The sequence below is a fragment of the Alteromonas lipotrueae genome (assembly GCF_019249215.1).
In the GTDB taxonomy this organism is placed as follows: domain Bacteria; phylum Pseudomonadota; class Gammaproteobacteria; order Enterobacterales; family Alteromonadaceae; genus Alteromonas; species Alteromonas lipotrueae.
In genome coordinates this window covers 1-43,166 of the sequence record NZ_JAESDI010000026.1, presented here as the reverse complement: position 1 = coordinate 43,166, position 43,166 = coordinate 1, and the positions used below count along the sequence as shown (strand labels likewise).

Sequence of the window (43,166 nt, the reverse complement as noted above, 5' to 3'; positions counted from 1 at the left end):
TAAGTCTATCAAGCCCAGTAAATACGCGGCTTTAGATAGTAAAGAATACTTTTAACTTAATATACATTATGCGCAATTAGGTATGTGGGGTTTAGGGTGGTTGATGCCAGACTTCTCAGTAGCTTTGCCGTGCGTGATGGCTTACACACTTTTTCTGTGTTTCGTTATTGCGTGGTTTTGAGGTGTGTTTTTATAACGTGCGTGAGATTAAAATCTGAGACGTTTTACGTGGTATCCATAGGCAGTTTTCGCGTACACGCGTATTGTAATCTACTGCTACTCTATGAATATTTTCTTTAGGAGTTTATAGATGGAATGATTAGAATTTCAATTTTAATTGGAAACGAGTTAAGGAAGGATTTTTAAAATTAACGTGTAAGTTATTATTTAAAGCTAACAGCTTTATAGCCTCAGTTTTTCAAAGCCGCATTTTCTATTTCTAATATAATTATGCGTTCTAACATTCTTAACAACTGCTTGCGGTTTTCTCTTTGTATCTTAGTCAGGCTTTTATTTAATAAAGCCACATCTTCTTCTGATAAAGATACTTCAACACTTTCAGTAATATTCGCGTTGTGTACAAATTGCTTGTAATGATTAACGCTGTTTTCTATTGCGGTATCTATTAAAGATTGCGAGCAGCCAACTAGCTTACTAGTAATATAACTAGCAATAACTTTTCTTACTTCTGTTAAACATGTAGGAAACGCTATAACATTTTCTACATGTTGTTTTATGTCATTACTTTCTATTGTGCTCACTAAACGTTACCTCAACCTACTTATAATCCGCGCATTTAAATCTATTATATGGCTTTAATAGAAAATTACTGTATTCGTAAATTCGAGAATCTAGGGCTTAGCTTTTTTTATTGTTTAAGCTATTCACTGCTGAACTTAACATTTCTTTATCGCCGTCATGAATTAACGCATTCATACTTCGTTTATAAGCTTCTTTAGCGTGTTTAGTCGCAGCTTTACAAATATCATCATTGCTTGTTTTAGCAATGGCATCCAAGGTCTTTTGCATTCTTATGGAAACTTCAATCATGGATGCACCATCTCGCGCTAAACCGGTGAATGCGTCATCAAACATATCAGCCGTACTTATGTTAGGTACGGACACCTTATCGTATTTTATATCATCTGACGTAGTGTTCTTTTCTTTTTGTGCCCATCTAATGAACAGTCGTGTATAACTGCCAAGTATACTAATAGCGGTTCCTGGGTCGTTAACCGAAGGCGAAAGTGCGCGGGATGCTATTTCTGATAATACAACCAACCCATATCTTGGGTCGGCTTCGAAAGAACGTTCGCTGCCAATTTGAAATGCCGAAAGCAGCGCTGATTTATCGCTTTTTTCATCTGCTTTATCACTGCTTTTATTTTTGCTGTTATCCTCAGGCTCTTTCGGCTTAATGCTTTCTATATAACACAATGGTTTATCGGGTGTGCAAAATTGCCCAGGTAACATAGCGATGTGTACTTGAGTGTCTCGTTCTTCAGCCCACGCTTGTACTTTTGCCATATCAACCATTTGAACATAGCCAATACTATCGGTTGATAGGGTTTGGTATTTTGAGAGATCACCGCCCTGCTCTTTCACATAGTTCGGCTGCTGCTTACCGCCGAGCCTTGGCGTCGATAGCCGATGATTAATGGCTCGCATTGTGGCAGCTTCAACTTTTTGTACTGTTGAGCCCACACGGCCTAGCCTAGCGACACTGTCTACCCAGCGGATAAACGTAAGAATGACGATCGCAAATACTAAACAGGTAAGACAAAAAAGAAGAAATATTCCAGCGTCTTTGAAGAAGTTGTTACTTGATGCCGTAATGGCGACTACGCTAAAGATGAACGCACCGACAAAAGTAGACAGCGCATTTTGTGAGGCATCGTCTGAGATGATTAAACTTACCGAACGTGGCGTCGATGACCTGCTGGCAGATGCATAGGCGTTTACCATAGTGCCTGCCGAGAAAGTCGCTATGACCAACATGCTCGATGCCATAATGGATAACAGGGTTTCTACCGACGATTGATCGACTTTAGGCAGGTGTTCAGCGAGTGCGGTACCGTCTGCCAGTTTCGAGGCGAATACAGCAGCTATTGATAATATGCATAGTGATAGCGGCTTTACCCACAGTTTCTCCTTAAAGCTAAAAAGCAAAAACCGCAATCTATCTACTGTAATAGGCGCATCCATGAACGTGAGTCCTTCGTTTTTATGATTATAGTTAGCAGGTTTTATTTCATACGTTTGTTTCCGGCACATCGTTTAGAACAATACACTACGTTATCCCAATTCTTTTCCCATTTCTTCCGCCAAGTAAAGGGTCTGTTGCAAACTGGGCACATTTTGCTTGGTAAATCAGACTTCTTCATTTTCAGATAATTTGGTTAAAAAAATTGTCGCGCTGTCTTTCATTGCATCGATATTTTCATCTTTCATTCGGCCATACGTTTTATACATCATTGCCATTCTGGGATTGCCGCTTAGCTTTTCTTTGTGCTTATCAATAAAATGCCAGTATAAGTAATTGAAAGGGCAAGCTTTAGGACCTGTTTTTTTATTAACTTGATAACCGCAGTTTTTGCAGTAGTTCGACATTTTATTAATATAACTGCCACTTGCGACATAAGGTTTGCTCGCGAGTTGGCCACCATCACTGTATAAAATCATGCCTGCTACATTAGGCAGTTCTACCCACTCGTACGCATCTGCATAAACCAGTAAATACCACTGCTGAACCTCTTCGGGTGACAACCCCGTTAAAAGACAAAAATTCCCCAATACCATTAGTCGCTGAATATGGTGCGCATACGCGTTCGCTTGTGTTTCCTTTATGCATTGGCGCATGCAATTCATATTCGTTTGACCATCCCAAAAGAAATCGGGGAGTGAGCGATTATGGTTGAAATAATTGTCACTCTTAAGACCTGGCATGAAGTGCCAATAGAACCCTCTAACAAATTCTCGCCATCCCAGTATTTGTCGTATAAAACCTTCAACTGAGTTAAGCGGCGCAGTGCCGGCGTAGTATGCTGACTCCGCTGCATCAATAGCTTCTTTTGGGCTTAGCAAACCACAGTTCAAATAAAACGCGATATGGGAATGATATAACCAAGGTTTGCCTTCAACCATGGCATCTTGGTACTGGCCAAAATGGGGTAACCTTTCTTCAATGAAGTCGCTCAGAACCGTTAGCGCATCGTCTCGGGTAACGGCAAAATGAAAGGGGCTAATGTCACCGAAATGATTGCTGAACTCGTTTTCAACTAAATTAATTACACCTTGGGTGATCGCATCTATTTTAAATTGCGTGTGGGTCGGCACAGTTGTACCCGCCGGCATGGGCTCTCGGTTTTGAGCGTCGTAATTCCATTTCCCGCCAATAGGGCTTTTATCTTCCATCAAGATGCCATGTTTTCTCCGCATCTCTCGATAGAAAAACTCCATACGTAACTGCTTTCTGTCATGGGCCCAATCACTAAATTCTTGGGGAGTGGCTAGAAAACGAGCGTCATTAATAATACTGACAGGCACACCTAGGGTTTGCTCCCATTGCTGCATGCTTTTTAGCAAACGATATTCACCCGGTGAAGTTACTTTAACATTGTCAAACTCGCCGCTTGCTAGCGCATGCTTTACCTGTGCTAGCAAACTGCCTTGGTTTACCTCATCGTTATACTCAATATAATTGACGTTAAAATTATCTTCCTTTAACGCTTTTGCGAAATGTCGCATGGCACTAAAAAGAAAAACAATTTTCTTTTTATGATGCTTAACGTAAGTGGCTTCTTCACGCACTTCAGCCATAAGTACAGTATCTTTCGTTTTTGTCGCATTTTCTAAAATAGGCAGATTGTAAGTAAGCTGGTCACCTAAAATAAGTATTAAAGAAGACATGGCTACCCTACTCTTTTAAAGCCTGAAACGCATCTAGAGCACGCTGCCTCGATGCTTTTAAATCTACGATGGGTTTAGGGTAAGTATCTCCTAAATGTACGCCCGCATCTTTAGCGATAACCGGCGGCGCATCCCAGGGTTTATGAATGTATTTATCGGGAAGGTTGGCAAGTTCAGGGCAGTACTTTCTTACATACTTACCTTGTTTATCGAACTTCTCACCTTGTAGTAACGGATTGAAAATTCTGAAATACGGTGCAGCGTCGGCGCCGGTACCGGCTACCCACTGCCAACTTGCAGTATTGCTGGCTAAATCAGCATCTACTAGGCAGTCCCAAAACCAGCGTTCGCCTTCGTGCCAGCTAATAAGAAGGTTTTTAACCAAGAACGACCCTACAATCATACGTACACGGTTGTGCATATACCCGGTTTGCCACAGCTCTCGCATACCCGCGTCAACAATAGGGATACCAGTCTGCCCCTTTTGCCAGGCTTTAAGAGATTTTGCATCACTGCGCCAATTGAACTTATCAAATTTATCATTAAAGTTTTTGTGCGGTATGGTTGGAAAGTGGTACAGCAAGTAATAACTGAACTCACGCCAGCCCAACTCACTTAAATATGTGTCTATACTTTTATCTTCACTGGTTTCAAACCTGTCTTTTATGGCATACCACACTTGATTGGGCGAAACCTCGCCAAAGTGCAGATGAGGTGATAGATGAGACGTTCCATTCATTGACGGAATATCACGGGCATCTTTATATTGGCGCGCAGAGTGCTCAATAAAACCCTGTAAATTGTCAGCAGCGCCATCTTCTCCTGGTTTCCAATGGTTTTTAAAATCACTGTCCCAATCAAGTGACGGAAGTAAGTTAAGGGCGTCTATACCGCACGGACTGTTAGCCTTAGCGTTTGTATTATCTTCAACATCGGCGTATGTAATTCGTGCTGGCGGTGCTTGGGGGTAGCGTGGAGGCTCAACGTTCAAGCAGCCTTTTCTATAATAAGGGGTAAATACTCGATATGGCGTACCATCCTTCTTAAGCACTTTCATCGGTTCCCACAGTAAGCTCCCATTAGTACTGTGCGCCTCAAAGTCATTATCTAAGAGCTGCTTTTTAATCGCTTTATCACGATTAATTTGCCAAGGTTCATAACAGCGATTCCAATAAATTCCCTTAGCATCATAGGTTTCCATTAACTCTGGGATCAGGGTTTTAGGGTCGCCTTTGAACACCCTTAAATGGCCATTTAATCTATCGTTCAGTGAATGTAGCGAATGATGTAACCACCAATTGCTAGCACCTCCTAGTACTCTGCCATCGGGTGCATCATCATCGTAGATATAAATCGGGATTATTTTTCCTTCATCACAGGCTGCGTTTAACGCGGGGTTGTCTTTTACTCTAAGGTCCTGTCTGAACCACATTATCGACACTGGCACTGTCACTGTTAACCCTTTTTTTGAACAATTTATAAACACTTAAGCATGCACATGATACGATAATCGCTAAAAGCAGGATCCGTCTACCCCTAAAAAAGGTATAAGGGAGGGAACCCTATGATACTGGATAATCATGTGATGCGTGATTCGACAAAACGCACTAGAGGCCTGTTTTGGTTTCGCCACGACTTGCGTTTTCACGACCAAGTGGCGCTATCATCGCTTTGTCAGCAGGTCGACGAATTGACTCTGCTTTACATAATTGATGACAGCTGGTTTGTATCAAACGCTTACGGTATTCAACCTGTTGGTGAACATCGTTTTAATTTTGTTATAGATACAATAGAAGCATTAAACGAAAAAGCGAGCACTTTGGGTCACTCTATTTTGACTTTAAAAGGCCAAACACCTGAACTACTGGTGTCATTACTCTCATCCAATGCCTATACGCACTTTGGGGTGACCGAACACGGCGGCTACAACGAGCGCCGAGAAGTTGAAGCGGTTTCGCGTTTTTTCCCCAATATTGAAATAGTAACAGGCGAAGCTAGCTCGCTGTTTAATCAAGAAGACCTCCCTTTCAATCTTGAAATTATGCCGGATGTCTTTACACCGTTTAAACGCAAAATTGAGTCTGTGATAAAGCCGTGTGAACCTGTGGCGACGTTAACTGCATTACCTAGGTCTTATACGCCAGATATAGACACTAAAAGCCTATATAAGCTCAATAGTTGCCCACACCGTAAACAGACAGAAGGCGCCTTCGTTGGAGGCGAAGACGCGGCGCTCTCTCACTTAAATAGTTATCTATTCGAATGGAAAGTGGCTGCAAGTTATAAAGAAACACGAAACGCGTTAGATAGTTGGCGAGAAAGTACAAAACTATCGCCATGGTTAGCCACAGGTGCCCTCTCGGCGCGGTACGTAATCCAAGAAGTAAAAAAGTACGAGCGAGATGTGGTTAAAAATGATTCAACCTATTGGATTCATTTTGAGTTGCTTTGGCGTGAGTATTTTTACTGGCTTCAACAAAAGTTTGGACCAAAGTGGTTTCAATTCGATGGTATTAAATCAAAAATGCCAAACACTACCCACGACGCTCAAATATTCGGTGGCTGGTGTAACGGGAAAACAGGGTACCCCATTGTTGACGCGTGTATGCGTCAACTGGCCGCTACGGGTTATATGTCTAATCGAGGTCGACAATTGGTGGCAAGTTGCTTTGTGAACGAATTAAGGCAAGATTGGCGCTATGGTGCGGCTTGGTTCGAGAGCCAATTATTAGATTATGATGTGGCTAGTAATTGGGGAAATTGGCTGTACCTAGCGGGCGTAGGTACAGACCCAAGAGAGAACCGGCAGTTTAATTTGCAGAAACAAACCGAAATCTACGACCCGAAAGGAGAGTTCTGTGCAAAATGGTTAGACTAACGCCATTACTTTTCCCATAAAAATACGTAATAAGTCTGCCTTTTCTCAGGTTATGCGTAGCCTGCAAGACGTAAATCCAGCTATTTTGGTTACGCGTAACCCTGCTAAGGCTAGGGAAAACGGGTTATCGGTTATTTTTGCGTAACCACTCATTAAGTAATTTAATTTGGCCACATTTATAAGCGGCATACATTAAACGTACTGAGTTAGAAACGGCTTCACTATCGCTCCACCCTGTTTTCTCTCGAATTTCGTCATAGCAGAGCTTAGCTTCAGGGGAAACATAGCCTCTGACCAGCTTTTTTCCTGCATCTCGTTGACGTTCTCGGAAGCGACGCTGCTTATCAGCATTCGCTTTTGCCTTTTCTTTTACTGTACTGTTGTTCGTATTTTCTGTCATAGTAATCACTGGCTCGTTAGTAGTTCGAGTTTAACACGCGTTTTTATTTAGAAAAATGACTGTTCGGAGTTGTTTAGCGTACAAGTGTTCGCTAAATTAGCAGCGCGAATTTAAAAAACAACGAGTTGGGAATGTCAGACAGAAAAAATAGTTTTAACAAAGAAGATTTATTAGCATGCAGCCGCGGTGAAATGTTCGGTCCTGGTAACAGCCAACTCCCCGCCCCTAACATGCTGATGATGGATCGTGTCGTTTCTATTACTGAAGATGGCGGTGAACATGGGAAAGGCGAAATAATTGCAGAGTTAGACATTACGCCAGATCTTTGGTTTTTCGATTGCCACTTCCCAGGTGACCCTGTAATGCCTGGTTGCTTGGGATTAGATGCCATGTGGCAGCTGGTCGGATTTTTCTTAGGTTGGTGTGATGGACCAGGCAAAGGTCGTGCTCTTGGCGTCGGTGAAGTGAAATTCACAGGGCAAATACTGCCTACTGCCAAAAAAGTTACTTACAAAATCACCATGAAGCGTGTTATCAAACGTAAGCTATTCATGGGAATGGCGGATGGTTCTGTTGAAGTAGATGGAAGAGAAATCTACGTCGCGAAAGATCTTAAAGTAGGTTTGTTCCAAGACACATCTAACTTCTAATAAACGTAAAGCGTCAAAACGATAAAAGCCCCATTACTGGGGCTTTTTCATTGCTTAATCACTTTTTAAGAGAGAAGACGTTATTTAACACTAAGACCTACGTGCCTGTCTTCTACCGCCTCGCGCCAGCCTCCTAACCATTCCGACCGAGCGTCATTCTGTTGAAAAGGACAAATATCCTTTGAACGACCGCTAATACCAGCTTGATACCCTTTTGAGTGGGCGCGTGTCAGTTTATCTCTTTTTTGTCTTTTCATTGATTAGCCTCTTTAACTTTGTAGGATGTGCTACAAATTCTCTCTCGGGCCCAATACATCGTTTTTCAATTGATAGTGGCGGAAAAGTCATTGTGCACACTACTGTGATAGTGCAATGTGCAAAATGGTTCAACACAATTATTGTAAAGAGAGCATTGACATTTGGTAATGCAATGAAATATAGATGAATTTTATATTACACTTTTTAGGCATATATATTTCAATTTTTAAATCCTTTAGCAATAAAAAAGGCCGCTAAAAACGAGCGGCCTTTGAAAAATAACTAAAAATAGAGCGAATTGATTATTTCTTCAATTTACGACGGAAAATGGCCAGTAAACTTAGCGCCATTAACCCAAAGAAGCTCGTAGAAGCACCGCTGCGCTCAAAGTTGTCATCTACTTCATCACCGTCTTCATCAATACTACAATCGTCGATGGCGCCGCCAGTAGGTGATAGTTTCACCGCGACAATAGCATCAACCTCTATGGTTTCACCTGCTGAGTTAATCACATCAGCACCCGTCACATATTTGCTGGTGGATCGAATACGCGCATTAACGATAATTTCATCATTATCGTTAATATCGATAGCTTCTAGCAACGTGTATTCACTGTCACACGGCGTTAAGTCGTTTAAATCCAGAAACTCTTCAGTATCAATATTGAACATGAACGCGTGTGTCTCACGAACAGTATCGGATGTCGCATCAAAGTCAGATTTACCTACAATAATATTATTATTATTGATGGCATTCGCTTGAACACCGGCAGTGGCAAAGAAACCGTCGGGGTATAATTGCTCAGTGGTATCTAAGTTGTATGCGAATAAACGAGAACGTGCAATATCACTCGATTCACGCAACACTGCACCTGCTACCCAGTTGTTATCGTTAATCGCCATCGCTTGGCTAAGTAAGTTTTCTTCTCTCGGAAGGAGCTCTTGTGTTTCACCGTCTCTATATACGGTGGCAACACGCTCGCTTTCATTTAAGCCAGAAGAGTTAGGGCGTGTAATAGTAACCGCATCACCCGTTAACGCTTCACCCACCGCAATACCTTGTTCATTAATGTCATAGGCATAAGAAAAGTAATGTGAGGTGTCGTCTTCTTCCGGCGTGAAAAGTAATGGGAATGTGTCAGTGCTTATCACATCGCCGTTGACATCTAATTGCCAAATAGTCGCGTTGACTTCCGATGAAAGAATGAAACCCGATAAAAAGCTAGTGGAGTTTGTTACGAAGTAACTAGATATACGTGGTACGTTAAATTCACCACCGTAAATACTGAAATAACAGCGGCCTTCCGGTAAATCACCACGAGTTTCGTCGTCTTCACAAGTTTCGACTGCTTCATCAACCGTATCTAAAAAACTAACGGTACTGAAACCAGCGACTTGTAGATTTTGATTCACAGCACGTGCTGACGAGAAGCCACCTAAGGTGTCATCAACGGCTGGAATAACTTTTGATGACCCACTGCTAGTTTGAACAAACGCTTGCTGCGGTAATTCTGAGTAGGTGTAATTGATGGTATTACCATCTTCGTTTTCATATTCATCCAAAACAACTACGCCTGGAGAATCACCAACAATAAAATTACCGCTTACGCTATCTCTTCCGCCTGCTTCAACAGATTGGGTGTAATCATCAAATTTGTCGGTTACTTCATCTAAACCAGGCACCAAGTCTATATCAGTGGTATCGGTTAAATAGGTTCTGAAGCTCGCGAGCTTCTGACCTGTTGAACTGTCTTGGTTTGAAAGAAGAAAGTTAACGACTAAGGTATAATCAGCATCAGTAAATACACCTTGTACTGCATCATCTTCATTTTCAAGAGACCCTGAAAACGTGGTAAAGAAACTGGTATCTTCTTCTAGCTGTTCTACATCAACAGGCGGGTTAAATTCCAATTGCACCATTGATAACATTTTGCCGGTATTATCAATTGAACGAGCGAAGGTATTTTGACCAACATCCTGCAAAGGAAGTGGTGTCACGGTGTAGGTTTCGGCGACTGCCGAAACACTACCTGTTGCCAACAGAACGGCGACGGCAAGCTGAGTTCGTTTCATCTAAAATCCTATTTACTGCTGATTATCTTCCAGCATACTTTCTAATTCATCCCAGCGCGCATATTTATGGGATAAGGCTTGTTCTTTCTCTGCTAACAGAGCTAAGGTTTGTGCAGTTTCGTCGTTCCCTTTTTTAAAGAATTCAGGGTCGTTAACTAACAACTGCATTTCCGCTAATTCATTTTCATACTGCTCAATATCTGCAGGCAGCGATTCAAGTTCGCGTTGATCTTTATATGATAACTTTTTCGTCTTACGGGGAGAAGACTTAGCACTAGGACTATTCGAACTTAAATTAGTTTCATTCTTTACTTTGGCTTTTTCGTCTTTAATAACTTGCTGACGTTTTGCATTTTGATCTTTGTACCAGCTCTCTACGTCAGTGAAGCCTCCAATAAACTCCCGTAAAAAGCCTTCGCCTTCAAATACGACACAACTATTAGCAACATTATCGACGAATTCCCTATCATGGCTTACGAGCAATACCGTGCCCGCATATTCATTTAACAGGGTTTCTAACATCTCTAGTGTTTCAACATCAAGATCGTTTGTTGGTTCATCAAGCACTAATAAGTTACTGGGCTTAAGCATTAGCTTGGCCAGCATTAGCCTGTTTTTCTCTCCACCAGATAATGACTTTACCGGCGCATTAACCCGCTCAGGTGAAAACAAATAATCTTGTAAATAGCTAATGACGTGTCTTGGGTGCCCGTTAACCATAAGGTCACGTTTACCATCACCTACAGCATCAATAACCGTTTGTTCCAAATCTAAGCCATGGCGATGTTGGTCAAAATAAGCCACTTCAAGGTTAGTACCTTGCTTACAGTTACCGTTATCGGGTGTTAGTTCTCCGAGCAACAACTTAATGAGGGTACTTTTACCACTACCGTTCGGCCCAACAAGTGCAAGTTTATCGCCACGTAGTACATTAAGGTTTAATCCCTTCACAATTTGATTACCGCCAATGGCGTAGTCTAAATCGGTTACTTCAAACACCATCTTGCCCGAGCGTGTACCCTGGTGCTGGCTTACTACTGCGTTCCCTTGTACCGCGCGTCTTGCTTTACGCTCTTCACGCAGTTTCTTCAATGCCCTTACACGGCCTTCATTACGAGTACGGCGAGCCTTTATGCCTTGACGGATCCACACTTCTTCTTGCGCAAGCTTCTTATCAAACTCGGCATTATGGGCAGCTTCTACTTCAAGGTCTTGCTGCTTTTTCTCTAGGTAGGTTTCGTAGTTACCTGGGTAACTGGTTAATCCACCCCGGTCTAAATCAACAATACGGGTTGCCATATTTCGGATAAAGGCCCTATCGTGACTTACAAATACAATAGCGCCATTGTAATTAGATAAACTGCTTTCCAACCAACGAATCATTTCAATATCTAAATGGTTGGTAGGTTCGTCAAGCAACAGTAAATCGGGAGAACGAACCAAAGCGCGTGCTAATGCCGCTTTACGGCGCCATCCACCTGATAATGTCGATAATGAAATATCAGGCTCTAGTTTAAGCATGGTGAGCGTTTGTTCTATTTGCTGCTCAAATTGCCATGCATCACGGGCTTCCAAGGTTTCCTGCAAAGTTTGCAGACGATTTAAGTTAGCTTCACTAGGATCTTCAGCCACCAATTTGGTTTGGTGATGATAGGCTTTAATGGTGTCGCCTACATCTGCTAAGCCTTCAGCAACGTAATCGAAAAGGGTCACATCTGTGGTTTGCGGCGGATCTTGCTCTAATCGAGCAATTATCGTGTCGCTTTCTATAATGCGCTGGCCATCGTCGGCTATTACATCACCTGATATCACTTTCATTAGTGTGGATTTACCACTGCCATTTCGGCCTACTAAACACACGCGTTCTTTGGGTTGAACAATCAGTTCAACGCCATCTAATAAAGGGGGGATACCGTAGATAACAGTGATGTTCTTTAACTGCAATATACTCACTGTAAGAATGTCTCCAATGCGTTGGTATCAAATGGCCAGCCGATTTCGGCGCCATTGTCTTCCCGTTTCAATACAGGAATGCGAGCACCGTATAAATGATACAAATCGGTGCTATCACGAATGTTTACTTTTTCCACCGTTAACGAAGAAAACTGCTGTGTATTAGCCAACTCAATGTCGGCCAAATCGCATAAACTACACTGAGGCCCTGTGTAAAACACTATTTTCATAAAGCTTCTCTTGATAACGGTTCTTTTGGTAACGCTTCCTTTGATAACGAAAGGATCCAGCACTTATGAATGTTTCCGCGCCGAGAAAAGTCTTCAGGTATGGTTTCCTGAGTAATATTTTCAATACTGAAACCTAATCCTTCTAACGCCTCTTCATCTAACTTGAAGCCACGTTTATTGTTAGAGAAAATTAACGTACCGCCCTCATTTAGACAGTTTCTCGCATTCGTTAGCATAGTAACGTGATCGCGCTGTACATCCCACGTGCTTTGCATACGCTTAGAATTTGAAAACGAAGGTGGGTCGATAAAAATTAAATCGTATTTACCTTTATGATCGCCTAACCATGACGTGCAATCAGCTTGAACAAAAGCATGTGGCCCATTTAGCTTGTTAAGCGCCACATTCTTTTTCGCCCAGTCTAGATAGGTGTTAGACATATCAACGGTGGTCACTGATTTCGCGCCACCTTTAGCTGCAAACACAGACACACTGCCAGTGTAAGCAAACAGGTTAAGTACATCTTTACCTTTCGCAAGCTGCATAACTTTTTGACGGGTGTTTCTATGATCTAGAAATAAGCCCGTATCTAGATAGTCAGTCAAGTTCACCAATAAGCGCGCACCGTTTTCGTACACTTCCATCATGGTGCCAGACTGGTTAATTTTTTCGTACTGCTTAGTACCCTTTTGCTGGCTGCGTACTTTAAGCACTATTTGCTTAGGCGATATGCCTGTAACAGTAGGCAAATAAAGCAATACTTCTTGCAAGCGTTTACGGGCTTTGTCTTCCGACACAGTTTTAGGCGGTGCGTATTCTTGTACTACTAACCAATCGCCGTACCTATCAATGGCCACGTTGTAATCGGGCAAATCGGCATCGTAGATACGGTAGCAGTTAGTATCAACTTTGTTGATCCAAGCCTTCATTTTCTTAAGGTTTTTCTTTAGGCGATTGGCAAATTCGTGATTCGACGCATCTTCAGTAAATTGAACTGTGTTTTCTTCGCTTAACACATAGTTCACTAAACGGCACTCTAGCTTACCGTTATTCATGCCGTAGTCTTTGGTTGCTCGTAATTTTAATACACGCAATAAATCACGGTTGCTGCTAAGCAATGATACGTGCCAGCCTTTCCATGCTTCTTTAAAACGCTTACCCCATTCGCTGAAAAGCGGGATAAGTGCTGTTAGCTCGCCCAAACGTTCACCATAAGGGGGGTTAGACACCATATATCCTGGAGTCGCAACCGGCGGTGACGACTTAGTGGCGTCTTGGTTGCTGAATTTAATATCGTTAAACACGCCCGCATAGTCGGCATTGTCTTTTGCAATGGCAATCATTCTGCGGTTGTAATCGGCAGCGAAAATTTCACTTTTGCTTTCTGTTTGATTCGAAATAGCATCATTTACCAACGAATCCCAGTATGCGGCATCGTGGCTTAACCACTGACTAAAGCCCCAATACTCACGCTTTATGCCAGGGGCAATATTACGTGCCATGAAGGCCGCTTCTATGGCAATAGTACCCGAGCCACACATCATGTCAGCAAGGGGCTTGTCCATGTTTTCGGTCCAGCCACTGCGCATTAACATGGCGCAGGCAATATGTTCTTTAAGTGGTGCATCACCCGTTTCTTGACGATATGAACGTTGGTGCAAACTTGCGCCGGCCATATCAAGACCAATAATCACATTGTCTCGTTGAAGTCTGGCGTAAACAGGGAAATCAGGCATTTTGCGCTCAACCGATGGGCGAGCTTGTCCCTCTTCTACGAATTGGTCGACAATGGCATCTTTAATTCTTACCGCGCCAAACTGCGTGTTTTTAATTTCGTAGTTAGTACCAATAAATTGCACTGATAACGTATGGCGAGATTCCATATGCATCTGCCAATCAATATCCATGGCTGTCTTATACAACTCTTCAGCATTTCCTGCCTTTCCTGTGCCTAAGATCCAAATAACACGGTTGGCCAAACGAGACCAAAGACAAAGTTTATAAGCGTCTTCTTTGCTTCCTTCAAACTGCAACATGCCCGGAGACTGTTTAATTTCTGCACCTGGGCACAAATTGAGTATTTCTTGCTTAAGGAGTTCGTCAAGACCGCGGCTGGTTGTTGCCAGAATAGTATTCATTCAATTACCTGATAGAGCGTGTGATTATTGCCACACGCTTGAGTGTATAAAACTGTAATGTGTCGCTTTCGCTAATTATAGCGCTTTTACAATGCGTTTAACGAGGTCGGGCCCCTGATAGATGAATGCAGAGTATACCTGAACTAGTGATGCTCCTGCATCTAAACGTGCTTTTGCGGTTTCAGGAGAATCTATACCGCCCACGCCTATGATAGGAATAGCTCTATCAAGAGCACTAGATAGTTTTTTTGTTACGTTCAAGCTCATGTCGGTAAGGACAGAACCGCTCAGTCCACCCATTTCATCAGCATGCTTTAACCCCTGAACAGCATCACGAGAAAGTGTGGTATTGGTGGCAATAACGCCATCCATTTTGCTGGCGAGCAAAGATTGCGCAATGCTTTGTATTTCGCCATCTGATAAGTCTGGCGCAATTTTGATAAACAAAGGTACGTATTTACCGTGAGTTTGAGTAAGGGTTTCTTGTGCCGCTTTTAGGCCTACCAATAATGCATCAAGGGCTGCACCATACTGGAGGTTTCTCAGCCCAGGAGTATTGGGTGAAGAAATATTGATAGTTACATAACTGGCGTAAGGGTAAACCTTATTCAGACAAATAAGATAATCGTCGAGGGCCTTCGCATCGTCTGTATCTTTATTTTTGCCTATATTGATACCAATCGGGCCTTTAAAGTGCGCTTTTTTCACTTGAGAAACTAAGTGATCAACCCCTTTATTATTAAAGCCCATTCGATTGATAATTGCCTGTTTTTCAGGAATGCGAAATAAGCGAGGCTTAGGGTTACCCATTTGTGGGCGAGGTGTAACCGTACCAATTTCTACAAAACCAAAACCCATTTCAGCAAACGCATCTATACAATCACCATTTTTGTCTAAGCCTGCCGCCAACCCCACAGGATTATCAAAGGTTATACCTGCAATCGTCACTGGCTTTTGGATTGTCGTGGTGCTGTAAGCCCACTTCAACGGCGTGTGTTGCGTTTTATTTAACCAGTTGATTGTAAAGTCATGGCTTTTTTCGGGTTCGCATTGAAGCAACAGTTTTTGCACTAATGATTGCATAGGTGTTTGTTTTCGCTTGTATTTGGTATAAAAAAGCCCTGATTTACAGGGCTTCGTCATTTTTGATAGCGTGTATTCTAATGGCTAGACTTCACGCTTAAAAGCATCAATTCACGTAATGCGACAGAAAATTTCGCAAATTCATGGGTTGAGCTAGTCTTAAACTCTGACATCATATGATACCAGCGTTTCAACAACACTTGGTTGCTCTGCATCCAATCTTCCAAAATTTTGTCTGCATCGCTGGCCTCTGGGTTTATTTGAAGTAGATTAGCGGCAATTGAACGTTGCTGCCAATCCAGTTCTTCACGGTACGATGCGCGTGCTAGTGCTTGCCAATGGTTGCTGACTGCTTGATTGTTAATTTGATCTAAGAACCAATGCAATTCAAGTTTAGAGCCAAGCTGGAAGTACAACCGCGCGACAACATCAACACTATGTTTTTCAGCTGCAACAATGTGTGCTAGGTCGAAACTAGAGAACATATTGGAGAAGCTAGCTACTTGATACGCGATATCCTTCGGAACGTCTTGCGACACATAGGTACTTGTTTTCTCTTCTAGCTGTGAGTATTCAGCTTCTACTAAATAGTTCTGCAGATTCTTAGACAAGTTATTGAAGGTTTCACGATAGCTTGCAATCGACTCTTCAATAGACAGGCCTTTATTGCCGTGTCTAATATACCAGCGTGCAGCGCGGCGCATAATACGGCGAGCTTCATCTAGCATCTTAAGCTGTAGCTTCGCTGAAATAACGTTATCTAAGTCTTCAATACGGTTCCAGAGCGTTTCCATATCAAAAATACCGTGCACAATAGCGTAGGCATTAGCAATATCATCAACGCTGGCACCGGTTTCTTCCTGAATACGAAAGACAAAGTTAAGCCCCATATCGTTAACCATATTATTGGTCAATTTAGTGGCAATAATTTCACTTCTAAGTGGATGCTGCTGCATATGTGTACTGAATTTTTCACGCAACACCTTAGGGAAAGCTTGAAGCAACAATTTACCGTGATAAGGGTTATCAGTGATTTCAGGGATATTTAATGCATCTTTCAATACCATTTTGCCGTAGGCAATCAAAACACTAAGTTCAGGTCGCGTAAGACCACGATCTGACGCCACTCTATCCGAAATTTCGTCATCACTCGGAATGAACTCAAGCTCTCTGTTAAGTTGACCTTCACGCTCTAAACCGTGAATAAAGCGAAGCTGTTCTTTCAATAAGCTTACGCCCGACATCTCAGTAATCGAGATAGATTGAGTTTGGCGATAACAATCTTTAATCACAATACGCGATACGTCATCGGTCATGTCGTGCAGCAAATTGTTACGCTGTTTAACTGTAAGTTCACCGTCGTTAACCACGCTGTTAAGCAAGATTTTGATATTAACTTCGTTATCGGAGCAATCAACTCCCCCTACATTATCGATGAAGTCGGTGTTTACGCGTCCGCCGGAAGCAGCATATTCAATTCGACCTAACTGCGTTAACCCTAGGTTACCGCCCTCACCTACAATTTTGGCTTGCACGTCTTTGCCGTTTAAACGTAAGTCATCATTAGCTCTGTCGCCCACTTCCGCATGCGACTCTTTTGAGCTCTTAACGTAAGTCCCGATACCACCATTCCAAAGCAAGTCCACAGGCATTTTTAAAATGTTATGGATAAGTTCGTTTGGCGTCATCGACATCTGACGGGTGCCTAACCACTTTTTCATTTCTGGGGTAAGTTTAATCGACTTCGCGGAACGACTAAAGATACCGCCACCTTTTGAAATCAATGTTGAATCGTAATCTTCCCAACTTAATCGTGGGTTTTCGAACAATCTAGCGCGCTCTTTGTAACTTGCAGCTGCATCGGGGTCTGGATCGAAGAAAATATGTAAATGGTTAAACGCCGAAATTAATTTGGTGTGCTTAGATAAAAGCATACCATTACCAAAAACATCTCCCGCCATATCCCCCACGCCCACCGCAGTGAATTCTGTGGTTTGGCAATCGATACCGATTTCACGGAAGTGACGTTTAACAGACTCCCATCCGCCACGCGCAGTAATACCCATCTTCTTATGGTCATAACCGACGCTACCACCTGATGCAAAGGCATCCCCTAACCAAAAACCGAATTCATCAGCAATACCGTTGGCAATATCAGAGAAGGTAGCGGTACCTTTATCGGCCGCCACAACCAAATACGGGTCATCTTCGTCTAGTCGCACTACATCTTTTGGTGGTACAACTTCACCGTTTACAATGTTATCGGTGATATCTAGCAAACTGGTAATAAAGGTGCGATAGCACGCTTGACCTTCAGCCTGTATGGCTTCTCTGCCCTCACCAACGGGCAGCTTTTTACAAACAAACCCACCTTTCGCGCCAACAGGTACAATAACCGTATTTTTTACTTGCTGTGCTTTTACTAAGCCTAAAATTTCAGTCCGGAAATCTTCTTGGCGATCAGACCAACGAAGTCCGCCACGGGCAACCTTGCCACCGCGTAAATGCACACCCTCTAAACGTGGGCTATACACAAATATTTCAAATTTAGGCAGTGGCAATGGCATATCAGGAATCATTTCTGGCAGCATCTTAAATGACACATAAGATTTTTCATTGCCTGCTTCATCGGGCTGATAGAAGTTAGTTCGAAGGGTTGCCGACATCATATCTAAATAACGACGAATAATTCTGTCGTCATCTAAGTTACTAACACTGTCTAATTGGGTTTTAATATTCTCAAGTAACGCTTCTTCTTTCTTCGCATTACGTTTCTTCTTCGGATTAATGCGCTGGTCGAAAAACTCCACTAGCAAGCGGGCAATATCAGGGTAATTCGCCAAGGTGTTCGCAATGTAATCACGACTGAATGAACTACCGGTTTGACGCATGTATTTTGCGTACGCACGTAAAATAGTGACTTTACGGCCCGTTAAATTAGCACCCAAAATTAAGCGGTTGAATGCATCGTCTTCTAAATCGTTATTCCACACTTTCGCAAAAGCTTCTTGGAATAAAGTCTGTGCGCGCTCCATGTCAAAATGTTGGCCACTTTTGTGCAACATAGTGAAATCCATCACCCAGTTTCTAAAACCATCTGGGCAGGTGATTTTATAGGGGCTTTCATCAATGACGCGCAAACCAAAGTTCTCAAGCATAGGCAATACATCAGAAAGATGAATAGGCTCAGCACGATGGAACAACTTGAGCTTCACTATTTGGCTGTCAGACTGCTCTTCTTGAGGACGATAAAACAGCATGTCGAGAGTATGATCATCATCTAACTGTTCAATTTTGCCGATATCAACAAGGGCATCACCCGGTAAGTTCTGTTCCATATAGCTACGTGAAAACGCATTGCCATATTTGCGCTCAAGGGCTTTACCCTGCGCTTCACCGTGTGCTGCTGAAATAGATGAAGCTAATCGATCGCTCCACGTTTTAGTTAGTTCAATAATATTGCGTTCTATTTCCTTCACATCAAATTCCGCGTTGTTGTCGTTGACCCTGGCAATGTAATGCGTGCGTGCATACACAGATTCAGAAAAGAACGTAGTAAATTCAACTTCTTCTTTAGCACCTAACGAGGCTTTTAATAGCGCTTGGGTGTCTACACGTAGTTGCGTGTTGTAACGCTCACGAGGTACAAATACCATACATGAGAAGAAGCGACCAAAGACATCTTTACGAATAAATAAGCGTGAAATACCCCGCTCTTGCATTTGAAATATACCCATCACTATTTGGGCTAATTCTTCTGCGGGTGTTTGCAGTAGCTCATCACGTGGATAAGTTTCAACAATATTCACAAAGGCTTTAAACGCATGGGTGCCTGGCTCATAGCCAGATAAATCACATATACGCTGAATCTTTTCTCTCAGCATAGGAAGTTGCGTCACACTTTGGTTATAGAAAGACGCTGAATAGAGGCCAAGGAAGCGATGCTCACCAATAACTTGCCCATCTTTGTTAAACGCTTTTACACCAACATAATCCATATAAGCAGGACGATGAACACGAGCACGAGAGTTTGTTTTCGTTAAAATTAACGGGCTTTGGCTTAGTGCCTCTGCTCTTGCACTGGAAGGTAATTTCGACAATAGGCGCTCTCTGTCATTAACAGAGTTCTTTAATAAACCTAAACTAGTATCGTTAGACGGTATCCAGCGATGGTCGCCCTCTATGGCCTTCACTTCGTAATAACGATAGCCCATCATGGTAAAGTTATGGTCGCTTAACCATTGCAAATAAGCTTTGGTTTGTTTCTTTTCATCAGTCGATACAGGCCAGTTTAGTTTCGTACTGTCTTTAACCACGGTTTCTAACTTAGTGGTCATTTCTTGCCAATCTTTAACCGCCAACGACACTTCGTCTACCACTGAGTGTAATTCTTTCGTTAATTCATCAATGTCTTTTTTCGCACTTTGATGATCAACCTCGATAAATATCACTGTTTCTTTTCGGGTGTTTTCAACTGTCTTGCCAGGCTCGGCAAACTCGACCACTTGGTTTTTACTATTTCGTTTTATTCCAATTGGGCTATGCAAAAATAAATGTGCAGTAATGTTTAATCGGTTGAGTGACATACGCACAGAATCGACAAGAAACGGCATGTCCCTAACAATTATTTCAACAATGGTATGGCTTGAGTGCCAGCCATGCTTTTCTATTTCTGGGTTGAAGACACGAATGTAAGGTGCTGAATTATCGAATTTTGCAAGCCCGTTCCATAAGCTTAAAGTGGCACCGTATAAATCGCTGTCGTTACGATCTTCTAAGTCATCACTAGAGATATTTTTATACAACAGGCGTCCGAATTGCTGCACGAGTGACTTCTGCTGGGCATCCACCTTTTTTTCAATGAGTGCAAATACATTATCTAGCAGTACTGAGTGTCGCTGTGAGGTGACTGTCATTAGTTAACCTTATAAATGTCGTAAGTGCTAAGTTGCGCGGCTATTTTCGCTAAAACTGAGAGGTATTAAAAGCCCCTTTTTAACCTTATATTAACAGCATAGATAACTATGCAAAAAACACCTATAAAAAAAGGCCTTACGGCCCTTTTTTATGATTAGCTATGCAAAAATATTATGCACCGGGGTCATTTCTATTCCACCACAAGAATCTTGCCAGTGCTGGAAGTACGATAATTGCTCCTAACATATTAACCACGAACATAAAGGTCAACAAAATACCCATATCCATTTGGAATTTAAGTGAAGAGAATACCCAAGTACTTACCCCTATTGCCAAAGTAATACCGGTGAACAGTACGGCACTACCTCGCTCTTTTAAGGCAGCTAAATAAGCTTCTTGAACCGTAGCACCTTGTTTAAGCATAAGGCTCTTTGTCGATAAGATATAAATACCATAATCAACACCGATACCCACACCTAATGCAATAACTGGTAAGGTTGATACTGTAAGACCAATTTGCAGATACGTCATTAGTGCTTGCGCTAAAACAGACACAACATACAGTGGAATTACCACCACTAAGGTTGCACGTACAGAGCGGAAGCTAATTAAGCATAATGCGATAACGGCGCCAAATACATATACCATCATTGGATCTTGTGCAGCCTCGACCGCTTCGTTCGTTGCCGCCATCACTCCCACTGGGCCTGATGCCAGACTAAACGACATATCGTCGGTCTCATACTCAGTACGGAAATCTTTTACAGCATCTACCACACGAGAAATGGTTTCTGCTTTGTGATCTTCCATAAACAGAATAATCGGCATGACAGAACAATCACCATTTAATAAGCCAGATGAAGTTGGCACCCTTGAAATAGCTTGCACTAAGGTTTGTTGGTTACGAGGTAGAACCTGCCATTTAACATTACCTTCGTTATAACCCGCGTTAACTATCTTAGCCACTGATGCTAATGATACGGCCGACTGCACACCTGGAACGTTCTCCATTTTCCACTGAAAATCATCCATCGCTTTCATTACGCTGTGAGACGTACAAGCTTCAGGGGTGGTTTCTACCAAAATAGAGATGTAATCCACCGTGACTTCATACTTGTCAGTAATCAAGAAGGTATCTTGGTTATAACGTGAAGACTCATGAAGTGCTGGTGCACCCGCGTGCAAATCACCTATCTTCATGTTTTGTGCTTGGTAGTGCCCAAAGCCGAATAATATGGCGGTTACAATTAGAATAAAGGCTGCTGGCTTTTTACGTGAACACGCTGAAACAATAGCCCAAAAACGGGTGTTACTATTTTCTTTGCCAGCAAATTTATCAACGTACTTTTTATCAAGCTTTAAAAAGCTCATCAGTACCGGCAATAGCATAAGGTTGGTTAATATAATAACGGCAACACCCATACTTGCTGTAATGGCCAGTTCACGAATAATACCTATATCGATAACCAGTAAGGTCATGAAACCTACTGTGTCAGAAAGTAAGGCAATCCCCCCCGGCACTAATAAGCTTCTAAACGCTGCCATAGACGCACGTTTTGCACCTATTCCTGTTACCGCACGTTTTTCTACCGCGTTAATCATTTGTACGCCATGACTTACACCAATAGCGAAAACTAAGAACGGCACCAGGATGGACATAGGATCCATACCAAAGCCTAACGAAGTTAGTAGACCAAGCTGCCAGATAACTGCAATCACTGAGCACAGTAGTGGCAATATAGTGAGCATGATACTGCGAGAGAAGAAGTACACCATGATGGCCGTTATCGCGATAGCAATAGCGAAAAACAAGAGTACGTCTTTAGCGCCATCAGCCACATCACCAATCATCTTGGCAAACCCGATAATATGAATAGAAATATCTTCGTTTTCATATTCACCGCGAAGTTGCTCTTCAAGCTCAGCCGCTAAGGCAAGTGTATTTAACGGCTCACCCGTTTGTGGGTCGATATCCAATAGCTGTGCTGTCACCATGGCACAGCTGTAGTCGCTGGCTACTTGACGACCAACAATATTGGCTTTTTCAATATTGGCAGCCACTAGCGCTAAGGCCGCGGGGTTTGCTGAATTGAAGTCGGCTGGAATAACTGGCCCGCCAGCAAAGCCGCCTTCTACAATTTCAGTAAAACGGGTAGAGGGAGAAAACAATGAAATAACGAGAGAACGGTTCACACCATTTATGAAAAATAGCTGGTCGTGCACGTTCTTTAGCGTATCGAAAAAGTTCTGATTGAATATATTGTCGTTCTTATCACAAACAGAAACTAAGATATTGTTCGCACCACCGAAGTCTTGGCGATGTTCAATATAGGTTTTCATGTACTCATGATTGAGCGGAATATTTTTTTCAAAACCAGCGTCAAGTCGCATCTGCGATGCTTGAAAGCCTAAAAAAACCGTCGCGATAGCAAAAAGGGCTACCACCAATTTACGGTTAGAGAAAACAAGATGTTCAATGAAATGGGTCATAAAAGCGAAACCACCCTACTTTGTATTTAGCGTTTTTATACCATTCGCGGTAACAGCTATGGTGTGGCCATTAAAGCTAACGGCATTTAACATGGCAGCTTTATCTTCAACCTGTGTTACTGAAATACCCTTTGCAGGCTCACAGTTTGCAGGGTTAGCGTATGGATCGTGATCGCTGACAGGTAGCGGACGAGTGGCTGACACCATCATACCGTTGTTACCCATTGCAACAACCGTGTCGTTATCGGACAGTAAAATTGAATTTAAGGTACTGGTTGAACAAGAATTTACATATTCCCACTCACCTTGGTTGCGTAAAACAAAAATATTTCCGCGAAGACCTACAGCCAGCAACGTAGAATCGTCAAGGGCTTTAATATCGAAAAATGAGCCTGTGTAATCAACCTCGAAACGTTCCCAATTTTTCCCCATATCATCGCTGCTAGCTAATAAACCCGCTTCTCCAGCAAGGTATAGTTTTTCGGCATCGCGAGTGACTCGATTTAAATGAGGTAGAATAGATTCTAATTCTTGTTGATAGAAGGCTTCGTCTTCTTCTCTAACACTTTCTAAATATTCACGATCGTATGGGTCTAACAAACTTGCATGACGCTCAGTTTCCCAGCTTTTTCCGCCATCTGTAGTCCGGTAAAAAAGACCGTACGCGCCAGCAGCAATACCGTGACTTTCATCGAAAAATAGCACATCTAAAAATGGACGTTGTAGTTCGGGCTGCACATTCTGGATTTCCCAGCTCTGTCCCTTGTCTGAAGAATGAATGATGGTGGCATCATGGCCTACAGCCCAAATATTGTCGCCTACTACGGTAGTTGCAGTGAGTGTAGCTTGGGTGGGTACGGCAACTTGATTAAACGCCGTCCCATCTTCTGAAATAAGAATATGCCCGCGTTCTCCGACAACAACGACAAATTTATCAGCGTCAATATCTAGCAAAACTGACTGTTCAACTAAGGGTGCAATATAGGCATCTTCTGCTGAAGCAGTTACGGAGTAATTTGCTGCGAGTGCTGCAGTTATGCACGCTGCAATGGTTTTTTTCATGATTAACCATTCTCCCTAAAATTTAATTGTCTGAAAACAAAAACGGTTGGCATTGCCAACCGTCTTAACACAAAACGCTTAGCGTTTACCTTCTCGTCGTAGCGCCTGAGGCGTAAACTCAACATCTCTTGGACGTATCGAGAAATCATACATACTTTCTTCGTTATCAAGACCAATGGCCAAATAACGGCGAGAGTTTAAGTCGTAATAGGTATCAAGGGTTGACCACTGTGTAGGTACTTCATAGTAGTTCACTCCATAAGCTACACCAACACGATACAACTCACCACGATTATCATACATATCAGCTACTTGAATTTGCCAGCTATCTTCATCAATGAAGAATACACGTTTTTGATAAATGTGACGGAAACCTTCTTTCAACGTAGCTTCAACCACCCAAACACGGTGCTTTTCCCAGCGCGTCAAATCAGGGTTAACGTGGTTAGCATGAAGAATTTCATCGTAACTTACGTTATCTGAATGCAGTGCATAGTTATTATAGGCTACGAACATCTCTTTCTTGCCAACGAGTTTCCAGTTGTAACGATTAGGAGAACCATTAAACATATCGAAGTCATCAGTGGTACGTAGACCATCTGCTGCAGTTCCTGGCGTGTCATAAGCAATGTTAGGTGCTAAACGTACACGACGCTGGCCAGTATTGTAAGTCCACGCTTTACGAGGCTCTTTAACCTGATCTACTGTTTCATGAACAAGCAGTGCAGTTCCAGCTAAACGAGCTGGTTTAGTCACTTTTTGCTTAAACATGAACAATACGTTTTCATCAGTAAGCTTTTCAGGTGTAGCACCTTCTTCAGCGTACTTAATCATTAACTGTTCATCAAAACCGATAACGTTGTAATCACCTGAAGTAGTTACCGCTGCTTGCCCACCGTTACGTTCTACGGCAGCACCGCGATAACGTAAAATGTGGTTCCAAATTGCTTCCATACCGGTTTTAGGCATTGGGAATGGAACACCCAACACTGCGCCTTTTATGCCGTTTCCGTCATCAAGCAACTCTGCATTAGTGGCGTTAACCTTTGTTGCATCATAAACAGCTTGCGGGTTAGATGCTGAACGACGAGTTTGATATACCGGCATGCGGTAAGTATCAGGATACGCTTCGAACAACTTTTTCTGACCTTCGGACAGGAAATCAGCATATTCTTTATAGTTCGACGCCGTTATCTCAAATAACACCTTATCTTCTGGAAAAGGGTTTGGATGGTGGTCGCCTACCGAATAGCCTTCGGGTGCTGATGTAATACCACCTGTCCATGCTGGAATGCTTCCATCAGCATTCGCAGCTTGTATAGCACCCATAGGCGTTAATTCACCGCCTAACTTTTTGGCATCTTCTTCAGAAACCTTAGCGTGAACACTTGCACCAGTTAGCGCTATTGAAAGCGCTGCTGCAATAATTCCAAATTTTCTAATCATATACATCACTCTTTAAATTGAATACTTGATGTTAAACGAAACAAAATCTCTGTCTGAAAGCGCATTAGTCGTTCCAATGCCGCCCCAGAATGCACTATAAGAAGCTGTTGCTGACCACTTACTTAAGTAATCGAACGTTAACGCCAGTGCCGCAGATTTAACATCTTCGGTGAATACATAGAGAGGGTCTGGTGTAGTACCCTCTACATCGTGAGAGAACGTCGCACGGGCTCGAAGGTTAACGCCCGCCATAATATCGTTCCAATCAGCAACGGCCAGTAGTCGGTAACCCCACGCGTCATCGGTAGCGAACGGGTTAGTTTCTGGACCGTCCGAAAGGCCTATGTGCAGACCTTCACGGTTATTGCCACTTGCAGTAGGTTCTAGCGACGGTGTACGCGATGTACCAGGCGCATTTAAGCGAATAACATTTGGATCTGGCATATCAACAATATTGACATAGCCCAACTCACCTAATAACACGAAGTTATCAGCACCAAACTTAGGACCATAAACGTGTGATGCAGTTAACTGCATTTGCCACGTGTCTGAGAACAAGAATCCTTCAGCTGTTTCACCTGGACCTACCGCTCGGCCGATATTGTTAAGTTGAGAAATACCTTCTAAGTCTGGACGCAGTCCAGCATTAGCTAGCTGCTCTGGCATACCCATATAGAGTAGCTCAACATCGTCAATTTGCAGCGGTTCATCAACACGGTAAGCAAATTCACCGGCTAACGCGGTAGTGCCAATGTTGGTGTTAAAACTCACCCCGTATAACTTAATGTCTTCTGGATAATAAAACTCAGATTGGGTGAATGCACCCAGCTCAGTAATGTTATCGCGCGTCACTTCGTTAGTTGCTATGAAGGCTAAGTCTGACGCAATACCTTCGGCGGTAAAGTCAGACGTTACACCAGAGATAAGTGGACGTTGGCTATGGTAGTTAATGTGGTAGAAACTGATTTCAGATTCGTTCAATGCCTCAGCAAACCAAGTAACACGTAAACCGTATTGACCCTGATCGTCGGCATCTTTATGCGCTTCGTCAGAATAGCCACGAATAGCCACTTTAGTAGGATATGCTAAGTAGGCAGAGGCAATATCAGCAGAATTACCGCCAGCACGTAACAAGTCACCGTAGCCATTAAGTGCAGTTAACAAGTGATCTAAATCAATATCAGGGTTACCACTGAAACCTAATTGGACGTTTTGACGCTGACCGCCCTCACCCGCAAAGTCGTTACCCGCGAAATAACTACCAGATACAGGCAACCAACTGCGTTCCCATTCATATTGATAGTAACCAGATACGCTTAATGTATCGCTTAGCCCTAACGAGGCGTAAACCATACCCACTGGAATAAATACTTCCTTAAGTTCCGCACCTGGTGCACGTGCACGGGTTACGTCAACAGGGTTCGTTGTATTGATACCATGTTGGATAAAGGTACTTTCACCCCAACTGATAACCTGGCGACCTACACGAAGGGTTAGAGGCTTGTCACCAATCCACCAATCACCATAGAAGAAGGCATCATACAGGCGCACATCGGTACACAATAAATCTTCTGCTTCCGGATCTTGACAGTGATCGTATTGAACGCCAGTAATGGCATTTGAATTAGGACGGTCACCATCCATTTGTTCAAAGTCGTAAAACCAAAAACCACGTGCGAAGAAACCGAAATCGCCAAAGTTTATATCTAGCTCATGGTTTCCTGAAATTTGTGTTGCAAATGCATCACCTGGATCATGAGATAAATTTCCTAAGTCGCCATTGGTTGAATAACCGCCGTCAGCTAACGCCCAAACGTCGCTACTAGGATAAAGTGGATTGAATGCTGCGTGGTAACCTGACCAATCAAACTGTGCATGATTACTATTTCCGATAAGACTGTAATCTCTAGACTCAGTACGAATACTGGTAGCCACTGTGAATGTAGAATCAAGAGAAATGCTAACATCACCTACTTGCCAATTAGCGGCGTTAGCAGGAAGTGCGGCAGCACCCAAGAGGGTTAGCACACCTACAGCAACAGGTGACATCTTAAAAGCGCGAGGCCTATTTATCATATTTTTATACTCCCTAGTCGACGCACAAGGCTGCGTGACATCGTGATCAACCATAACGATTAACAAAATGATTACATCATTTTGCCACTTTCGCAAGAAGTAATCGTACCAGTTAACAAAATTTACAACATTAATCGTATCAAATAGTTATTGCTTTGTGGGGACTATAAAAGCAACTTATCCGAAAGGTGTAAGTAATTGGCGTTATCTTAAAATATACGCACAAAAAGCAACCAAAGGTAAAGGTTTTATGCTTTAGCGTAACCGCTCGAAGGCTTTAATTTTGTTGTTGGCATCAACAATCATGCGAAAACGACCGACAACACCTTGGGAGGTGATGAACTGTTTTATTCTAGTAGAGGGGACTTGTACGCTGATGCCATTTTCCGCCATCATAACGACGGTTGGTACAGCACCAGAGTACAGTGCCTCACATTGATTGTAAGGCACATTGACTGAAAAATAATAAACGGTATCAGTGGCTTGAATGGTTGTCATACGCCAAACTTTTGCTCACTTTCTCAAACACATCTTTGCTTAAGCCTTTGTGATTTAACAATCGACCTAGCTGTGCTTTCATCAACACTTGATGGGGTTCTGCAAAACCTTGCCATTGTATCAAGGGGGTTATTATCCGTGCTGCCACTTGCGGGTTAATAGCATCTAGCTTAATAAGATAGTCGGTGACAAACTTATACCCTTCCCCATCTACACTATGGAAACGTTCGCTGTTATAGAATGCGAAACTGCCTATTAGTGAACGTACGCGATTAGGATTACCCATACTAAATTGAGGATGCTCGCTTAACATGGTAATGGTAGCCAGTATGTTTTCACGGGGTTGCGTTGCATGTAAGGCAAACCATTTATCAAGCACTAAGGGGTCATGACGCCATTTTTCTTCAAACTTGGCCATCAAGTTTTCAAATGCTTCAGAGGGTAGTGACTGGGCGGCTTTTAGTGCGCCTAGGGTGTCAGTCATGTTGTCGGTCTTATCGAACTGCGATATCACCAAGTCTTGATGCTGTGGTAAGCGTGCCAAATGAGATAACAGTACATTTTTACAGCGACGAGCATTAACTGCATCTTGTTGGTAACTATAGGTTTCTGTGGCGATACCATTAAACGCATTAAGTAACACTTCTTCTAGCTGGGTAGAAAACTGTCGGCAAAACGCCTTTCGTGCCTGTATGAGTGGGTGCACATTAATATCGCATCGAGACTGACACAAGGTTTCAAATGAAGGTATCACTAAACATTCACTTAAAAGCTCAATATTATCAACTTCGCTGTCTATTGCAGAGCGAATACCCGCCCAAATACCACTGTCTATCGTAGCAGTGGCATCTTCATATAGCTCACTGATACAGCGGTTATACAAAGTCTGCATAGCATCCCAACGATTGAACGCATCTTGCGAATGGGCAAATATAGTGAGTAGTGAAGCGGTGTCGAGTTCATTGTGTACTTTCACTGGGGCGGAAAAGTTACCCAATAACACTGGGGTCAATTTCTTAGCATCACAAGTAATGTTAATCGTGATTTCAGGCGCATCTACTATCAAAAGGTCGTTCTGAATAACGCCACTGTCATCATGATATCGATTACCATCTTCATCGATAACTTCAAAGCCCAGAGGAATATACAAAGGAAGCTTTTCGCTTTGATCTGCTGTGCTGGGGGTATTTTGGGTTACGGTGAAGGTATGTACATACCCCGTATCATTCTTGATAACGTTGTGAGCAAGAGACACTTGCGGTGTACCAGATTGACTGTACCAGCGAGAAAACTGAGTAAGATCTAATTCGGTAGCCGATTGCATGGCTGAAACAAAATCATCGCACGTCACTGCTTGTCCATCATAACGACGGAAGTATTCGTCCATGCCTCTTCTAAAACCTTCCGGCCCTAAAAGGGTATGGAACATGCGAATAACTTCTGCGCCTTTATCGTACACCGTCACCGTATAAAAGTTATTCATCTCAATAACTTCTTCAGGTCGAATAGGATGGCTCATTGCGCTGGCATCTTCTGCAAATTGGTGCTCGCGCATCACACGCACGTGTTTAATGCGGTTGCTTAACGGCGATGTCATGTCAGCACTAAATTGCTGATCGCGAAATACCGTTAGTCCCTCTTTTAAACTAAGCTGAAACCAGTCTCTACACGTTACGCGGTTACCAGTCCAGTTATGGAAGTACTCGTGGGCGATAACAGCTTCTACATTAAAGAAATCATCGTCAGTCGCTGAGTCTTGGTCGGCCAATACAAATTTACTGTTGAATACATTCAGGCCTTTGTTTTCCATCGCGCCCATATTAAAGAAGTCGACGGCCACAATCATGTAGATGTCGAGGTCGTATTCGAGCCCGAACACGTCTTCATCCCATTTCATGGCACGCTTCAATGAATCTAAAGCGAAGGTACCTTGAGATTTCTTACCTTTATCGACATAAAGCTCCAGCGCTACCTCTTTACCACTTGTGGTGGTATAGGTGTCGGTTAATAAATCAAAATCACCTGCCACTAACGCGAATAAATAACAAGGTTTTGGGTGAGGGTCGTGCCACGTAACGAAGTGCGTACCATCAGGGTTTTCACCACGCGCTACAGGGTTGCCGTTTGATAACAACATGGGGAACGATTTATCCCCTATGACTTTCACTGTATAAACTGACAAGACATCAGGTCTGTCTGGAAAATAGGTTATGCGCCTGAAACCTTCTGCTTCACACTGCGTACAGTAAGCGCCGCCTGAAAGGTACAAGCCTTCTAGTGCTTTATTGTTTTCTGGGTCAATGTGATTTTCAATTTCTAACTCAAAATCGTCTGCATCGACATTTAACGAAAGCGTTTCGTCATTCTGTGTGAAGTCAGTGAAAGATTTACCGTTAACTTTTATAGAGACTAACGTTAATTTTTGCCCGTCTAATACAAGTGGCTGCCTTTCGTGGCCGCTATTTTCATCAGCGCTTTCAACGGTGTTTTTAGCCGTGTTGTTGGCAAGCGTACGCTTAACGCTAAGGATACTTTTAACCACGGTTTTTGTGGGGTGTAAAGAAATAGTTAGGTCGACTAACGGGATAGAAAAAGCGGGCGGAAGATAATCCGCCCGACGTTTAGCTGTAACTGACATAGAGTCTCCTAAAACAGAAAGTCTACGCAACTGTTATTGGTTTGCTTCGCCAGGTTGCTTTGCATAATCTGGAGGTGTTAGGCGAAGAATTTTAATTCCTAAGTATGCGTAGATAATAGCAAGAATTGGATTTATTACGTTAAAGAACGCGTAGAAAACATAGTCGAATGGGTTTACCAACAGCACACTGTGCATGTAGGCACCACACGTGTTCCAAGGAATTAGTGGAGACGTTAAGGTTCCGCCATCTTCAAGACTACGAGATAAATTTAACTGATGTAGACCACGCTTTTCGTACTCTTCTTTGTACATGCGGCCTGGCATCACAATAGAGATATACTGATCGGCCGTAACCAAGTTAGTCGCAAAGCATGTAAGAATGGTTCTGCTTACCATATCACCGGCCGACTTAGCCCCTAATAAAATAGCGGAAACTGCACGTTTTAGTAACCCTACTCTTTCAAGCACCGCTCCAAAAGACATGGCACAAATAATCAACCATATCGTATTGAGCATAGACGACATACCGCCTCGTGAAAGCAAGCTATTCAAGTTTTCATCAGGCGTTGAAAAACTCACGCCATCAAACAAGGCCGTCCAAACTACTTTTAAAGCCCCGACACTGGCACTATCATCGCTGCTAGCCATACTGGCCACCACATCACTTTGAAATAATACAGCCCACAATGCTCCTAATAAAGCACCAATAGACACTGCAGGAAACGCTGGCACTTTTTTAACGGCAAGCGTTAACAATACTACGAGAGGGACCAATAAGTACCAGCTTAAATCAAAAGACTCGTCCAACAGCAACTGCATTTGCTCGATGCGATCAGCTTTTGCATCACCGGTTTCACTAAAGCCCAATACCACAAATAGGATAAGCGCTAGAATAAAACTAGGAACAGTAGTCCATAGCATGTAACGAATGTGTTCAAATAAGTCGGTACCAGCCACTGCGGGGGCTAAATTGGTTGTTTCAGAAAGCGGAGAAATTTTATCGCCAAAGTAAGCCCCAGATACAACCGCACCGGCAGTAATGGCCGCAGACATATCCATACCCGCAGCAACGCCCATAAGTGCCACACCTACAGTAGCCGCGGTAGTCCAAGAACTACCAATACTCATCGCAACCACGGCGCAAATTAAGCACGCAGCGGCATAGAAGAATGAAGGGTTTAATAATTCTAAACCGAAATAAATAAGTGTAGGTACGGTACCGGCTAACATCCAAGTACCAATAAGCGAACCTACGGCCAATAGAATTAAGCACGCACCGAGAGACATAGAGATACCATCGACAATGCCTTTTTCGATAGTTTTCCAACTGTAACCGTTTTTCATACCTATAATGGCGGCAAGGCCCATCGCCAGTAATAACGCAATTTGGTTGGGCCCATACGATGAATTATCGGCAAATAAATAAACCGCACTCCCCATCATCAGCACTAGGGCTACAATGGGGATCATCGCGTCAAGTAACGAGGGTTCTTTTAATTCTTTAGTAGTTGTCATTTTTATTATTCTTAAGCCTTAAATCAAAAAACTGAGCGGTAAAACATTAGCGCAATAATAACGGGGCAAACGAAGCGTACATACCAAGGCCAAATTTTCCAAAACAAACCGTGTTCCGCGTTTGCATCGCCTTCTTTAAGTTCATCAAGTATGGCATCTCTACGCCACACCCATCCGGCAAATATACATAACACTAACCCAAGTAGTGGTTGACTGTACTCAGTGGTAAGGGCAATAACGAACCCAAACAGTGCATTAAAATTAAGGATAATAATGCAGCTAAGTACAAAGATAATGGCCGCCATCAACACTACCGCTTTTTTACGCACCAAGCCTCTACTTTCCACCATATAAGCCACGGGTACTTCAAGCATGGATATTGAAGAGGTAACGGCTGCAATCGCCATTAACGCAAAGAAAGTAAATGCAACAAACACACCTACCGCGCCAATCGTATCAAACAAGGCAGGCAATACTTTGAAAATAAGCGAATCACCTTGAATTAATGCCCCCTCTGGCGTAAAGATTTCTACACCATTATGTAGTGCTACATACATGGCAGGAATAATAAGCATACCGGCAATAACGGCTACACCAATGTCTACTAGAGCAACAGAAGCACCAATGGTGGGCAAGTTCTCCTTTTTGCTTAGGTATGAACCGTAAACCAGCATGGTACCCACACCCAATGACATGGAGAAAAAGGCTTGGCCCATGGCATCAATTAATAAGTCGGGGTCAAGAATACGTGTAAAATCTGGCACCAAATAAGCGCTCCAGCCATCGGAGGCACCAGGCTGTAAACTTACATAAACGATAAGGGCTAAGATTAGCAGTACCAGTGTAGGCATCAATCTTACCGACCATTTCTCAATACCTGACTTTACACCACCGACAACGATGAAAGCTGTTAACGCCATGAATATAAAGCAAAAAATAATGTTACGCGTAACCGATGACGTTAAAAGCCAATCACTTGCAGACTGTAATCCCACCATATTGACGGCAGAATCAGCAAAATAAACCAACATCCAACCGCCCACAATGGCGTAAAACGCCAGGATAAGTGAGACGGTTATACAACCCCAAATTCCCGTTGCACGACCGATGAAGTTGCCGGAAATATTACCCAGCGCATCTACCATGTTAGAACGAGAGCTTCGTCCGATGATGAGTTCGGCCATGAGGACGGGGTATGCAAGAACGAACGCGAGAAGTAAATAAACGAGAACAAAAGCAGCACCGCCATTCGTTGCTACTTTGGTGGGGAACCCCCAAATATTACCGAGTCCAACTGCTGAACCCGCTGCTGCGAGCACGAACCCGATTCGAGAAGAAAACTCGCCTCTGATAGCCATGTGATTTCCCTTTATTTATTATTGTTGTATAGGTATATCAGACACAAAAAAAGGGCTGGCCACTGACCAGCCCTCTGTCATCAACCTTTAGTGTGTTATTGCGTATCTGCCTGTTTCAATCATATCAAAAGTAATATTGGCAGCTTCATCTAAGAACGGGTCTAACTCTTCCATATCTTCAGGTAGGTCATCAAGTGTTTTGACTAATTCTTTACCCATACGCTGTAAACGTTCATTGGCTCTTTCAAGCGCTTTTTCTTCAGCTTCTTTTTTATCTGACTCACGTTCAGATTTTACCAATGAAATAAAGTTCTTATCTTTGTTTTCTTTGTACTCAACAATATCGTCGTGAATATAAGAAAACTCAGGGTCTTGCATAATCCGTTTATTATGTTTCGCGGTTAGTACGTCAAGTGCTGCTTGGCCGTCAGCAAACGTTGTGTAGTTCGCGCGGTTAATGCTGTCCCAAGGTAATGCGTTATCCTGCTGGCTCTCGCCCCAATCAGCAGGTTCTATTGCTGAAGGATAAAGAATATCTGGCACTACCCCTTTATGCTGCGTACTTCCACCGTCAATACGATAAAACTTAGCGATGGTGAATTGCACGCTACCCAGTGGGTTGTCGTACAAGTCATAAATTTTACCTAAACCACGGTGTTGTTGAACAGTACCTTTACCGAAGGTTTGTTCACCAATAATTAACGCGCGATTATAATCTTGCATAGCCGCGGCGAAGATCTCTGACGCTGATGCACTGTAGCGGTCTACTAAAACCGTTAATGGGCCATCGTAAGATACTTTTCCATCGGTATCGCGATTAACACTGACTTTAGTTTGACCGTACCGAATTTGTACCACTGGCCCTTTTTCAATGAAAAGACCGGTAAGTAAAGTCGCTTCTGTTAAAGAGCCACCACCATTTCCGCGCAAATCTACAATAATACCTTTAACGTTTTGCGCTTTAAGGCTGTTTAATTCCTTTTCAACGTCCGCATGCAAGTTGTTGTAGAAACTAGGAATGGTAATAACACCCAAAGGCTGATTGGCATGTGGTCCAGTTTCAGGCGTGTAAATCTCAGACTGCGCCGCTCGATCTTCAAGCTTAATTTTGTCACGAGTAAGACTAACAACAGACATGGTTTTTGCATCTGTTGCGCCTTTTTGAACTTGTAAGCGTACCGCGCTGCCCTTCGGCCCTTTGATTAGCTCGACAACTTCATCTAAACGCCAGCCAACTACATCAACGAACTCTTCATCTTCTTGAGCTACACCAACAATTTTATCTTCCGGCTTTAACGCCCCAGATTCATCGGCAGGGCCACCTGGCACTACGCTTTTGATAACGGTGTAATCTTCTTCGCTTTGAAGTACCGCACCTATACCTTCAAATTCCAAATTCATCTCCATTTGGAATCGGTCAGCATTTCGTGGTGACAAGTAACTAGTATGCGCTTCAATGGTACGCGCAAAGGCATTCATAGCAATTTGAAATACATCTTCGCTTTTAGTCTGTTTGGTTCGCTTGATAGAACGTGAGTAACGCTTTTCTAGAAGCTCTTTCGCTTCTTCCCACGTTTTATCCGCGAGAATAAGATTCAACGCATCATATTTAACACGTTGGCGCCAAATCTCATTTAATTCATCTTCACTGGTAGGCCATTCGGCTTCTTCGCGATCGTAATAAAATTTGTCGTCGGCTTTTTCAAAATCAAAAGGCCCTTTCTCTAATGTTGCTAACGCAAACTCGTAGCGCTCGATACGACGCTGCGCACTTACATTGTACATGTCGTACGCAACAGAAAGGTTGCCCTTGCTCAACGCATCATCGAATGCATTTCGATATTTTTCGAAACCCACCACATCAGACAATAAAAGCACTTGCTTGTTGTGATCTAACGATTCGATGAAACGCTGATAGATACGTGCCGATAACACATCATCCAACGAAATTTCTTTATAGTGAGCGCGGGTAAATAACGCACTAACGCGTTTTGCAGCAACACTATGCTGTGTCTCTTGTTGAAGAACGGGGAGTTCTTCAACATCGGGGGTTGTGGTGACTGCACCAGCGCCTACCCCAACGGTAAGAAATGCACTAGCAATGGAAATTCGAAGGATATCTTTCATATTTACGACCTCTTGGAGCGTGCCAAACGTAAAGCATCTGCATTTACTTTTACCACCATACCTGAGTCTAACTGAACATGAATACCGTCTTTAGCAATTTCGGTAATAACAGCTGGCATAGGGGTTTTACCTAATTTAACCGTTACGTTTGTACCTTGTTGCATATCGGCATCAGTCAATTTTGCCGGTGGTGTCTTAGTTGGTCTCTGAATTTTCGGTTTAGTTCCCTGCTGGCCATCTTTGTTGCTGCCTGCAGGCGTCGAACCGGAAGACTTCGGACGTGCAAATTGACGTTTTTCTTTCTTTTGAGGCTGCTGAGCTTGCTTAGCTTTGCGCTTTTCGGCGGCTTTCGCTTTGCTTTCTTCTAGCTGCTTCTGTGCATGATCGGCATGCTCTTTCTCAATGGTTTCCCCTTCAACACCATCTAAGTCGACACGGTTAGCGCCTTCTTTGATGCTGTAAAGGTAGCGCCAGCTGTTCGTATAATGGCGAAGTGTTGAGCGGAGTAATGTTTTACTCACTCGTTCTTCGCTTTCTAAACGCTGGGCTAAATCTTGAAAGATGCCGATTTTAAGTGGTAGGGCTTCGCCTTCAATACTAAAGCATTTAGGGAAGGTCTCGGAAAGGAAAGCGATAACTTCCTTACTGCTAGTAAACTTTTCTGGTGATTCCATTAAACTTTCTAAATTATTCAAGAGATTTCTTCATTACTCTCATCATCCCAAGTTGCCAGCGCGTGGTCAACCCAATCGAGTAATTCGTCATCATCAATTTCTAATAAATGTTTATCTTGTTGCCAAGACTCCCAACCGTGTTGCAATAATTGTTCAAGTCGATGGGTTTCAATATCTTCATCGGCTCTATCATAAATTGCGTGAAGTATGAAATTCAATCGTTCTGACGCTTCATCAGGGTCATCGTGATTGTCTTCCATATCTTCATAAGTAGATAGTACTACATGGATGTCAACGTTGTATTTCATAACGATTGCTGAGATTCAATAAGTATATCGGCTATTTTACACAACCCAAGCTCATCTTGCTCGTCGAAACGAGAAAATTCTGGGCTATCGATATCTAAAACACCAATTAGTTCACCATTTACCACAAGAGGAATGACGATTTCGGCGTTTGAAGCGGCATCGCAGGCAATGTGGCCAGAAAAGGCGTGAACATCTGCAATACGCTGTACTGTTCGGGTTTCAGCGGCAGTTCCACACACACCTTTCCCCATAGGAATACGAATGCAAGCGGGTTGCCCTTGAAAAGGACCTAACACTAACTGCGCTTCTTTATAAAAATAAAAACCAGCCCAATTTACCTTATCGAGATGGTTAAAAAGTAGTGCACTGATGTTCGCCATGTTGGCAATGACATCGTGCTCACCAGCAACCAGGCTTTTCGCCTGGCTTATTAACTGGGCATATTGTTCTTCTTTCAAACGGTTACCCTGCTATTGAATAATAGTGAAACTAACGTTTATACGCGCTTCTACAGTTTCTTGCCCTGGTAAAGAAACAGACATTTCTTTGGCAAAAGCATCTGCACGCATAACTGGAACGGGCATATTGCCACCAGATTCAGAGATTGCAACTACTTCGCCCACTTCAACGCCTAATTCCTTCGCTAAAAGTGCCGCTCGTGCCTTGGCATCTTTCACCGCTGCGACTAATGCAGTTTGGTATGCGTTGGTTTGCGTTGTGCTTACAAACGAAAATTGTTGAATGCGATCAACACCACGTCCTAGTACGCCATCTAACACTTTATCATAGTTTTCGATATTGGAATCAGTCACTGATATTTCACGACTTAATGTAAATCCTTCCTGCACTCGGCCGTTCGGGCTATTTACATAACGAGGCGTTAAACGAACCTGCATAGATTGAATGTTACTGCGTTCAATGCCCTGCTCTAGCAAAAAGCTCACAACAGCGCGTAAATCGGAAGCAAGTGTAGTGTTAAGCTTACCAACGGTTTCGCCTTGTTCTTCGATAACAAACGTTACTGAGTATGCATTAGGAGTGACTGACATTGCGCCTGTGCCTTGAACGTGAATAAGCTGTTGCTGTTGTTGAGCCATTGTTGATGTACTTAGCATTGCGGCGACAATACCCGTTAATAATACCATCGGTGATAAGCGTTTGCGCGCGGTAATACGTTTTAGAGGCGCCGCTAGTTTATTAATTGCACTCATTCAAAACTCCGTGTTTATTAAAATTAAATCAGGTAAATCATAAGTAACGGTAAGTGAACGTATTATGAACCGCAACTAAATCATTCATAAAACAGGCGAATTAACTAATACGTCAGTTTTGACAAAAGGCGTTAAACTTTTTTATTTGTTGGGGTAAATCAGTGGCAAATATAAAAAAGTGGGCTCGCTGGCCCACATTTAATGTTAAGAATACTTAGCTGAAATTTGCATCCTTTTATTTCAGTACTTTTTGTAAGGAAGTGAGGCAGTGATCAATATTGCGAGGTTTACACGCATAGCCCATTAACCCAATGCGCCATACCTTACCCGCAAATTCACCCAAACCAGCACCAATTTCTAAATTGAAATCGTTAAGTAATCTTGAGCGAACTTCAGCGTCATTAACGCCATCTGGAATGTTGACCACATTAAGTTGTGGTAGGCGATATTCGGCATCTACGGCAAGCGAAAGACCTAAGCCCTCTAGTCCAGCTACCAGCTCTTTATGCCCGGTTTGATGACGTTGCCATGCGTTTTCTAAACCTTCTTCTTTCAATATTAATAAGGCTTCGTAAAACGCATACATACTGTTTACAGGCGCGGTATGGTGATAAGCACGCTTAGCCCCTTTCCCCCAATAACCCACAATTAAGTTCATGTCTAAAAACCAGCTCTGTACTTTGGTTTTTCTGTGTTGAATGACATGCACTGCGCGGTCACTGAACGATACTGGTGAAATACCTGGTACGCAGCTTAAGCATTTTTGAGAGCCAGAATAAATGGCATCTATGCCCCACCCATCTACGTCTAGCTCGATACCACCTAAAGAAGTCACCGCATCTACTATGGATAAACAGTCGTATCGCTTAGCAAGTTCACATAAACGTTTTGCATCGTTTCTGACGCCGGTTGAGGTTTCTGCATGTACGAAAGCCAGCACTTTAATATCGGCATCTTTTTTAAGTGCATCTTCTACCGCGTTCAAATCGGTTTGCTTGCCCCAATCGTTTTTGATCACGATGGCCTGACCGCCACATCGCTCAACATTTTCTACCATACGATTGCCGAACACGCCGTTAATACACACCAGTACTTTATCACCGGGCTCAACCAGGTTAACAAAGCAGGCTTCCATACCGGCGGAACCCGGGGCAGAAATAGGCATTGTTAATGCGTTTTCCGTTTTAAATGCGTATTGAAGCAGCTGTTTGGTGGCATCCATAAGCTCGATAAATAGCGGATCTAGGTGACCAACAGTAGGTCTAGCAATCGCATTAAGAATACGAGGGTTTACATCTGAAGGACCAGGCCCCATTAATGTGCGCTCAGGCGGAAGAAAAGTAGAGTGCGTTTGCATATCAGTCCTTAACAATATTAGTAATAATAGCGTACCTTCATTCTTACAATCTTAGCAGCTAGGTACAACAGCTTGTTGTGAACATAACTGATATGAATGGAAAAACCATGCTTCATAACAAGACAAGCATTGAGCAAGATGTGGATAAGCGGTGTGTATCATGAGGATAAGGGCGTTACAAAAATATCCAAAAACTCCGACCAGTGAGAAACCTATGATTATTCGAAAGTTATTACTGTTTTTATTGGTTCAAAGGTTCTGTAAAATAAATTTCACAATGTTTAGTTTATAAAATGAACAAATATGAACTATAGTTATTGTCCGTTTGAAAGAATTTGCATGTACTTCTCCCTTGCAATAGTTAGCGCACGGCTCAGCAATGAGCCATTCCCCTATGCCCAGAACCTATGTTCTGGGCATTTTTTATGAGAAGCGCTTAACGTCCTATGCTGATGAGTAGAATACTGGTTGACAATCATTGCCATAGAAATCGTGCGAATTAGACTTCACAAAGATGCTTATTGTAATGCTTTGCATTATGCGCATAGTGCGCAGAAGATGCTTGAAGCTTTTCCTCTACGCTGCTATCGAGCTGCTTTACCACTTTTCCTGGTGATCCCACCACTAAGCTGTAGTCTGGAACCTCCATATTTTCGGTAATTAGCGCATTAGCGCCGATAATGCAGTACTTCCCTATTTTCGCACCATTTAATACCACAGCATTAATACCAATTAACGAGTAGTCACCTACGGTACACCCGTGCAACATGACTTTATGGCCCACGGTTACACCTTTACCTAAAGTGAGCGGAATACCGGAATCAGTATGAAGAACACTACCGTCTTGTACATTAGTAAGCTCTCCTACTGTAATTGCATCCATATCTCCGCGAATAACGACATTGAACCAAACACTACTATGTGGTTTTAATATTACGTTACCGATAACATGCGCGCCGGGAGCTATATAACTGGTGCTATCACACTCAGGTGTCAACGTATCAAGGGAATATCGCATAATCGTTCCTTGTTCATGATTTAAAAAAGTGGGCTTAAAACAAAATGGTATTAGTCGACATCTACCTGCCGCATCAAACCTTCTTGGGTTGCCGAGGCCACCAACTCACCTTGTTGAGTGAAAATTTGACCTCTAACCAACCCTCTTGCTCCGCCACTAAACGGACTTTCCATTACATACAGTAACCATTCATTTAAATTGACGGGGCGGTGAAACCACATGGCATGATCGATAGTCGCAATACGTAGCGATTTGTCGGTGACTGAAATACCGTGTGGTTGTAATGATGTGCTTAAAAAGTGGTAATCAGAAGCATACGCTAGCGCCGCTTGTTGCAGTGTAATTTCAGGCGCAAGTTCATCCCTCGCCTTCATCCAAATATAACGTTTTGCTGGGTGGCGGGTTGATTGATAGGAATTCGCCGCGCCAATAGTGCGGATATCTACCGGGCGGTGATAACTTAAAGCTTCTCGCATAGGGCGTGCAATTTTGTCGAAGTTCTTTTCATAAAACTCGATATCAGATTGCACTTCTTCCGGCGGCGGCACATCAGGCATATCAGCTTGTTGGTGATGCATTCCTTTTTCGGGTACTTGAAACGATGCCGTCATGTAAAAGATGTTTCGGCCATCTTGTATTGCTTTTACTCTTCTTGCAGAAAAACTCCGACCATCTCGAACCACTTCCACATCGTAGACTACCGGTTTTTTTGCATCGCCGGGAAGCAAAAAGTAAGTATGAAACGAATGCGCTACGCGGTCTTTGTCTACCGTTTCATAGGCGGCAGCCAACGCTTGCCCCAGAACTTGCCCGCCAAATAAGGCGCGAAAGCCTAAATCCCAACTTTGTCCGCGATACAAACCCGCTTCAACAGTCTCTAATTCAAATAACGAAGATAATTTAACCTCAGGCATGCTTTTCTTTCTCTTGTTGCTCAGCGTTCGGGTTTCTTGGGTAGTATTTTTCGGGTAAATACGCCCTATGCTCAAAAAATCGCGTGTCTTTATAGGGTAACTTCATAAAGCCTGAAATGCCTAGCCCTTTTATTGACGGCACATGTTCCACTAACTTGGCTAATAATTCCGAAAACCTATCTTGCTCTTGATGATTGAGCAATGTGTAATAGCTGTGAATTTTTAAATGCGTACTTAATGATTCAAATATAATACAGCCAGTGTGATGAATCGTATTAAGCTCTTTGATGATAGTAATGATAGGGTCTGGCAATTTCAAAAGCTCATCTGGGTCGTCACCGTCCTCAAAATAAGAATGGGTTCTAGATTCATCTTGTGCCACCGACGCACGGGAAAGTTCAAACGGTATTACGCATTCAGATGTTGGTACAAACGCGTCGTTTTCACTTTCTCGTTCAATATGCAGCGTATTTTTAGCGTTGAACATGCAGCATTTAAACACCCCTGGCTTATGAATAGCGCGAGCAAGGTTAATCACGTTATTAACCGCCAATTCGAAGGCGGTTTTTAATGCTGCATCGTGCAAATTTAAACTGGAGTCTACATAAACGCCGTTAGGCTCCCAGCGAATCGCCATACCTCCTACAACGGGATATCGGCCAAGGCGACTAATTGCCGAAACAAAGGCTTTTTCGGTATCGCCCATGCCTTGCAAAAAATTTTTGTAATAACGGTCGAACTGGGCATCATCGATATATCGTAGTGAAGCATCATCTAATGCAGATTGCTGACGCAAATAGGATTTCCGAGAGCTGTATACAACGGTTTCAATGTCATCTTTCGAGGGAGTGATCCACGTGGGAATGCTGGGTACATACTCTGGTACTGTGTCTTCAGAAAACACCATATGTTTTAGCACGTGCAAGTTATTGAAGAAGTAATCTCCCCCTTGGTGCCTTTTCTTTGGATCATCACTGAGCATATATTCTAATATGCTCGCTAACATTTTTGGCAGCCCTAACGACGAAGGGCGAATAACCTGATGACCATACCGACAAGATTGACCCGATGCTAAAGCGTACAGCGTGCTCGCCATACCTTGTTCATCAAAACGTGGTGACGATAGCGCCCCGTTTAGTTGGTCTTCTCCAATAAAATAAACATCACCTAGTCGGGAGTTGGTTTGGTGAAGCTCACTAGACATCAAATCCATCACATTATTACTGGTGTACTGACCATTTTCATCCACTTGCGCAAACACAGATGAGCCCCAATCAATAAGCCCAATACACTCTTTAGATTCATTCCATACCAAGTTAGAAGGTTTAATGTCGCCATGCACGATGGGTTTGGCGTTGCCATTTTGTGTATGCTTTCGAAAGTAGCGCAGCAAATCACCCAGTTGTACGGCTATTTTAACTATGATCCTTGGGGGAAGTGGCCCGCGAGCTAAGCTAACTTTTTCAAGATCGTCGCCAGGAGCACGCCCCATCACCAATATAGATTGTTTACCTATTTGTTGATATTCAATCAATGTAGGCACATACGGATGTGAGACTTGAGATAACATGAAGGCTTCTTCTTCAAGCCGTTCTTGTACATGTTGAGGAAGATTTATTCTAGAAAACTTAAAGACATGTTCCTGAGCCTTCGAGTTTTGAGTTGAACCCGAATCAGGATTTGGGTTTTGATTTAGATTAGGCGCGGTACCTGCAAATGCAAACCCAAACGCCCCTTTTCCCAATAGGGAGATATTGCGATAACCTAAACTAGCCAATTGGTCGATGCACAGTGCTACCCAATCCTTGAGTTTTTTTGCATCAGCATGTGAGAGCAGATAAATAGACTGCTCATCGGGTATATAAAAATGCGTTAACCCTTTTACCTGAGACATGCCAATTGCCTACCTCTCTTCTTGTTTACACTTATGTGCTTAGAAACACTTTTTAGCTTTTTGTTTATACCTTCTAGCTAAAGGTATTAATC

At 42.9% G+C, this 43,166-nt stretch carries 32 protein-coding genes; 2 read left to right on the top strand and 30 right to left on the bottom strand.

The genetic code is table 11. The features are described from left to right. Positions 1 to 410: 410 nt before the first annotated feature. From JKP82_RS20270 to JKP82_RS20250, 5 genes are all read right to left on the bottom strand, one after another. A complete protein-coding gene (locus tag JKP82_RS20270; RefSeq protein WP_218398500.1) occupies positions 411 to 761 on the bottom strand; it encodes a hypothetical protein in 351 nt (116 codons plus the stop codon). Positions 762 to 858: 97 nt separating this feature from the next. Then, a complete protein-coding gene (locus JKP82_RS20265; RefSeq protein WP_218398498.1) occupies positions 859 to 2,205 on the bottom strand; it encodes a DUF2254 domain-containing protein in 1,347 nt (448 codons plus the stop codon). A gap of 41 nt (positions 2,206 to 2,246) precedes the next feature. Then, a complete protein-coding gene (locus JKP82_RS20260) occupies positions 2,247 to 2,384 on the bottom strand; it encodes a DUF2256 domain-containing protein (RefSeq protein ID WP_082604920.1) in 138 nt (45 codons plus the stop codon). Beyond that, positions 2,371 to 3,909: a cryptochrome/photolyase family protein gene (locus JKP82_RS20255; protein ID WP_218398496.1), complete on the bottom strand. Its 1,539-nt coding sequence runs from the start codon at positions 3,907 to 3,909 to the stop codon at positions 2,371 to 2,373. The genes JKP82_RS20260 and JKP82_RS20255 overlap by 14 nt, the downstream gene beginning before the upstream one ends. A 7-nt stretch (positions 3,910 to 3,916) precedes the next feature. Next, the gene (locus tag JKP82_RS20250) at positions 3,917 to 5,362 is read right to left on the bottom strand and encodes a cryptochrome/photolyase family protein (protein ID WP_218398495.1); all 1,446 of its coding nucleotides are present in this window, start codon (positions 5,360 to 5,362) and stop codon (positions 3,917 to 3,919) included. A 111-nt stretch (positions 5,363 to 5,473) separates the two neighbouring features. Between JKP82_RS20250 and JKP82_RS20245 the strand changes: the two genes are divergently transcribed. Then, positions 5,474 to 6,787 carry a DASH family cryptochrome gene (locus tag JKP82_RS20245; RefSeq protein ID WP_218398493.1) on the top strand — a complete coding sequence of 438 codons (1,314 nt, stop codon included), beginning with the start codon at positions 5,474 to 5,476 and terminating at the stop codon, positions 6,785 to 6,787. Between the two features lie 124 nt (positions 6,788 to 6,911). Here the strand turns inward: JKP82_RS20245 and JKP82_RS20240 are convergent, their stop codons facing one another. Next, on the bottom strand, positions 6,912 to 7,187 hold the full coding sequence (locus tag JKP82_RS20240; protein WP_159530316.1) for a hypothetical protein: 276 nt from the start codon (positions 7,185 to 7,187) through the stop codon (positions 6,912 to 6,914). 131 nt (positions 7,188 to 7,318) lie between these two features. Here JKP82_RS20240 and fabA point away from each other — a divergent pair, with 131 nt between their 5' ends. Continuing rightward, positions 7,319 to 7,837 (top strand): bifunctional 3-hydroxydecanoyl-ACP dehydratase/trans-2-decenoyl-ACP isomerase, encoded by a 519-nt coding sequence (gene fabA, locus JKP82_RS20235; RefSeq protein WP_057791803.1) that lies wholly within the window; start codon positions 7,319 to 7,321, stop codon positions 7,835 to 7,837. 80 nt (positions 7,838 to 7,917) lie between these two features. Here the strand turns inward: fabA and rmf are convergent, their stop codons facing one another. The 24 genes from rmf to JKP82_RS20115 form a co-directional block, all read right to left on the bottom strand. Continuing rightward, positions 7,918 to 8,094 (bottom strand): ribosome modulation factor, encoded by a 177-nt coding sequence (gene rmf, locus JKP82_RS20230; protein ID WP_013784086.1) that lies wholly within the window; start codon positions 8,092 to 8,094, stop codon positions 7,918 to 7,920. 303 nt (positions 8,095 to 8,397) lie between these two features. Then, positions 8,398 to 10,167, bottom strand: a complete 1,770-nt coding sequence (locus JKP82_RS20225; protein ID WP_218398491.1) for a DUF3466 family protein — start codon at positions 10,165 to 10,167, stop codon at positions 8,398 to 8,400. A 12-nt stretch (positions 10,168 to 10,179) separates the two neighbouring features. Beyond that, positions 10,180 to 12,120: an ATP-binding cassette ATPase Uup gene (uup, locus tag JKP82_RS20220; protein WP_218398490.1), complete on the bottom strand. Its 1,941-nt coding sequence runs from the start codon at positions 12,118 to 12,120 to the stop codon at positions 10,180 to 10,182. Beyond that, a complete protein-coding gene (locus JKP82_RS20215) occupies positions 12,117 to 12,350 on the bottom strand; it encodes a glutaredoxin family protein (RefSeq protein ID WP_159530309.1) in 234 nt (77 codons plus the stop codon). The genes uup and JKP82_RS20215 overlap by 4 nt, the downstream gene beginning before the upstream one ends. Next, positions 12,347 to 14,488, bottom strand: coding sequence for a bifunctional 23S rRNA (guanine(2069)-N(7))-methyltransferase RlmK/23S rRNA (guanine(2445)-N(2))-methyltransferase RlmL (gene rlmKL / locus JKP82_RS20210; RefSeq protein WP_218398488.1), 2,142 nt, complete (start codon positions 14,486 to 14,488; stop codon positions 12,347 to 12,349). The genes JKP82_RS20215 and rlmKL overlap by 4 nt, the downstream gene beginning before the upstream one ends. Positions 14,489 to 14,563: 75 nt before the next feature. After that, complete coding sequence (gene pyrD, locus JKP82_RS20205) at positions 14,564 to 15,571, bottom strand: quinone-dependent dihydroorotate dehydrogenase (protein WP_218398487.1); 1,008 nt, start codon at positions 15,569 to 15,571, stop codon at positions 14,564 to 14,566. A 77-nt stretch (positions 15,572 to 15,648) separates the two neighbouring features. Next, complete coding sequence (locus JKP82_RS20200; protein ID WP_218398485.1) at positions 15,649 to 20,487, bottom strand: NAD-glutamate dehydrogenase; 4,839 nt, start codon at positions 20,485 to 20,487, stop codon at positions 15,649 to 15,651. A 172-nt stretch (positions 20,488 to 20,659) separates the two neighbouring features. Continuing rightward, positions 20,660 to 22,978 carry an efflux RND transporter permease subunit gene (locus JKP82_RS20195; protein ID WP_159530301.1) on the bottom strand — a complete coding sequence of 773 codons (2,319 nt, stop codon included), beginning with the start codon at positions 22,976 to 22,978 and terminating at the stop codon, positions 20,660 to 20,662. A gap of 15 nt (positions 22,979 to 22,993) precedes the next feature. Continuing rightward, positions 22,994 to 24,040: a WD40/YVTN/BNR-like repeat-containing protein gene (locus JKP82_RS20190; protein ID WP_159530299.1), complete on the bottom strand. Its 1,047-nt coding sequence runs from the start codon at positions 24,038 to 24,040 to the stop codon at positions 22,994 to 22,996. Between the two features lie 78 nt (positions 24,041 to 24,118). Beyond that, positions 24,119 to 25,486 carry a DUF1329 domain-containing protein gene (locus JKP82_RS20185; protein ID WP_159530297.1) on the bottom strand — a complete coding sequence of 456 codons (1,368 nt, stop codon included), beginning with the start codon at positions 25,484 to 25,486 and terminating at the stop codon, positions 24,119 to 24,121. Positions 25,487 to 25,498: 12 nt separating this feature from the next. Beyond that, the gene (locus tag JKP82_RS20180; RefSeq protein WP_159530280.1) at positions 25,499 to 27,562 is read right to left on the bottom strand and encodes a DUF1302 domain-containing protein; all 2,064 of its coding nucleotides are present in this window, start codon (positions 27,560 to 27,562) and stop codon (positions 25,499 to 25,501) included. Positions 27,563 to 27,817: 255 nt separating this feature from the next. Continuing rightward, on the bottom strand, positions 27,818 to 28,060 hold the full coding sequence (locus JKP82_RS20175) for a DUF2835 family protein (protein WP_159530278.1): 243 nt from the start codon (positions 28,058 to 28,060) through the stop codon (positions 27,818 to 27,820). Further along, the gene (pepN, locus tag JKP82_RS20170; RefSeq protein ID WP_218398484.1) at positions 28,038 to 30,698 is read right to left on the bottom strand and encodes an aminopeptidase N; all 2,661 of its coding nucleotides are present in this window, start codon (positions 30,696 to 30,698) and stop codon (positions 28,038 to 28,040) included. The genes JKP82_RS20175 and pepN overlap by 23 nt, the downstream gene beginning before the upstream one ends. A 33-nt stretch (positions 30,699 to 30,731) precedes the next feature. Then, entirely contained in the window at positions 30,732 to 32,213 is a 1,482-nt protein-coding gene (gene nhaC, locus JKP82_RS20165; protein WP_159530274.1) for a Na+/H+ antiporter NhaC, read from the bottom strand. A gap of 23 nt (positions 32,214 to 32,236) precedes the next feature. Next, positions 32,237 to 33,571, bottom strand: a complete 1,335-nt coding sequence (locus tag JKP82_RS20160; protein ID WP_159530272.1) for a sodium-dependent transporter — start codon at positions 33,569 to 33,571, stop codon at positions 32,237 to 32,239. 87 nt (positions 33,572 to 33,658) lie between these two features. Then, positions 33,659 to 35,698, bottom strand: coding sequence for a carboxy terminal-processing peptidase (gene prc, locus JKP82_RS20155; protein WP_159530270.1), 2,040 nt, complete (start codon positions 35,696 to 35,698; stop codon positions 33,659 to 33,661). A gap of 2 nt (positions 35,699 to 35,700) precedes the next feature. Next, positions 35,701 to 36,372 carry an RNA chaperone ProQ gene (gene proQ, locus JKP82_RS20150; protein ID WP_159530268.1) on the bottom strand — a complete coding sequence of 224 codons (672 nt, stop codon included), beginning with the start codon at positions 36,370 to 36,372 and terminating at the stop codon, positions 35,701 to 35,703. Positions 36,373 to 36,389: 17 nt separating this feature from the next. Beyond that, a complete protein-coding gene (locus JKP82_RS20145) occupies positions 36,390 to 36,680 on the bottom strand; it encodes a hypothetical protein (RefSeq protein WP_159530267.1) in 291 nt (96 codons plus the stop codon). Further along, on the bottom strand, positions 36,677 to 37,138 hold the full coding sequence (msrC, locus tag JKP82_RS20140) for a free L-methionine (R)-S-oxide reductase MsrC (protein WP_159530265.1): 462 nt from the start codon (positions 37,136 to 37,138) through the stop codon (positions 36,677 to 36,679). Before msrC ends, JKP82_RS20145 begins: the two co-directional genes overlap by 4 nt. Positions 37,139 to 37,150: 12 nt before the next feature. After that, on the bottom strand, positions 37,151 to 37,891 hold the full coding sequence (locus JKP82_RS20135) for an SIMPL domain-containing protein (RefSeq protein WP_159530263.1): 741 nt from the start codon (positions 37,889 to 37,891) through the stop codon (positions 37,151 to 37,153). Positions 37,892 to 38,126: 235 nt separating this feature from the next. Beyond that, positions 38,127 to 39,248 carry a pyridoxal-phosphate-dependent aminotransferase family protein gene (locus tag JKP82_RS20130; protein ID WP_218398482.1) on the bottom strand — a complete coding sequence of 374 codons (1,122 nt, stop codon included), beginning with the start codon at positions 39,246 to 39,248 and terminating at the stop codon, positions 38,127 to 38,129. A 499-nt stretch (positions 39,249 to 39,747) separates the two neighbouring features. Then, entirely contained in the window at positions 39,748 to 40,266 is a 519-nt protein-coding gene (locus JKP82_RS20125) for a gamma carbonic anhydrase family protein (RefSeq protein ID WP_159530261.1), read from the bottom strand. 50 nt (positions 40,267 to 40,316) lie between these two features. Beyond that, complete coding sequence (gene tesB, locus JKP82_RS20120; RefSeq protein WP_159530259.1) at positions 40,317 to 41,180, bottom strand: acyl-CoA thioesterase II; 864 nt, start codon at positions 41,178 to 41,180, stop codon at positions 40,317 to 40,319. Then, on the bottom strand, positions 41,173 to 43,074 hold the full coding sequence (locus JKP82_RS20115) for a protein kinase domain-containing protein (protein ID WP_218398480.1): 1,902 nt from the start codon (positions 43,072 to 43,074) through the stop codon (positions 41,173 to 41,175). Before JKP82_RS20115 ends, tesB begins: the two co-directional genes overlap by 8 nt. Positions 43,075 to 43,166 lie beyond the last annotated feature (92 nt).

What these genes read in the sequence shown, in the direction of transcription:
- rmf (WP_013784086.1), bottom strand. Translation starts at nt 8,094, where the DNA reads ATGAAAAGACAAAAAAGAGATAAACTGACACGCGCCCACTCAAAAGGG.
- JKP82_RS20260 (WP_082604920.1), bottom strand. Translation starts at nt 2,384, where the DNA reads ATGAAGAAGTCTGATTTACCAAGCAAAATGTGCCCAGTTTGCAACAGA.
- fabA (WP_057791803.1), top strand. Translation starts at nt 7,319, where the DNA reads ATGTCAGACAGAAAAAATAGTTTTAACAAAGAAGATTTATTAGCATGC.
- JKP82_RS20215 (WP_159530309.1), bottom strand. Translation starts at nt 12,350, where the DNA reads ATGAAAATAGTGTTTTACACAGGGCCTCAGTGTAGTTTATGCGATTTG.
- JKP82_RS20225 (WP_218398491.1), bottom strand. Translation starts at nt 10,167, where the DNA reads ATGAAACGAACTCAGCTTGCCGTCGCCGTTCTGTTGGCAACAGGTAGT.
- JKP82_RS20125 (WP_159530261.1), bottom strand. Translation starts at nt 40,266, where the DNA reads ATGCGATATTCCCTTGATACGTTGACACCTGAGTGTGATAGCACCAGT.
- JKP82_RS20195 (WP_159530301.1), bottom strand. Translation starts at nt 22,978, where the DNA reads ATGACCCATTTCATTGAACATCTTGTTTTCTCTAACCGTAAATTGGTG.
- JKP82_RS20265 (WP_218398498.1), bottom strand. Translation starts at nt 2,205, where the DNA reads ATGGATGCGCCTATTACAGTAGATAGATTGCGGTTTTTGCTTTTTAGC.
- JKP82_RS20160 (WP_159530272.1), bottom strand. Translation starts at nt 33,571, where the DNA reads ATGGCTATCAGAGGCGAGTTTTCTTCTCGAATCGGGTTCGTGCTCGCA.
- JKP82_RS20240 (WP_159530316.1), bottom strand. Translation starts at nt 7,187, where the DNA reads ATGACAGAAAATACGAACAACAGTACAGTAAAAGAAAAGGCAAAAGCG.
- JKP82_RS20115 (WP_218398480.1), bottom strand. Translation starts at nt 43,074, where the DNA reads ATGTCTCAGGTAAAAGGGTTAACGCATTTTTATATACCCGATGAGCAG.
- rlmKL (WP_218398488.1), bottom strand. Translation starts at nt 14,488, where the DNA reads ATGAATACTATTCTGGCAACAACCAGCCGCGGTCTTGACGAACTCCTT.
- JKP82_RS20255 (WP_218398496.1), bottom strand. Translation starts at nt 3,909, where the DNA reads ATGTCTTCTTTAATACTTATTTTAGGTGACCAGCTTACTTACAATCTG.
- JKP82_RS20130 (WP_218398482.1), bottom strand. Translation starts at nt 39,248, where the DNA reads ATGCAAACGCACTCTACTTTTCTTCCGCCTGAGCGCACATTAATGGGG.
- JKP82_RS20245 (WP_218398493.1), top strand. Translation starts at nt 5,474, where the DNA reads ATGATACTGGATAATCATGTGATGCGTGATTCGACAAAACGCACTAGA.
- prc (WP_159530270.1), bottom strand. Translation starts at nt 35,698, where the DNA reads ATGAAAGATATCCTTCGAATTTCCATTGCTAGTGCATTTCTTACCGTT.
- JKP82_RS20145 (WP_159530267.1), bottom strand. Translation starts at nt 36,680, where the DNA reads ATGAAATACAACGTTGACATCCATGTAGTACTATCTACTTATGAAGAT.
- JKP82_RS20185 (WP_159530297.1), bottom strand. Translation starts at nt 25,486, where the DNA reads ATGATTAGAAAATTTGGAATTATTGCAGCAGCGCTTTCAATAGCGCTA.
- JKP82_RS20200 (WP_218398485.1), bottom strand. Translation starts at nt 20,487, where the DNA reads ATGACAGTCACCTCACAGCGACACTCAGTACTGCTAGATAATGTATTT.
- nhaC (WP_159530274.1), bottom strand. Translation starts at nt 32,213, where the DNA reads ATGACAACTACTAAAGAATTAAAAGAACCCTCGTTACTTGACGCGATG.
- JKP82_RS20180 (WP_159530280.1), bottom strand. Translation starts at nt 27,562, where the DNA reads ATGATAAATAGGCCTCGCGCTTTTAAGATGTCACCTGTTGCTGTAGGT.
- pepN (WP_218398484.1), bottom strand. Translation starts at nt 30,698, where the DNA reads ATGTCAGTTACAGCTAAACGTCGGGCGGATTATCTTCCGCCCGCTTTT.
- JKP82_RS20175 (WP_159530278.1), bottom strand. Translation starts at nt 28,060, where the DNA reads ATGACAACCATTCAAGCCACTGATACCGTTTATTATTTTTCAGTCAAT.
- JKP82_RS20135 (WP_159530263.1), bottom strand. Translation starts at nt 37,891, where the DNA reads ATGAGTGCAATTAATAAACTAGCGGCGCCTCTAAAACGTATTACCGCG.
- JKP82_RS20190 (WP_159530299.1), bottom strand. Translation starts at nt 24,040, where the DNA reads ATGAAAAAAACCATTGCAGCGTGCATAACTGCAGCACTCGCAGCAAAT.
- proQ (WP_159530268.1), bottom strand. Translation starts at nt 36,372, where the DNA reads ATGGAATCACCAGAAAAGTTTACTAGCAGTAAGGAAGTTATCGCTTTC.
- pyrD (WP_218398487.1), bottom strand. Translation starts at nt 15,571, where the DNA reads ATGCAATCATTAGTGCAAAAACTGTTGCTTCAATGCGAACCCGAAAAA.
- tesB (WP_159530259.1), bottom strand. Translation starts at nt 41,180, where the DNA reads ATGCCTGAGGTTAAATTATCTTCGTTATTTGAATTAGAGACTGTTGAA.